Source organism: Plantactinospora sp. B24E8 (assembly GCF_039871735.1).
Taxonomy (GTDB): Bacteria; Actinomycetota; Actinomycetes; order Mycobacteriales; family Micromonosporaceae; genus Plantactinospora.
The window spans coordinates 795,926-850,649 of record NZ_JBDPMH010000001.1; the positions used below are offsets into that span (position 1 = coordinate 795,926).

The window sequence follows — 54,724 nt, forward strand, 5'->3', positions numbered from 1 at the left end:
AGCCGTGGATGTAGTCCGAGATCAGCCAGGCGAGGAAGGCCCGGCCGAGCATGGTGGCGGCCAGGGCGTACCGGCGGCCGTGCCGGAAGTGGTCGAGCAGCGGGCCGACCACCGGGGCGAGCAGCGCGAACGGCACCATGGTGATCAGCAGGTAGAGCGCCACCTTGCTGCGCGCCTCGCCCAGCGGCGCGTTGAAGAAGATCGTCCCGGCCAGGCCGATGGTGATCAGGGTGTCGCCGGCGCAGGAGGCGGCGTGCAGGTCGAAGAGCCGGACCATGCCGGCCTCGCCGCCGGCGCCCTTCGCCCGGACCCGGGCGACCCGGCGGCCGGTCCAGCGCACGCTGCCCAACGAGCCCCGGACCAGCAGCCGGACGGCCCGGACGACGGTGCCGACGACGCGCCCCAGGAAGGAGCCGCCAGAGCGGGTGAACAGCGGCATGAGCTCCATCCTCGCCCATCCGGTCGGTGACCGTCGGTTCCGTACCGAGATATCTCTGCCTGAACGGCGCCGGGGAGTGCCGCCGACCCGACGTCAAGGATAGGCAAGAATAGGTGAGTGACCAGGACCAGCACTGCTCGCGCCGCCCGCCTCGACCAGGTCTGCGCCAGCGCCGTCGAGGTGGCGCGCGACGGCATCACCGAGGTCGACCCGACCGACGTCGGCGAGCACCTGGGCACCATCGCCGAGGGCGACCGGCTGGTGACCCATCTCTTCGAGTGCCGACTGGCGGGCTACCGGGGTTGGCGGTGGGCGGTCACCGTGACCCGGGTGCCGCGCAGCCGGCACGTCACGGTCTGCGAGACGTTCCTGCTGCCCGGCCCGGACGCCATGCTGGCGCCGAGCTGGCTGCCCTGGCAGGAGCGGCTGCAGCCGGGTGACCTGGGGGTCGGTGACCTGCTGCCCACCTCGGCCGACGACGAACGGCTCGCTCCCGGCTACCTGCTCTCCGACGACCCGGCGGTCGAGGAGACCGCCTGGGAACTCGGCCTCGGCCGGGCCCGGGTGATGTCGCGGGAGGGGCGCGCCGACACCGCCCAGCGGTGGTACGACGGTGACCACGGCCCCTCCGCGCCGATCTCGGTCGCCGCACCGCGTACCGCCCGGTGCGGGACGTGCGGCTTCTACCTGCCGTTGGCGGGTGCGCTGCGCCAGGCGTTCGGGGTCTGCGGCAACTTCTTCGCCCCGGACGACGGCCGGGCGGTCAGCGCCGACCACGGCTGCGGGGCGCACTCGGAGACGCTGGTCGAGGCGGCCGACACCCCGGTCGACGAGCTGCCGACCATCTACGACGACAGTGAGGTCGAGGCGATCGCGGTCAGCCGGGCACCCGGCTCGGTCGGCAGTGGCGAGCCGGCGGAGCCGTACGGGCACGGCTGAGCCGTGGTGGTGGCGCCGGGCCGCTGAGCCGTGGTGGCGCCGGGCCGGGTCGGGCAGACACCGCCGACCGACCCGGCGCCGGGCAGCGGTGGCGCGCCCGACAGCGACCCGCGGCGTATCCGGTGGGGGTCAGCGGGCGGCGCGGCGGCGCCGGCGGTTGGCGTCGTGCCGGAGCATCACGGCGAGTCCCGGGAAACCGGCCAGGAACCCGGCGAAGCAGATCCAGAGCCAGTTCTCGTGGTCGTGCGCGACGAGCCAGTCGCGGAAGAAGAGGAACAGCACCAGCCCGACCACCGCGAAGACCACGATGCCGGCGACGGCGAACGGCACCATCGGCGGGTCGAGCGGCGCGATCGGCGTGTCGCCCCGCGCGTCGGCGGGTGTGCCGACCGGCACAGCGGGCGGCTGCGGGCGCGGGTCGTCGGACACGGAGCCAAGGGTACGGCCGCACCGACCCGGCACGGTAACCGGGAAGGTCTTTGCCGGTAACCGGTGATCTGGCACGATGCCCGGATCAGCAGCCGACCCCACCTGCGAGGATCCGATGGACGACGTCGCGGCCACCCCCGCCGCCCCGGCCGACAGGCCGACCCCCCGCAACGGCTTCGACCGGTTCTTCGAGATCTCCGCCCGGGGCTCGACGCTGAGTCGTGAGTTGCGCGGCGGTCTCGCCACCTTCTTCACGATGGCCTACATCGTGGTGCTGAACCCGCTGATCCTGGGCAACGCGGTCGACGGGGACGGCAGGCAACTCGCGATCCCGGCGATCGCGGCCGCGACCGCCCTGGTCGCCGGGGTGATGACCATCCTGATGGGGGTGGTTGGCCGGTTCCCGCTGGCGCTGGCCGCCGGGCTCGGTGTCAACGCGCTGGTCGCGCTGGAGATCGCGCCGCAGATGAGCTGGGCCGACGCGATGGGCCTGGTGGTGATCGAGGGTGTGATCATCGCGATCCTGGTGCTGACCGGGCTGCGTACCGCCGTGTTCCGGTCGGTACCGACGCAGTTGAAGACCGCGATCGGGGTCGGGATCGGGCTCTTCCTCACCATCATCGGCCTGGTCGACGCCGGGTTCGTCCGCCGGGTGCCCGACATCGCCGGCACCACCGTGCCGGTGGGGCTGGGCATCGGCGGCAAGCTGGTCACCTGGCCGGCGCTGGTCTTCGTGTTGGGGCTGCTGGTCACCCTGGTGCTGGTGGTACGGCGGGTGAAGGGCGCGATCCTGATCGGCATCCTCGCCTCGACCGTGCTGGCGATCGTGGTGGAGGCGATCGCCAAGGTCGGCCCGCCGGTGGTGAACGGGAAGCCGAACCCGGCGGGCTGGTCGCTGAACGTGCCGACGCTGCCGGAGACGGTGGTGGACACCCCGGACCTCTCCCTGCTGGGTCAGTTCGACCTGCTCGGGTCCTGGCAGCGGGCCGGCTGGCTGGTGGCGATCATGTTTGTCTTCACCCTGCTCATCACCGACTTCTTCGACACGATGGGGACGATGGTCGCGGTCGGGCAGGAGGGCGACCTGCTGGACGAGCAGAAGATGCCGCCGCGTACCCGGGAGATCCTGCTGGTCGACTCGATCGCGGCGGCGGCCGGCGGTGCGGCGAGCACGTCGAGCAACACGTCGTACATCGAGAGCGCGGCCGGGGTCGCGGAGGGTGCCCGGACCGGGGCGGCCAACCTGGTCACCGGCGGGCTGTTCCTGCTGGCGATGTTCCTGGCGCCGCTGGTGCTGGTGGTGCCGTTCGAGGCGGCGTCGGTCGCGCTCGTGGTGGTCGGTTTCCTCATGATGACCGCGGTCCGGACGATCGACTGGAACGACTACGAGATCGCCATCCCGGCGTTCCTCACCATCGTGCTGATGCCGTTCACCTACTCGATCTCGAACGGGATCGGGGCCGGGGTGATCAGCTTCGTGGTGCTCAAGCTGGCCCGGGGCAAGGCTCGGGAGTTGCACCCACTGCTGTACGGGGTGGCCGCGCTCTTTGTGCTCTACTTCCTGCGCGGTCCGATCGAGACCGTACTGTTCTAGCTGGCCGGCGGGTCCGGCTGGCTGGTGGGACGCCGTCCGGGTGGCGGTGACAGTGGTCATAACAGCTGGTCGTTAGCCTGGCTCATTAGTTAGGCTAACGACCGTGACGGAGTGGACGGTGATGGCAGAGCACATGCCGGCGACGCAGCTCGCCACGGTGCTGCGTGACGCGATCACCCGACTCAACCGACGGGTACGGCAGACCCGCCCCGTCGGCGATCTCACGGGGACCCAGCTCTCCGCGCTGACCAGCCTCGAGCTGGCCGGCGCGCTGACTCCCCGTGAGCTGGCCGACACCGAGCGGGTCCAGCCGCCGACGATGACCAAGATCGTTGCGAAGTTGGAGGAGCGCGGCCTCGTGCGGCGTACCCCCCACCCGACCGACGGCCGCCAGGTCATTCTCGCGGTGACCGACCCCGGTCGCTCGATGCTGGCCCAGTTCGACCGGGCCCGTAACGAGTGGCTGGCCGGCCGGCTCACCGAGCTGACCCCGGAAGACCGTGAGGTGCTGCGGCGGGCCGCCGAGATCCTGCAGAAGGTGGCCCGCGACTGACCGGCGGCCTCCATCGGGTCCGCTTCGTCCGCACGGTAGCCGGCGCTCTCGCCGGGTACCCGGATGACGCGTACGATCCGAGGAGGCGCACCCCGAGTGCGGGCAAAGCTGAGCACGACCTTCCAGTCCCTGAAGGTTCGCAACTACCGGCTCTTCGCCACCGGTCAGCTGATCAAGCTGATCGGCGTGTGGATGATGTTCACCACCCAGGACTGGCTCGTCCTGGACCTCTCGGGCAACAACGCCACCGCGCTCGGCATCGTGGTCGCGGCCCAGTTCACCCCGGTACTCCTGCTCACCCTGCTCTCCGGGCGGCTCGCCGACCGGTACGACAAGCGCTTCCTGCTGATGGCCGCCAACACCGCGTGGAGCGTGCTGTCGCTCGCGATGAGCGTGCTGGTAATCACCGGCCTCGTGCAGCTCTGGCACGTCTTCGTCTTCGCCGCCCTGCTCGGCGTGGCGAACGCGGTCGAGACCCCGGTACGGCAGTCGTTCGTCTCCGAACTCGTCGGCACGCCGCTGCTGCCCAACGCGCTCTCGCTCTCCGCCGCCACCTTCAACTCGGCCCGGATCATCGGCCCGGCGGTCGCCGGCATCGCGATCGCGGTCTTCGACGTCGGCCCGGTCTTCCTGTTCAGCGCGTTCAGCTCCATCGCCCCGGTGATCTGCGTGGTGCGGATGCGGGCCGCCGAGTTGCACCGCGAGGACCTGCCGCCGATCGGCGAGCGTGAACCCGCCCGGGTGATCGACGGGCTGCGGTACGTCGCCCGCCGCGCCGACCTGCTGCTGCCGATGGCGGTGATGTCGGTGATGGGACTCGCGCTGTTCAACTTCCAGCTCACCCTCTCGGCGCTGGCCAAGACCACCTTCAACACCGGAGCCGCCTCGTTCGGCCTCTTCACCACCGCGCTCGCGGTCGGCGCGCTCTGCGGGGCGCTGGCCGGCAGCGGCCGGCGCAGCCGGCCGTCGGTCTGGATCGTGTTGGGTGCCGCGATCGGCACCGGCTTCTTCGGCACCCTGGTCGGGCTCGCGCCGACGTACTGGCTGGTGGTGACGCTGCTGCCGCTGACCGGATTCTTCATGGTCTTCTTCGCCCAGGCGGCCAACCAGCGGGTGCAGCTCGGCGTCGACGCCGCCTTCCGGGGCCGGGTCATGGCCCTGTGGGTGCTGGTCTTCCTCGGCACCAACCCGGTCGGTGCGCCGATCGTCGGCTGGATCGCCGAACGGTACGGCGCCGGGACGAGCATCTGGATCGGTGGGCTGCTCTCGATGGCCGCCGCCGGTGCCGCCCTGATCTGGCAACTGCACCGCGACGGCGCCCGCCTGCGCCTGCGGCTGCTGCCCCTGCCCCGGTTCTACGTGGTCAGCTCCGCCGACCTGTAGGGCGGCGCCCGGTCCGGGCGGGCCACAGCCACGCCGGGCCGTCCAACGCCAGCGTCAGCGTCAGCCCGTGTCCGCCGCCGCTGTCTCCCGCCACACCGCTCGGGGAATCGTCGATCCGGCGACGGGCCGCGCCGGCGCTGCCGATAATCCTCGGGAGACAGGGCGGAGGCGGGTCATGACCACCGGTGGGGATGCGGCGCTGCTACGCCGGCTGGACGGGTCGACCCGGGCCACGCTGCTGGAACTGCTCTTCGACGTGGTCTTCGTCGCCGCCCTCGCGCTGTCATCGAATCTGTTGACCGAAGACCTCTCCTGGTCCGGTAGCGGCAAGGTGCTGCTGCTGCTCACCGCCATCTGGTGGACCTGGTCGGTCACCGCGATCACGACCGAGTTCTACGACCCGCAGCAGCGCCCGATCCAGGCCATCCTGATGATCGCCATGGTCGGTTCGGTAGGGATGGCGGCAGCGCTGCCGATGATCACCGCCGGGCACCTGCGGGTCTTCGTGAGCGCGTACGTTGGCACGCACCTGATTCGCACCATCATCCTGGTCATCGCCCTGTACTGGCAGGGGCACCAGGCGGCCAGGCAGCGGGCCACCCGGTTTCTGTTCTGGTTCACGGTATCCGGCGTCTTCTGGGTCGCCGGCGCGTTGGCGAACGCTCCGAACTGGGGGCTCTGGACCATCGCCATAACGATCGACCTGGTCGCCGGGGCGGCCCGCTACCCCACGCCCTGGCTGGGTCGGGTGCCGGTCGACCAGTACACGCGGACCACCGGGCACCTGGGCGAGCGGTACCAGCAGTTCGTCATCCTCGCCCTCGGCGACATCATCCTGTTGCCCATTCTGCAGGTCAGCCGGAGCCACCTTGAATTCTTCCGGGTCGTCGCCCTGCTCTGCGCGTTCACCACCATGCTGCTGCTCTGGCAGGTCTATGCCTACCGGGCCGGCGAGTTGGTGCTGGCGGCCGGGTCCAAGGCAGGCCGGCCGGCGCGGCTGGCTCCGTACACCCATCTGCTGATGCTGGCCGGCGTAGCCGCCACGGCGGCCTCCTTCGACCTGGTCGTCGCCCGCCCGACCGGAACAACGCCGGTGCCGTGGCTCCTGCTGATCATCGGCGGCCCGGCGTTGTTCGTCATCGGCCGCTTCCTGTTCACTCTGCTGGTGTCCGCCGTCGTACCGTCGTGGCGAGTGAGTTGGCAGCTCCTGCCGCTGCTGGTGCTGCCCTGGGCCGGTGGCTGGCCGCCCCTGCTGGTCACGGTGCTTGTGGTGCTCGGGTTGGCCGGTCACATCATGGTCCCCACGGGGGCCCGGGAGACCACGCCGGGCCTGCGGATGCGCTGAACCGGCGACTGACCCGCAAGAGTCGGGCGAGGTGTCGACCGGCTCCAGGCGGTCTGGGACCGGCGACACAGTGAAATGGTCGGTGCCGCCCCATCGGTAGCGGTACCCTGTATTCCGCCTAGCGTCGAAGGATGTGTCCGCCGTGCATGCTCTCGCGCTGCCGCTGGCACTACTCGCGACCGCGTGTCTGCCCGTCGTCGTGGCCGCGCTGATCTGCGCGGACGAGTTGCTCGACCACCTCGGGCGCCGGATCGCCCGGCGCCGGCAACAGCGCCGGGAACGGCGTCTGCTGAACCGGTTCGACCGGGCGTTCGAGGTGGACCCGCACGGCCGGATCGATCCGACCGAACTGGACCGGGTCGACGGCCCGACCATCCAGCAGCTCGCCGCCGACCTGCGTCGCCTCGCCGACCAGCGCTGGTACGCCGCCGACCGGTCGGGCCCGGAGCAGCAGACGCTGCTGGAGGCGTACGACGACCGGCTCCGGCTGGCCAGTCAGCGCCTCGGCGTACCGGAGCACCTGGGCGAGCTGACCGGCGTCGACCGGGAGATAGAACGGGTACGCGTCGAGGGCGAACTGGAGGCCGCTGGTCTGGTGCTCCGGACCCCGCACGCCGGTCCCCGGCGACCGGCCGGCTGACCGGACCCGGGACCGGCGACCGGTGCGGCTCTTCGTCGCCGTCTACCCGCCCGTCGAGGTGGTCGACGACGTGATGGCGCAGGTGCGTCGGCTCCGGGTCGGCGCGGTGGCCGACACCGGAGTCAACGTACGTCTCGCCGACCGGGCGAACCTGCACGTCACGGTCGCCTTCCTCGGAGAGGTGCCGGACGACCGGCTACCGGAGGTGGCGAAGGCGCTCGACCGGGCCGTACAGACCTGGCGTAAGCCGCCCATCCGTCGGCGGGACCGGCAGGCCGTCCCCGAGCCGAGTCCGCTCCGGTTGCGGCTCGGTGGTGGCGGCCGGTTCGGTCGGGGCCGGTTCACCGTGCTCTGGGTAGGCCTGCTCGGTGACGTCGCGGCGCTGCGTCGACTGGCCGACGTCAGCCGGCGCGAGCTGCGCAGGGCCCGGTTGCCGTACGACTCCCGACCGTTTCGACCACACCTCACCCTGGCCCGGCCCGGCGACCGGATCGACCGGGAGAGTGTCGACGAGGATCTGCGTACCCTCGACGGTTATCTCGGACCATCCTGGCCGGCGACCGAACTGGTGCTGGTCCGCAGCCAGCTCGGGCCCCGCCCGACGTACGACCGGCTGGCGACCTGGCCGCTCGCCGGGGACGCGTCGGAGCAGCCGGTATCCGACCGGTAGCCGCGACGGGCCGCGCTCGACCGACTAACCGTGCTCCACGAGGCGGGCGGGCCGGCGGAGCTACCCGGCCGTCGGGAAAGTCACCAGGCCCAGGCCTCCGGGCCGGCGCCGCCCTTGCCCGGTGGCGGGAAGAGGTCGTCGAGCCGGGCCAGCGTCTCGGGGCTGAACTCGACACCGAGCGCCCCGAGGGTGGCGTCGAGCTGCTGCACCGTACGCGGGCCGATGATCGGCGCGGTCACCGCCGGCCGGGTCAGCAGCCAGCCGAGTGCCACGTTCGCCGGGTCGTGACCCAGGTCGGCGCAGAGTTCCTCGTACGCCTCGATCGCCGCCCGGTTCTCCGCCAGCAACCTGGTGGCGTGCTCGTTGCGCGACCGGCTCGCGCCGCCCTCGGCGAGTTTGCGGATCGCCCCGCCGAGCAGCCCGCCCTGCAGCGGTGACCACGGGATGACGCCGAGGCCGTACTGTTCGGCGGCGGGCAGGACCTCCAACTCCACGAACCGGTTCATCAGGTTGTAGATCGACTGCTCGGAGACGAGACCGAGGAAGTTCCGCCGGTTCGCCGACTCCTGCGCCCGGGCGAGGTGCCAGCCGGCGAAGTTGGAGGAGCCGACGTAGAGCACCTTGCCCTGGGCGACCAGGGTCTCCATCGCCTGCCAGATCTCTTCGAACGGGGTGGTCCGGGAGATGTGGTGCATCTGGTACAGGTCGATCCAGTCGGTCTGCAGACGACGCAGCGAATCCTCGCAGGACCGGACGATGTGCCGGGCCGAGAGACCCTGCTCGTTGGGCCAGTCACCCATCCGGTTGTGCACCTTGGTGGCCAGCACGATCCGGTCCCGGCGGCCGTCCCCCCGGGCGAACCAGCGCCCGATGATGTTCTCGGTGACGCCCTCACCGACCTTGCGGCCGTACACGTTGGCGGTGTCGAAGAAGTTGATCCCCTGCTCCAGCGCCCGGTCCATGATGGCGTGGCTGTCCGGCTCGCTGGTCTCCGGCCCGAAGTTCATCGTGCCGAGGCAGAGCCGACTCACCGACAGCCCGGTTCGACCGAGATTCGTGTATTCCATGACTCCCACCCTGCCACGCGCTCCGTCGAGCTTGATCATGACGGTGGCCGCGGGGCGGGAAGTGAGCCCCGTCCCGCGGCCACCGCAGGGACCACCGTCCGGATCAGGCCGTTGCGGCGTACGGCCCCGACCAGGTGGGTAGCGTCGACGTCGGCGGCAGCTCGGATCGGCGCGGCGACGAGGCCGGCACCGGGTCGTCGACCGGCGGGCAGCTGGCCCCGGCCGGCGGGACGATCCGGTCGACCAGGTACCGGTCGACGAATCCGACGGTGCAGGGGGTGCGGTCGTACGCGCCGTGCCCCCAGCCGAGGTAGCTGACGAGCCGACCATGCCGGCCCAACTGCTTCGCGACCGCCACCGACCACTGGTACGGGGTGGCCGGGTCGTACCGCGAACCGAGCACCAGCAGCGGGATGTTCGTCCGTATCTTGGGCCGGTGCTGGGGGTTGCCCACCTCGCCCGACCAGCCGAGGCAGATGGCGACCGCGAGGACGCCGAGCGTCGAAGCGCGGATCTGGGGAGCCACCCGCCGGTTCTCGGCGAGGAACCGGGAGTACTGCGCGAAGTCCCGTACCGGCAGCGACCAGTCCTGACACAGGATCGCCATCGGGAACTGGACGACGGTGGGCGGAGCGACAACGTCGGCCCGCCCGGCCGTCGGGTCGTTTGTGGCGCCGGTCGCCGGCCAGGTGAGAGCCGCTGCCGGGTCGTTCGTGACGTCGGCCGTCGGCCAGGTGAGGGTCGCCGCCGGTACCGGCCGTGGTGCGGGCACCCGGCCGGCGGTCCGGTCTGCGGACCTCTGCCCGCGATCCGGGTCACCGGCGGTGTCGGCCAGCGCGGCGAGCCACTCGGCCAGTGACAGCCAGGCCGGACGGTAGCCGGCGGTGCGGACGGTGCTGCTGAGCGCGTACCAGTCGAGCGGCGTGCCGGTGCCCGGATCGACCAGGCCACCCGCGTCGGCACGGCGCATCAGCTCGTCGAAGAGGGCCAGCACGTCCCGGCCGTGCAGCGCACACCTCTCGTCCCGGTCGCACCAGGCTGCGAACTCCTCGAACGACTCCTGCGCTCCCACCGTCTGGCCGAGGAGGAAGTCCCGGACACCCACGCTGTGGTCCATGTTGCTGTCGATCACCAGGGCGCGTACCCGGTCGGGGAAGCGCTCGGCGTACGTCTGGCCGATCAGGGTGCCGTAGGAGAGCCCGTAGTAGCTGATCTGCCGTGCGTTCAGCGCCGCCCGGATCGCGTCCATGTCGCGTACGACGTCGAGGGTGTCGACGTGGTCGAAGAGGGGACCGGTCTGCCGCCGGCAGTCTTCGTGCAACCGCTGGCTGAACCGGAGCAGATCGGCGTACCCCGCCTCGGTGGCGGGCGCCGGGGAGGGGCCGGTGGCGAGTACGTCGATCGAGCAGACGATCGCACTGCTGCGCGCGACTCCGCGGGGATCGAAGCCGATCACGTCGAAGCGTCGCAGCACCTCGGCGCTGAGCTGCTGATCCGCGCCGAGTGCGGCGTCCACCCCGGAGCCGCCCGGGCCGCCCGGGTTGACCAGGAGCGGACCGATCGCCGGCTCCGGTCCGGTGGCGGCGCGTTTGGCGATCGCCAACGGGAAGGTGGCGCCGTGTGGTCGGCTCCAGTCGATCGGCAGGTCCAGCGTGGCGCACCGTACGCCGGGGTCGTCCGGCCGTTCCGGACAGGGCTGCCAGTCGACCGGCGCCGCATGCCAACCTCCGGTGACCCGGTCGGGTGCCGGGGCCGCCGCGGCCACCCCCGGTGCGGTGGTGACCAGCAGGAGCGAGGTGGCGAGTAGGCCGATGGCGGCATGGGACGTTCGTCTCATGGGCACTCCCCGTTCGACGGAGCAAACTGATACCGGTCAGTTGATCACAGTCGTCGGTCGGAGCAAAGAGCAACGGTCCGAAGTGTCCGGTTGTTCTACCGGGTGGCGTCTACGGTCTGACGACGGATCGGCACCTCGGTCCGGGGCGCGGAAGCCGGCGAGTCGCCTCGGTCCGGGGCGCAGGCCAGCGGGTCACCGCCGGTGACGAGTGGACCCCTGACCCCGGTCCACCGCTGCGACGGTGGCCGCGGGCCGGGCGTACGTCCCGACCCACGGCCACCCCGGGGTGTTCCCGGTCGTCCAGGTCAGCCCGCGTGCCGGCCGAACCAGGTCGGTGGGTTCGGCAGGGTTGGCGCCGGCAAGCCGGGGCGCTGCGGTGACGGTGTACCCGAGGGCTGCGAGCGGGGGGTCGGATCCAGGACGCCCACGCAGGCCGCTCCGGGTGGCGGCAGTTTCCGGTCGACCAGGTACCGGTCCACGATCGACACGGTGCAGGGTGTGGCGTTGTAGCCGCCGTGTCCCCAACCGAGGTAGGTAACCAGTCGACCATGCCGGCCGAGTTGCTTCGCCACGTTCACCGACCACTGGTACGGGGTGGACGGGTCGTAACGGACGCCCAGCACCAGCAGCGGAATCGACGTACGCACCCGGAGCCGGTGCTGCGGGTTGCCCGGCCTCGCGGGCCAGCCGATGCAGGAGCCGACCGTGAGGCTGCTGAGCGTCGAAATCCGGACCTGCGGTGCGACGCGCCGGAGCTCCGCCAGGTGGCGGGAGTACTCCGCGAAGCTCCGGACCGGCAGCGACCAGTCCTGGCAGAAGATCAGGAAGGGGTGCTCGGTGACCTCCACTGAGGTGGCGTCGGTACCGGGTGCCGTGCCGGCACGATCCGCCGCAGGGACGGCCCGGCGCGGCGCCACCGCGCCGGCCGCCGTCGGGGACGTCTGGTCCACCAGCGCGGCGAGCCAGTTGGACAGCATGATCCAGAGCGGTTCGAAGCTGCTGCTCCGAACCTGGGCGCCCAGCTCGGACCAGTGCATCGGGGCGCCGGTGTCCGGGTTGACCAGCTCGCCGGCCTCCGCCCGACGGAGGAGGTCGTCGAAGATGGCCCGCACGTCCCGGCCGTGCAGCGCGCACCGTTCGTCCCGGCCGCACCAGGCGACGAAGCCGTCGAACAACTCCTGTACCGCGACCGTCCCGGTGCGCAGGAAGTCCCGGACACCCAGGCTGTGGTCCATGTTGCTGTCGATGGCCATGGCCCGGATCCGGTCCGGGAAGTGCTCGGCGTACATCTGGCCGATGAGGCTGCCGTACGAGAGGGCGTAGTAGCTGATGTGTCGCGCGCCCAGCGCGGCCCGGACGGCGTCCATGTCGTACGCGACGTCAACGCTGTCCAGGTGGTCGAAGAGCGGTCCGGTTTGGGTACGGCAGTCGGCGTACAGGCGCCGGTTGTAGTTGACAAGTGCGGTGTAGGCCGCCTCGCTCTCCGGGATCAGGAACGGCTGCTGGGCGAGGAGTTCGCTACTGCAGACGAGTGGGTGGCTCCGCGCGACCCCCCGCGGGTCGAAGCCGATCAGGTCGAAGCGGCGCAGCAACTCGGGGCTGTACCGCGGCTCGCCGCCGAACCGTGCCCCGAGGTAGATCGCCTCGTCGACTCCGGAGCCGCCCGGACCGCCCGGGTTGACCAGCAGCGGCCCGACGGCTGGTTCGGGGCCGGTGGCGGCGCGCTTGGCGATCGCCAACGGAAAGGTGGGGCCGTGTGGCCGACGCCAGTCGATCGGCAGGTGGAGCGTGGCGCAGCGGACGCCCGGGTCGTCGGGTACCTCGGGACACGGCTGCCAGTCGATCGGCCCCGGCCGCCAGTCGCCCACGACCCGCTCGGGTGCCGGGGCGGCCGGTGCCGCGACCGCCGGGTTGGCGCCGGACAGGATCAGTGTGGCGGCGAGCAGGCCAACGCCGGCGCGGAACGTTCGTCTCATGCTTCTCCCCGTTGATCGATAGACGGTCGTGGTTGGTCCACGACCGCCACAGTCGACCACGTCGATCGGGTACGGGAAAGGGACCGTCACCCGGGTGGGAACGGGACCCGGGCCGGATCACCGCCCGGGACGCGACCGGCCGGCCCCGGCGGATCCCTGGTGGGCCCGGTGCAGCCGGTCGGCGACCACGGCGAGTTCCGCGACCAACTCGGGTGGTTCCAGCACGGTGAAGTCCTGCCCGAGCAGCGCGAGGTGCACCGCGATACTCGTGACCGAGTCGGCGCCGGTGACCAGCAGGCAGTGCCCGGCGTCGACCGACTCGACGACCCCGGCCGAGGACGGCACCCGCTCGGCGACCTGCTCGGCCGGCGCGTGCACCAGGACCCGGGCCCGGAACCGGTACGGCGCGGTGGTGATCGCGTCGGCCACGAACGCCGCCGCGTCCGGCGGGTCGCGCGGGGTGAACCGGCCGCCGGTGGCCCGTGGGTCACCGATCCGGTCGACCCGGAAGGTACGCCAGTCGTCCCGGTCCTCGTCGCGGGCGAGCAGGTACCAGCGGCGGCCGGTGTGTACCAGCCGGTGCGGCTGCACCCTCCGTACCGTGGCAGTGCCGTCCCGGCTCCGGTAGTCGAAGCTGAGACGCTGGAACTCCTGGCACGCCTCGGCGAGCGTGGTGAGCAGTTCGGGAGCCACCGGCGTGACCCGGTCCGGCAGCGGCACGGTGGCCAGCCGCAGTGCGGCGGTACGTCGACGCAGCCGGGCCGGCAGGATGCGCTCCAGTTTGGCCAGTGCCCGTACCGACGTCTCGGCGATGCCGGTGACGGTGTGGCTGGTCGTGCCTCGCAGGCCGAGCACCACCGCCACCGCCTCGTCGTCGTCGAGCAGCAGCGGTGGCAGGGTCGAGCCGCTGCCGAGCCGGTAGCCGCCGGCGACCCCCGGGGTGGCGTGCACCGGATAGCCGAGTTCGCGCAGCCGGGCGATGTCGCGGCGCAGCGTCCGTACGGTCACGTCGAGCCGGTCGGCAAGCTCCGGCCCGGTCCATTCGGAACGGGTCGAGAGTAGGGCGAGCAGCCGGAGCAACCGGGCCGAGGTGTCCAACACCCACCAAGTCTGCCAGCGATCGAGGACCGGAACTGTCCTCGATCGTGGATAGCGTGACCGGATGGACCTGATCTGGACCGACCAACTCGCGGACCAACTGGACTGGCACTGGCAGCACCAGTTGCGAGCCCGGCTCGACGGACTCACCGACGACGAGTACCTCTGGGAGCCGGTGCCCGGCTGCTGGAGCATCCGGAGCCGGGCCGAGAATCCGGACGGGCACGGTGGCGGCGGCCACGTCGCCGACTTCGTCTGGCCGGAGCCGGTTCCGCCTCCGGTGACCACGATCGCGTGGCGGCTGGCCCACCTCGTCGTCGGCGTCTTCGGTGCCCGCAACGCGAGCCACTTCGGCGGCCCGGCCCGCGACTACACCACCTTCGACTACGCCGGCACGGCGGCCGAGGCGTTGGCGCAGCTCGACGAGGCGTACGGGACCTGGATCGGGGGCGTACGCGGGCTCGGCACGGAAGGTCTCGCCCGACCCTGCGGTCCGGCTGAGGGCCCGTACGCCGAGTATCCGATGGCCGCGCTGGTGCTGCACATCAACCGCGAAGTGATCCACCACGGAGCCGAGATCAGTCTGCTCCGCGACCTCTACCAGCACAGGAGCTGACGATGCCGTACGAGTTCCAGGTGACCCAGGACAGCACCGACCCGCACACCCTCGCCGACTGGTGGGCCGAAACCCTCGGCTGGCAGGTGGAGCCGAGCGACGAGGCGTTCATCCAGCGGATGGTCGACACCGGCCACGCCAGCGCGGACGAGACCACGCGGCACCACGGGGTGCTGGTGTGGCGGGCCGGGGCGGCGATCCCACCGGGAGGGGCCGCCCGGCTCGCCCCGGGTGCTGTTCCAGAGCGTGCCGAAGGGAAAGCCTGACGAACCAAGAACCGGTATCGTATTTCCCCCCGGTCGTGAGTTGACGCCGGGTGGATTGCCTCGTGATGCTGTGGGTCCATCCGCCACTGCCTACACCGGAGGACTTCACCGTCGGCGCTCCTCTTGAGGCGATCCGGCAGACCTGCCCCGATGCGGACCAGATCCAGGGCGCCGCCTGGATCACACTCATTTCAACGCGCTGCTCGCCGTGGGGGACGGCTGCGGTTATCTCTTCCTGCATGACCGCATGACGGGAAGACGTGCGAGAAGCTGCCCGCTCGGGCTTCGAGAAGCAGCTTCGAGCTTTGCCCGGCCCGAACGACCCAGTTCGTCTTGACGCCTTCCGGCTGGAAGATGAGTTCAGTGGTCTGGGGTGACATAGGTGGTTATCGGTGTGCGTCGGTGCGTTGCAGCCGTAGCCAGCCGAGCAGGAGTGCGCCGATTCCCCAGGCGAAGAGGACTGCCACCGACGATGCCGTTGTCATCCCTGGCACTTGACGGGTGATGAGGAATATCGTGCCGGAGCCGGGCAGGATCTCAGCTATCGCGGAGGCGAACGTTCCGAATTGCCGCAGCACCTGGGGAAGGACGAGCATCAGGACAAACAACGAGACCAACGCCCCGGCTGTGTTGCGCAGCACGAAACCGACCCCGGCCGCGATGGTCGCTCCAGCGGCAAAGACGACAGCAACCGTGCCGACAAACCCAGGAAACTCGTTGAACTGCAAGGTGAGCGCGGAATTGGCGGTCGCGAACGCGGTCAGTGCCGCCATCACGGCAAGCACGACACCGGCTCCCGTGGCGGTGGCGACGGTGACGAGCAGGCGGGCGAAAAGCAAGACCGTTCGGCGCGGCGTCCACTGCAACGCTGCAACGATGCCTCCGGTGGCGTAGTCAGCGGTCACCGAGATGGCGGCGAGACCAAAGAGGGCGATCTGCGCTGGCAGGGCAATGAAACGGACCTCTGTCCACGCTGGCTGGCTGGGTAGTTCCGCCGGGCGGGCAGCGGACTCGAAACCGGCGATGGTTCCCAGGCCGAGCATCACGAACGCTGCTGCGGCAAGGAACCACCAAGTGGCTTTGACGCTCCACAGCCGGGTCCACTCGGCCGCACACGTCCTGGCGAAGGTCTGTCCAAGGGAGACGTTGGGGCGCAAGTCATCGGGGTCGGGGGCGATCGTTGTGGCCGTCATGGCATGTCCTTTCGGCTGTGGTGTTCCACGCTGCCGTTGGTCAACTCGAGGTAGGCGTCTTCGAGGGATTGGTGAACTTCCGACAGGTGGTGCACGGCAACGTTCAAGGTGTGCGCCAGATTGCCAATGTCTTCGGCGGTGCTGTTGCCGACCTTCAGCTCATGTGGGTCAACGCGTTCGACGGTGAGGCCCTGCTCGGTTAGCCGGCTGAACATCAGGTCCGGCTGTGGGGTGCGGACGCGTACTTGGCGGTTTCCCAGCCCGTTCAGGATGTCCTGGGTCGTCGCGTCGGCGATCAGGCGGCCGCGGCCGATGACCAGCAGGCGGTCAGCGGTCTGCTGCACTTCGCTCATCAGGTGACTGGACACCAGCACGGTTCGGCCTTCGTCGGCGAGCTGGCGCAACAGGTCGCGGATCCACAGGACACCGTCGAGGTCCAAGCCGTTGATGGGCTCGTCGAACAGCAGGACCCGTGGCTCGCCGAGTAGCGCGGCGGCGATGCCGAGCCGCTGGCGCATTCCCAGCGAGTACCCCCTGACGGGTCTGCCAGACGCACCAGCGAGCCCGGCCTGTTCGATCACCTCTTGCACCCGGCGCATCGGGATGCCGTTGGTTTTGGCGGCGATGCGCAGGTGGTTGCGCCCGGTCCGGCCCGGGTGCATGAAGCTGGGGTCCAGGAGCGCGCCGGCTTCGCGCAGCGGTTCGGCGAAGGTCGCGAATGGCCTGCCGTTGATGAGCGCCTGTCCCGAGGTGGGCCGGTCGAGGCCAAGCATCATCCGCATCGTCGTGGACTTGCCGGCACCGTTCGGGCCGAGGAAGCCGGTGACCTTGCCGGGCTCGACGTCGAAGCTCAGGTCGTCGACGGCCAGGATGTCGCCGTAGCGTTTGGTCAGTCCCCGGACCTCAATCATCGCTGTCTCTTTCCCAGCGCAGGATGTCTCCCGGCTGACAGTCGAGGGCTTTGCATAGTGCTTCCAAAGTGGTGAAACGCACCGCCTTGGCCCGGCCGTTCTTGAGGACGGCGAGATTGGCGGGGGTGATCCCGATGCGGTCGGCTAGCGCGCTGACGGAGATCTTGCGTTTGGCCATCATGACATCGATATCGACGATGATGGGCATCAGATCACCTCATCGAGTTCGTCCTCAAGGTGCGCGGCCTGAGCATCGCGGGCGACGGCTTGAGCCAACAGCATCCGCAGCACGAGCACGATGAGAGCGGCGCCGAGGATGGCCACGACGACTCCGCCCATGATGAGGAACACTCCGGGGGAGTCACCCTCGCCCGGGGCCAGGATGATCACGAGGGCTGCCGCCAGGACAGCGGCTGCCAGGATCGCGCCGATCACAATGTCGACATAGCGGAAAGCGGCGTGGGAGAACACGGTTCCCCGTTTCACCATGGTCACCAGGCGCCATATGCAGACCAGGATGACCTGAAAGGTCAGTAGGCCAAGGGCCACGATGGCGATCACGGCATAGGGACTGTTTCCGGCTGCTAGGCCTTCGTCGAGCTGCACCGCGTTGGAGGCCACCATCGCGACTTGCACGTAAAGCGAACCGGTGAGCAGCACCACGATGACGGCCCGCAACGCGAGCACCGTCAGCTTTCCCATCGCTTCTCCCTCGATCGAACCACGATGGGAATCTACCGGTATTCGATAGGTTCAGCAACTCCCCTCAACGGGCGAGCCCACTGCGATGGCCGGAGTAGAACGGCGCCTCGGGCACACGTCGCGGGTGCTGCTGTCCGGTTTCCACCGGACGAACACGGGTGAGCATCGATCGGTTGTTGGTTCGTCGAGGTTGCCCTCCGCAACAAGGGAAAAGATGTCTGATTGTTCCGGTATGAGCCCGAGCCGAAGACGGTGAAGAACCGGATGCACCTCGACGTACGGGTCGGCACCGACGACGTCGACGTGGCGGTCGAAAAGCTTGTCGGCCGGGGTGCGACGTTCCTACACCACGGCCGGCAGGGCCCCTACACCTGGGTCACCCTCGCCGATCCCGAAGGCAACGAGTTCTGCGTCACGCTGTCCTAGCCGGGACCGCCGCCGAGCGCCGGGTAGGTCGAGCGCCCGTTAGTTGCCGCGTCGCCGCATTGATCGGTACAGCAGCCACAGTACGAGCGCGACCGGTGTCAGGACCGCCGAGAACAGGATTCCTGCGAACGCTGCGTAGCCGTGCGGATCGGAGGACAATCCGAGGGCGCTGAGCACCACCTCGGCCACGAGCAGCACGATCACCATGGCGACGCAGGCAAACGCGCCGAGCACGACGCGCCGGAGCGCTGCCCGTGGGAAACCTGTGCGGGAAGGGCCATCCGGTGTGTCCATGTCTGGCTCCACTGGATCGTGCCGGCATCAACCCGGTTCGGGAGTGCAGACTGTGAGGAACGACTTCTGGTTTTCGCGTTGAACGTCCGACGCGTCCATCCAGCCGCGCTGACCGAACAGGTAGCTTCCGGACGGGTGCTCGGCCGATTCGCGCAGCACCTGGGCGACGTCGACCCTGGCACCGAACGCCTTCGGGCCGTCAACGGAAAAGTTGATCCAGCGTGCCCTCGTCCAGTCGTAGTCCGCGGGCAGCGGTTTCTGGACTTGGAGAGGTCCGCCGGTGTCCGGGGAGGATCCCCCGACCGTGGCGAGCAGGTCCATGCGCTCGACCGTCACTCCCGGCTGCGGTGCGGTCCACACCTGCTCCGCACTCCCCTGGGTGCCGGTGTCGAAAATCAACGTCAGGCGGATGACGCCGGAGCAGGGGGTTCCCGTCCACAACTTCAGGACGCCGTCGGCGACGCGGAATCCGGCCGCCGGCGGCAGCGACGGCTCGAACCGCGATCTGGTGTCACACGCCGCGATCGTCGTCGCCACCAGTAGGGCAGCGCAGGCGACGCGCAGCCGTCTAGTGATATCCACCATCGGAAAGCCCCGCGTCTTCCTCGGTCTCGTTGCCGCCGGTGACCTGTTCCCACACGTAGGAGGCGAGGAAGCCCGGGTGGCCTTCCCGCGCCCACTGCTGGGAGTGGCGTTCCTCGTGGTGCAGCAGTCGGTCGGCGTCGAGAGCACCCTGGTATGGGCCGTCATCGCCTTCGTACCATGCGTGGCCCGACCTCACCACCTGTCGCAACTGTTGCGCCGGGTCTTCCGGGTCGTCGATGTTCAGCATGAACGTGTCGCCCCATGCCGTCCCGCCCTGCTGGCTGAACTGGTCCTGGATGAGGTTCCCGCCCAGGCCCATCATCATGCCGTTCGGGGTGGTCACCAACCGCCCACCGTTGCCGTGTACGAATCCCACATCTTCGTCGTAGCTCCAGGAGTTCTCCCGTTGCCGTTCGGTGATTCGCCGCAGTTCCTCGGACCCGTACGGGGTCGGTGCGAAGTCGGTCTTCTCGCCCTCGGTGCCGTAGTCGGTGCCCGCGTTCATGAGGTAGGTCATCCGCACCGCCTTGGCCGCATCGTCCCCGCTGATGTCGGTCGGCAACAGGAAGTACGACTTGAAGATTCCGTCGCCGTCCTCGTCCTCGCGGATCTCTTCCAATCCGTCGAGGACCTTGAAGTCCTCCGGGGTGATGTGGTGTTCGGCGACGATCTTCTTGATGGTGTCGATCGAGACGCCTCGACGCACGGCGTTCTCCAGCCACTGTCGGTAGTGGCCGGAGACGGGTGGCCCGGTCAACAGCCCGGCGTCACGCAGCGACTGCTCCATGTCGACCACCTGGGCGTCGATGTCCCCGCCCTTGTTGGCGCCGGCCAGGGTGGTCGCGTCGTGGTCGCTGACCTTACGGTCCTGCGCGAGTTGCATCACCCGGGCGAGAGTGGTGTCGATGTTGTTCGCCGTGGTGAGGATCGCCGTGGTTTCCTGCGCCAGCTGCTGCCTGATGGTTTCGCGGTACCGTTGGGCCTCGGCCCGGTCCTCGGCCTCGAACCGCGACGTTGGCGGAGGGTCGGCGGGCTTGGTGTCCACGATCGCGCCGTCAGCGGCAATGCGGAACTGGTAGGTGTCGGCGAGGGAGTCGTTGTTGGCGACTCGGTTCTTCAGCGTGTGTACGTCGTCCGCGGCGTTCTGCAGGGCTCGCTCGACGGCGGCCAGTTCAGCGACCAGGATCTCGGCGTTGTTCCGGGTGGTTCCCAGCGAATTGCGGGCGTTCTCGCCTGCGGTGCCGTTCCAGTTGGGCAACTTCCGGGCGTCGTCGAGCTCGTCCTGCAGCTCGATGATCTTGTTTTTCCGCCCGTGCAGGTTGGTGGCTGACGTGTCCAGCGCCTTGGCGTCCCATTTGCGGACGTCGTCGTAGCTGACAGTCATATCCCGAAAGCCTTCTTGGCCGCTTCGTCACTTTCGGAGTATTTTTTCGCGGCCGAGGCGACCGATCCGCTCCATCGGTCGATCTCGTCAGCCCATCTCTTCGCGCGCTGGTTGAACGTCGACGCCAGAGTGGGCGCGCTCGATGCCGCGGTGCCACCTGGCAGGCCTGTCGCGATGGTCTCCAGGCCGGCACCCGGGTTCACCGCCCTGGCCTGCTCCGCAGCGGATCCCGCTGCTGTGGCCGCCTTCCGCAGCTGTTCGATCTGGACCTCGAATCCGCTCACAGTCCGTGGCCCCCGCCCTCTGGGTCGGTCATCGACCGACACGGTACCGAAAGGTGGCAAGCCTGGGTCGACCTCGATCCGGTCGGGCGGCTCAGCAGTCCAGGGAGGGCTCGTCCGCCTCGGAGCCTCGGGATGGTGAGCCCTCAGCCTGGCGGGAAGCGGGCGATCAGTCCCACGACAGGAAGCGGTGGCCCTTGGCCGAGGACGGCACGCGGCCGTTGGCCATCCGCCGCTGCCACCGAGACCGGAGATGCCGAGCCCGAGCAGCTCGATGAGGAAAAGGCCGACGCTGGCGGCGCGTTCGGAACCGCAGACTCACGGGACGGGTTGCCTCCGCCCCCGACAGCCGTGGCTCAGGAACTCTCCCGCGCCGCCGGGCCGCCGCCGAAGAGCACGTCGTCCCAGCTCGGCAGCCGCTTGCGGGGCTTGCCCGCCGCGTCGCCGCCCTCGCCGCCCGGCCCGGAGGTGCGTCGGGGCCGCAGCACCGCCAGCGACGGTACGGCCGGGACCTCCTTCGGGGCGTCGGAGTCGTCGTCGAAGGCGGAACCGGGACCACCGCCGAGCAGCGCGGCGGCGCCGCCGACCACCGGCCGCTGCCGGGGCGTCTCCGGCGCCATCGAGGCGGCCGGTTCGAGACCCCGGCCGGCGTTGGAGCCGAGCGGACGGTCGAGCGAGGCGAGCAGTGCGTCCCGGCCGGCCCGGATCGGGTCCCGGCCGGGCCGGGGCAGGTCGCTGGCGGTGGGCAGGCCGTGCCCGCCACGACCCGGCTCCACCCGGGACGGACCGGGCAGGGCGTGCCCGCTCCGCTCCGGCGCCGGCTCCTGGCCGAGCAGCGGCGCGGGCCGCTCGGCGCAGAGATATTGCGCCATGTCGTCGTGCGGGGTGACCGCCTGCCGGGTCTTGTCGAGGTCCCAGACTGCCTGGGCGGTCGCCTTGCCGGACGGCCAGGTCGCGACGATCCGCCACGTCCCGTCGTCCCGCCGGTAGGCGTCCCAGGAGATCTTCTCGGTGTCGATGCCGTGCTGGGAGAGCCGGCCGTCGACGATCTCGGCGAGCGGGGTCGGGTTCTCGGCGTTCTTCAGCCGGCTCCGTCGGGCGTGCTGGGCGAGCATCGCCCGCTCCTGGAGCACCGGCCCGGCGTACCGCAGCACCCGGTCGACCGGCACGCCGGCGATCCGGGCCACGTCCTCGGCGGACTCGCCGGCCCGGATCCGGGCCTGGATGTCCCGGGGGGACAGCGACGGCATCGGGTCGGTGCCGCTGCCGACTGCGGTCAGGGTCGGGCTGCTGGGGTCACCGTGCAGGACGGTCTGCACCCGTTCGTCGATCGGGAGCGCGAGAAGGCGGCCCACCTCGTCGGTGAGCACCATGGCCTGGCCGTCCTCGGAGAGGGCGACGAAGCGTACTGGCCGCATCGCGTTGCCTCCGTCCCGCCTCGCTGGCCCCACGCCACAGGTCAGCCACCCGGGCGTCCTTGTGACACGGTACGCCGGTTCGTCACCCGGTGGGGAGAGCCACGCCCGCATGTCGCGGGTGAGCTGGACCAATTGATCAATCGGTTCCGCTGCCCCGGCCGACCGGGTCGGGTGGTCGGTACGACCATCCGACCCGGAGGCCGGCGTTCCCGCGCCGCCCGGTGGCGGGCCTCAGAGCCGCTCGACCACGTGGTCGACGCAGGCGGTCAGGGCCTCCACGTCGGCCGGCTCGACCGCCGGGAAGAGCGCGATCCGCAGCTGGTTGCGGCCCAGCTTCCGGTACGGCTCGGTGTCCACGATGCCGTTCGCCCGCAGCGCCTTGGCGATCGCGGTCGCATCCACGCCCTCGGCGAAGTCGATCGTGGCGACCACGTTGGAGCGCAGCGCCGGATCGGTCACGAACGGGGTGGCCACGGTGGAGCGCTCGGCCCAGCCGTACACGATGGCGGCGCTCTCGGCGGTGCGCTTGGCGGCCCAGGCCAGCCCGCCCTGTGCGTTCATCCAGTCGGTCTGCTCGGCGGCCAGGAAGACGGTGGCCAGCGCCGGCGTGTTGTACGTCTGCTCCAGCCGCGAGTTGTCGATCGCGGTGACCAGGTCGAGGAAGGCCGGGATGTAGCGACCGGACTGCTTGATCTCGGTGGCCCGGGCCAGCGCGGCCGGCGACATCAGGGCCAGCCAGATCCCGCCGTCGGAGCCGAAGCACTTCTGCGGGGCGAAGTAGTAGACGTCGCTCTCGCGCACGTCGACGTCCAGGCCGCCCGCGCCGGAGGTCGCGTCGACCAGCAGCAGCGCGTCGTCGTCGGCCCCGGCGACCCGGCGGATCGGCACCGCGACCCCGGTCGAGGTCTCGTTGTGCGGGGTGGCGTAGACGTCGACGCCGGCCTCGGCGACCAGGGTCGGGGCGCTGCCCGGGTCGGCCTTGCGCACGGTGGGCTCGCCGAGGAACGGCGCGTCGGAGACGGACTTGGCGAACTTGGCGCCGAACTCGCCGAAGCTGGCGAACTGGGCCCGGTCGCGGACCAGCCCGAAGGTGGCGACCTCCCAGAACGCGGTGGCGCCGCCGTTGCCGACGATCACCTCGTAGCCCTCGGGCAGGGAGAAGAACTCGGCGATGCCGCGACGCAGCCGGGCGACCTGGTCACGCACGGTCTTCTGCCGGTGCGAGGTGCCGAGGTACGTCGTGGCGACGTCCGCGAGCGCGGAGACCGCGGCCGGACGCACCTTGGACGGGCCGCAGCCGAACCGGCCGTCAGCGGGTTTGATCTCGTCTGGGATCCGAATGGTCGATACGTCAGCCACGGTTGCGAAGATCCTTCCGATGGGCCGAGGAGCCCGGGTGCCGAGCGGTTTATCCGGCGACGCTGCCGCCCGACCATCCTCGCACCCGTCCTGTCCGGTCGGTCGGGCTATCCCATCGTGCCCACTGAGGCGTGCCCCACATATCCGGGCTGCCCGGTCAGGAAGGCCCCTCCTATCGTTTTCTCTTCAGGAAGGGCCCCTTCCTAACACCTCAGGCGTTGTGCGGGATCGCGGTCCAGCCCTCGACCTCGCTCGGCTTGCGCGGGCCGTTGCCGACGTACTTGGCGGACGGCCGGACCAGCCGGCCGAGCTTCTTCTGCTCCAGGATGTGCGCGGACCAGCCGGCCACCCGGGCGCAGGTGAACATCGAGGTGAACATGTGCGCCGGTACCTCGGCGAAGTCGAGCACCACGGCGGACCAGAACTCGACGTTGGTGGCGAGCACCCGATCCGGCTTGCGGGCCTGCAGTTCGGCCAACGCGGCCTTCTCCAGCGCCTCGGCGACCTCCAGCCGGGGGGCGCCGAGTTCCTTGGCGGTGCGGCGGAGCACCCGGGCGCGCGGGTCCTCGGCCCGGTAGACCCGGTGCCCGAAGCCCATCAGCCGCTCACCCCGGTCGAGCAGGTTCTTGACATACCCCTCGGCGTCACCGCTGCGCTCGACAGCCTCGATCATCTCCAGTACCCGGGACGGCGCGCCGCCGTGCAGCGGGCCGGAGAGCGCGCCGATGCCGGAGGAGATGCAGGCGGCGGCGTCCGCGCCGGTCGACGCGACGATCCGGGCGGTGAAGGTGGAGGCGTTCATGCCGTGCTCGGCGGCCGAGATGAAGTACGCGTCGACCGCCTTGACGTGCCGGGGGTCGGGCTCGCCGCGCCAGCGCTTCATGAACCGCTCGACGATGGTGGACGCCTTGTCGATCTCCTTCTGCGGCACCGCCGGCAGGCCGAGACCCCGGGCCGACTGGGCGACGAAGGAGAGCGCGGTGACCGAGACCCGGGCGAGGTCCTCGCGGGCCTGCTCGTCGGAGATGTCGAGGAGCTGGCTCAGTCCCCAGTACGGGGCGAGCATCGCCACCGCGGACTGCACGTCGACCCGGATGTCGCCGGAGTGCACCGGTACCGGGAACGGCTCGGCCGGCGGCAGGCCGGGACCGAACCGGCCGTCGACGAGCAGCGCCCAGACGTTGGCGAAGGAGACCTGGCCTATCAGGTCCTCGATGTCGACGCCCCGATACCGCAGCGCCCCTCCTTCCCGGTCAGGCTCGGCGATTGCGGTCTCGAAGGCGATCACACCTTCCAGCCCCGGTTTGAAGTCGGACATGCGCGCTCCTGGATCGTCGTCCGTGCTCTCGGGGCTCGTTCCCGGTGCGCCCGGCGTTTCGGGTGTGTCGGGCTGGAGCCTCCGGCGTACTCAGGGATGTATTCGTGCCATCTTGCCTGCTGGGTAACTAACTTGCGAGTGGCCCGGGTTGTGCTGTCCGCGACACGTCCGTCACCCGGGATCGGCGTACCGTCGCCGGCCGGGGCGTCGTGGTCCGGGCGTACCGTCGGCGGGCGGCGGCCGGGGGCCGGCCGGGTGAGGGAGGAGAGGGACGTGGTGGGGGAGACGGTGCCACCTGCGGAACTACGCCAGGAGTACCCGACGACGGGCGGGCTGTCCCGAGCCGACCTGGCCGGCGACTGGTGGACCCAGTTCCACCGCTGGTTCGCCGACGCGGTCGCGGCCGGGCTGCCGGAACCGAACGCGATGGTGGTCTCGACCGCCGACGGGCGGGGGCGGCCCAGCTCCCGGACGGTCCTGCTCAAGGGGTACGACGAGCGCGGGCTGGTCTTCTACACCAACTACGGGTCCCGTAAGGGCACCGAGGCGCGGGCCAACCCGTCCGCGAGTCTGCTCTTCCCGTGGTTTCCGATGCAGCGGCAGGTGGTGATCTGCGGCACGGTGACACCGGTGGACCGGGCGGAGACCGAGGCGTACTTCGCCAGCCGGCCCCGGGGTTCCCAGCTGGGGGCCTGGGCCAGTCCGCAGTCGGAGGTGCTGGCGGACCGGACGGTGCTCGACGACCGGTTCCGGGCGGTCGTCGAGCGGTTCCCGGAGGGTACGCCGGTGCCGCCGCCACCGCACTGGGGCGGGCTGCGGGTGGTGCCGGAGTCGGTGGAGTTCTGGCAGGGGCGGGCCAGCCGGTTGCACGATCGACTGCGCTACCGTCGGTCCGGTACACAGCATTGGACCATTGAGCGGTTGGCGCCTTGAGCAGCGGTAACAGCAAGATCACGGGGGATGGTCGTGGTCGGTTCGCCCGGATGGCGATCGACGTACGACCGCTGCGGGTGCCGGCGTACCGGCGGCTCTGGATCGGCACCGCGGTGTCGACGTTCGGTCTCCAGCTCACCGCGGTCGCGGTGCCGGTGGAGATGTACGCGCTGACCGACGAGTCGTTCTGGGTCGGGCTGCTGGGCATCGCCGGGTTCGTCCCACTGTTGATCTTCGGGCTCTGGGGCGGTGCGATCGCGGACGCGATGGACCGCCGACGACTGCTGCTCGCCAGCTCGGTACTGATGTGGCTGGCCACCCTCGGCCTGCTGCTCCAGGCACTGTTCCGGGTCGGCAGCCCGGTCCTGCTGCTGGTCCTGGTCGCGCTGCAGACGACGGCGTTCGCGATCAGTTCGCCCGCCCGGCAGGCGATCATCGCCCGCCTGGTGCCGCCGACCCTGGTCCCGGCGGCGAACACCCTGGGCTTCACCACCAGCACCTTCGGTGCGGTCGTCGGGCCACTGATCAGCGGCGTGGTCTTCTCGGTGGCCTCGGTCGAGGCGGCGCTCCCGATCGCGTACGGCGCCGACGCGCTGCTGTTCACCGTGTCGCTGTGGGCCACCTACCGGCTGCCGCCGATGCCGCCGATCCTCGACGGGGACGACGCCACGCAGCCGCGCCGGGCCGGCCTGCGCAGCATCTCGGACGGGCTGCGCTACCTCGTCGGTACGCCGGTGCTGGCGCTCTCCTTCGCCATCGACATCATCGCGATGGCCTTCGCGATGCCCCGGGCACTCTTCCCCGAGGTCGCCACCGAACGGTTCGGTGGTGGGGCGGCGATCGGCTGGCTGTACAGCGCGATCGCGATCGGCTCCGTACTCGGCGGGCTCACCTCCGGCTGGATCAACCGGATCAGCCGCCAGGGCCTCGGCCTGATCATCGCGGTGGTCGGGTGGAGTCTGGCGATCGCCGCCGCCGGGCTGGCCCACCAGCTCTGGCTGGTGGTCGGGCTGCTGGTCCTGGCCGGCGCCGCCGACCTGGTCAGCTCCGTCTTCCGGCAGTCCATGCTCCAGGTGTACGCCCCGGACCGGCTGCGCGGCCGGCTGCAGGGCGTCAACATCACCGTGGTCGCCGGCGGGCCGCGCCTCGGTGACCTGCGGTCCGGGTCGATGGCGAGCGTGTGGGGGGTCGGCGCCGCCTGGTCCGGCAGTGCCTTCGCGGCGGCGGTGCTGGCGGTACTGCTCGGGCTGCTCTTCCCAGCGCTGCGCCGCTACCGCGCCCCGGTCGCCGACGATCCGGTGGAGCCCGTCGCCGGTGCCGTGCCTGGACCGGGCAATCTGCCCGCCGCCTCCGGTCCGGCCAATTCGTCCGCCGTTCCCGGTCCGGGCGATCTGCCTGCCGCCTCCGGTCCGGCCGAACCGCCCGCCGTGCCCGGTCCGGGCGCGCCTGTTCCGAGGCGGCCGGCGGACCAGCCCGGCGTGCCGTCCGGGCGGCCCGGCGCCACGTCCGGCTAGCGGCTATCGTCCGATCAGCAACCGAGCCGCACCGCACCTCCTGTCGGGCGCGGCCGACCTAGGAGCAGCACATGGAAGACGTCAGGACGGCGGCCCGACCGCTTTCCGGTACACAGTGGACCATCTCGGCGGACGGCCACGAGGCGGTGGTGGTTGAGGTCGGCGGAGGGCTGCGGGCGTACCGGGCGGACGGGGTCGACTACGTCGACGCGTACGGCGAGGACGAGCTGGCCCCCGGCTCGGCGGGGCAGATCCTGGCACCCTGGCCGAACCGGATCCGGGACGGCCGGTACACCTTCGGGGACCGGTCGTTGCAGCTGACGTTGACCGAGCCGGAACGGCACGTCGCGATCCACGGACTGGTGAACTGGCAGCCCTGGCGGCTGGTGTCGCAGCGCTCCGACAGCGTGGTGATCCGCTGCGAGATGCCCGCCCAGCCGGGTTACCCGTGGCCGCTGGAGCTGCAGACCGAGTGGCGGGTCGGCGCGGACGGGCTGCGGGCCGAACACGAGGTGACAAACGTGGGGCGGGAACCGGCCCCGTTCGGCTTCTCGGTGCACCCGTACCTGCGGTTGCCCGGGGTGCCGGTGGACGACCTGCTGCTGCGGGTGCCGGGCCGCAACCGGCTGATGCTGGACGGGCGGCTCCTGCCGGTCGGTGCGGTCAAGGTCGCCGGCGGCGAGTACGACTTCACCGCGCCGCGCCGGATCGGTCCGGCGGTGCTCGACCTCGCCTTCGGTGACCTGGACCCGGACCAGGTCGACGCGGCCGGTTCCAGCGTCACGCTGGCCGCGCCGGACTCCTCGGCGGCGGTGAGTATCTGGGCCGACGCCTCGTTCGGCTGGTGGCAGGTCTTCACCGGAGACACCCTGACCGGCGACCGGCACCGCCGTTCGGTGGCGGTGGAGCCGATGACCTGCCCACCGGACGCGTTCCGGTCCGGCAAGGACGTGATCGTCCTCGAACCGGGGCAGACCTGGCGGGCGGCCTGGGGCATCCGCCCGGGCGCCTGAGCGACGGGACGGCCGGATGGAGTTCTCGGCGGTGGTCCGGCGGCGTCGGATGGTCCGCAACTACGACCCGGACCGGCCGGTGCCGCCGGAGGTGGTGGACCGGTTGCTCGACCACGCCGTACGGGCGCCGTCCGCCGGTTTCTCCCAGGGCTGGTCGTTCCTGGTGCTGACCGAGCCGGCGGACCGGGACCGGTTCTGGACGGTGACCAGCCCACAGGCCCGCCCCGAGGTGTCGGGAAGGGGCTCCTCCGCTACCGGAAACGACAGGAAGGGTGCCTTTCCCGCACCGGGCCGGTGGTTGACCGGGATGCGGCGGGCGCCGGTGATCGTCGTGCCGCACGCGAGTCGGGAGGCGTACCTGGACCGGTACGCCGAGCCGGACAAGGGCTGGACCGACCGGGACGAGGCCCGCTGGCCGGTCCCGTACTGGTACGTCGACACCGGGTTCGCCGCCCTGTTGATGCTGTTGACCGCGGTGGACGAGGGGCTCGGGGCGTGCTTCTTCGGGCTGCCGGTGGAACGGGTCGGTGCGTTCCGGGAGGCGTTCGGGGTGCCGGACCGGTTCACCCCGATCGGCGCGGTCACGGTCGGTTACCCGGCGCCGGACCACCGGTCGGGTTCGTTGCGCCGGGGTCGCCGGCCGGTGGCCGAGGTGGTGCACCGGGGGCGCTGGGGCGGCGTGACAGATTGACCGAGAGCAGTCAGGTGCGCTACCGGAGGTAGTAACGAAACTGACATCGGCGGACAAACCACGAGGTCGTACGGGGTCGCTAGGCTGACGGGCGTCATTTGCAATCTGCGGCTTGCGCCGGGGCGGGCCGCCGGGGTGGAAACGCAAGGGGTCAGGCCAGCACGGCCATGGGGAGGGGAGCGTGCCGTCGTGATCTTCAAAGCGGTTCGGGACGGGCGACCGTACCCGGACCACGGGCTCACGTTGAAGCAGTGGGCAGAGATCCCGCCACGTCCGCTGCGCCTCGACCAGCTCATCACGACCAAGCGGGAACTCGCCCTCGACAAGCTGCTCGCCGAGGACTCCACTTTCTACGGCGACCTGTTTCCGCACGTCGTGCAGTGGGGCGGGCACCTCTATCTGGAGGACGGGCTGCACCGGGCGCTGCGTGCCGCGCTCCAGCAACGCAACCAGATCCACGCCCGGGTCCTGGTGCTGCCGGCGTCATGACCACCTACCCGTTGGAACTGCTCGACCTGGACGACGCGCTGACCGCCGAGGAGCGGGGGATCCGCGACGTCGTCCGCGAACTGGTCGCGAGCCGGGTCCGTCCGTACGTCGCCGACTGGTACGAGCAGGGCCGGGCACCGGTCCGGGAACTGGCCGCCGAGTTCGGCCGGGTCGGGCTGCTCGGCATGCACCTGACCGGGTACGGCTGTGCCGGTGCCTCGGCGACCGCGTACGGGCTGGCCTGCCTGGAACTGGAGGCCGGTGACTCCGGCGTCCGGTCGCTCGCCTCGGTGCAGGGCTCGCTCGCCATGTACGCCATCTGGCGGTACGGCTCGGAGGAGCAGAAACAGCGGTGGCTGCCGTCGATGGCGGCCGGTACGACGGTCGGCTGCTTCGGGCTGACCGAGCCGGACCACGGCTCCGATCCGGCCTCGATGACCACCCGGGCGCGGCGGGACGGCACCGACTGGGTGCTCGACGGCGGCAAGATGTGGATCACCAACGCGCCGGTCGCCGACGTCGCGGTGATCTGGGCCCGTACCGACGACGGGGTGCGGGGTTTTGTCGTACCGATGAGCACGCCCGGGGTGACGGCGCGGGAGATCCGGCGGAAGATGTCGCTGCGCGCCTCCTCGACCGGTGAGATCGTGCTCGACGACGTCCGGCTGCCGGCCGAGGCGCAACTGCCCGGGGCGGTCGGGTTGAAGGCCCCGCTGAGCTGTCTGACCGAGGCGCGGTTCGGCATCGTCTGGGGTGCGCTCGGCGCGGCCCGGGACTGCCTGCACACCGCGCTGGAGTACGCCACCACCCGGGAGCAGTTCGGTCGACCGATCGCCGGTTTCCAGCTCACCCAGGCCAAGCTCGCCGACATGGCGGTCGAGCTGCAGAAGGGCTACCTGCTGGCGCTGCACCTGGGTCGGCTCGCCGACGCCGGCCGGCTCCGTCCGGAGCAGGTCAGCGTCGGCAAGCTCAACAACGTACGGGAGGCGTTGGCGATCGCCCGGCAGTGCCGGACGATCCTCGGCGCGAACGGGATCAGCGGGGAGTATCCGCTGCTCCGGCACGCCAACAACCTGGAGAGTGTGCTGACCTACGAGGGCACCTCGGAGGTCCACCAACTGGTCATCGGGCAGCGGCTGACCGGCATCTCCGCCTTCACCGGCTGAGACTCCGGGTCAGACCACCTTCTTGGCGCCGCGGATGGCGTTCGCCAGGGTCTCCAGGGCGGCGGCACTGCCGGCGTACGAGAACCGGGGTTCGCTGTTCCAGCCGACGATCTGGTTCGCCCGGACCGCCGGGAGCTGGTTCCAGGTCGGCTTGCTGGTCAGGTCCTTCGGCTGCAGTGTGGAACTGCGGTTGTCCAGCAGCAGCAGGTCGGCCGGGTACTTGTCGGCGTTTTCCCAGCTCAGGCCCTCGAAGTAGCCGAGGCTGTCGAGCTTGTCCGGCACGACGACGTCCACCCCGAGAGACCTGTAGTAGAGGATGTCGGAGTTGACGCCCGGGTTCGAGGCGTAGAAGAGGTCGGCGGAGGCCGAGCAGGCGAGCACCCTGAGCCCCGGCTTCTCCGCCACTGCCTGGCGGATGCTGGCGGCGGCGGCCTCGAACCGGGCCTTGGCGTCGGTGACCTTCGGCGCGGTCAGGTCGGCGCCGAGCGCGGCGGCGAGTTCGGCGTGCCGACCGATCACCGTGTCGAGTGGCGCCCGGGAGGCGACCAGTGCGACGCTCGGCGCCAGCGGGGCGATCTTGTCCTTGCTCTCGTCCGGTACGTACCAGAGCGCGCCCTCCTCGTACTGGTGGGTGACCAGCAGGTCGGGCCGGAGTGCCGCGTACTTCTCGATGTTGAACTCGCCCCAGACGTTGCCGATCACGGTCAGCCGGCTGACGTCCAGGTCACCGGCCTGTACGTCCGGCCGGCCGTCCGGCAGGGTGGTCGGGCCGAAGACCCCGACGAGCTGGTCGGTGACACCGAAGTCGTGGAGTGCGGCGGCGGTGCCGGTGAACGCGACCACCCGCTGCGGCCGGGCGTCGGTCTTCACCTGCTGGCCCCGGTCGTCGGTGAAGCTCCACGGGCCGCCGCCCGGGGCCGATCCGGAGCCGCCCGACCCGCTGTCGTTCCCGCCGCAGGCGGTGAGCAGGGCGCCGAGGCCGAGGGCGCCGGCCGCGCCGAGCAGGTTCCGGCGGCTGAGGGTACGACTGTGGGGCATGGCGGATGGCTCCTCGAACTGACGCGGATGGCGTGGCGGTACGACCCGTGGCGCGGTGGTGCGGCGACCAGCGGGCCTTAGGTTAGCCTGACCTAAGTCGGAACTGTCAAGCGGGTGAGAGTCGAGCCACCGCCGTACGCAGCACCTCCCGGAACCACTCGTCCGCCCAGACCGTGTCGTCGGCGCTTCCGCCGGTCGACGGACGAAGTCGTTCCTCGGCATCGGCGAGCCCGGTCAGGCCGGGAACCGCCTCGACCGCAACCATCTCCACAAGCAGGGCCACCCCCGCCGGGTCGGCGTACCACTCCCGGACCGCGTCGAGCAGCGCCGGCACCAGTTCGGTACGCGGCTCGCCGAGCAGCCAGAGCGCCCGGGCGGCGGCGACCCGGGCCACGCCGTCGGCGAGCAGCCTCCGCAGCGACGGCAGCAGGACCTTTCGGGCCTGATCGTCGACCGCACCCAGGTCGGCGGCGAGGGCGACGGCGGCCTGGGCCGGACCGCCCCCGGTGTCCGCCCACGGGCTGCGGGCGTCCAGGATCGCGACGAGCGTCGGCAGCACCTCGGCCGGGTCGCCACCGTTGCGCCAGACGATCCGGGCCGTGGCGATCTGCACCTCCCGGTCCGGGTAGATGTCGGCAGCGGTGCCGGTGAGCCGGTGGCGCAGTCGGGGTACCAGCGGGCCGAGCGCCTCGGCGGCCCGGGCCGCCGTCGGCAGCTCCCAGCCCAGCCGGTTGCCTCCCTTGGTCACGTGGGGCTCCAGGGCGGTCAGCAACGGGCCGGCGTCACCGTTGAGCCGCCACAGTTCGACGGCACAGTGCAGGTCGCCGTCGAGCGCCGCGGTCCGCAGGTACGGTTCGGTGGCCGCGTCGGCGATCCTGAGCAGGGCGAGGGTCCGGGAGACCAGCCTTGGCGCCAGCGACAGCACCGCCCGCAACTCCGGGCCGGCCTCGGCGGCGGACGGTCGCCAGCCGGTGACCCCTCCGGCCGTACCCGAGCCGGTCGTACTCCAGCCGGCGAGGAGCCCGGCGAGGCCCCGGACGACGGCGCCACCGGCATCGGCCGTTGCCGGTGTTTCGGCGTCGGCCGGGTCGGCTGCGCTGCCCGGGTCGGCCGCGCTGCCCGTGGTCGCGGCCAGTTCGCGGAGCTGGTGGCGTACCGCCGCCAGGTTCGCCGGGGAGCACCAGAGTCCGGTCGAGGGGAACCAGACCTCGCGCCCGGCGGCCCAGGCCGCGCAGAGCGGATCCAGCCAGCGCGGATCGTCGAGCAGGGCGAGCGTCTCCAGCGCGTGCTGCTCGGCGGTGCCATGGTTGCCGGCCACCATCGGAAAACGGGCGGCGATCCGGGCCAGGCGGTCGGCGAAGACACCGGCCGTCCGTCCCGCGCGGCGCAGCGCCCAGACGGCGGCTTCGCGGACCTCGGACACCGGATCGTCCAGGGTCGGGGCCAGCAGCGGCACGAACCGTTCGGGAGCCGAACGCTGTTTCTCGACCCGCTCGCCCAACGCCCAGATCGCGGCGCTCCGGACCGTCGGAGCCGGCGCGGCGAGCAGTCGGCCCGACAGGTCGGCGGCGACCTCGGCGGACGCGTCCCGGACAACCTCGTCCAGCACGGATCCGTGCGACAGCCAGGGCGAGAAAGCCTCGGCCTGCCCGCCGTACCCGGGATGTTCGTCCCCGTCGGCGCGAAACGCCTCGGCGAGGGAAGCCGTGCCTCCGGTCGGCCCGGCGAGGCCCGCCCGGAGCATCGCGAGCGCGGCGGCCAACCGTACCGGGGGCGGGCCCTGGGTGACGGCGTGCCCGAGCAGTTCGGCGGAGCCGGCCGGGTCGCGCAGGCCGAGCGCGAGCAGCAGCGAGGCCCGGGCGCCCGGGGACTCCTCCACGTCGAGACGGTCCCGTAGCACCCCGACCGGCACCACGTCACCGCACTGGGCCAGCGCGTAGGCGGCGTGGCCCCGGACGGTCGGATCCGGGTCGGCCAGCAGCGGGCGGAGCCGGTCGGCCTCGGCCCGTACCGCCGCCTGCACCTGGTCGGCGCTGTCACCGTCCGTGTGCGCGGGATCGGCGAGCATGCCGACCAGGGCGACGATCGCGGAGCGGCGCGGCGATCCGGCCCGGGCCAGCGCGACCAGGAACCGGACCGCCGGAACCGTGGCCGAATAGACCGTGCCCTGGTGGAAGAGGCTGCTGACGACCTCGTCCCAGGCCTGCTCGACCTGCTCCGGCTCCCCGGCGGCGAGCCCGCGCAGCATGTCCGGTACGTCCCCTGCCGGCCCGTAGGCGTGGGTCAGCCCGGTCCAGTCGACGTCGTTGATCGCGGTGAGCGGCATGGGCCGGAACTGTAGGGGATTAAGGCTCGGGGTGCGGGGTAGCCGCGTGTCGTGTCCGACGAACCCCAGACGATGGCTTCGCCCGACTTTCCCCGGGTGCTGGTTCCGGTCGACCACATCGAGCCCGCCCCCCGGCGGATCCGCGGGATCCTGAACGGCGAGTGGGTGCTGGACACCACGCACGCCAAGTACGTCTGGGAGTGGTCGCACTATCCGCACTACTACGTCCCGTTGGACGACATCCGTCAGGACTTCCTGGTCGACGAGCACGACATCGAGGAGTTCAAACTCGGATCGGCCCGGCAGTACGGCCTCCGGGTCGGCGACAACTACCGGGCCGGTGTCGTCCGGGTGCACATCGACCCCTCGAAGGAGGGGCTGGTGAACATGGTGCGGATCGACTGGCAGGCCCTCGACACCTGGTTCGAGGAGGACGAGGAGGTCTTCGTCCACCCCCGGGACCCGTACACCCGGGTCGACGCGCTGCGTTCGACCCGGCACGTACGGGTCGAGCTCAACGGTGAGCTGCTGGCCGAGACCCGGTCCCCGGTGCTGGTCTTCGAGACCGGCGTACCGACCCGCTTCTACCTGAACCGGGCCGAGGTGCACCTGGGCCGGCTGATTCCGACCGAGACCGTGACCGCCTGCCCGTACACCGGCCGGACCAGCAACTACTGGTCGGTGCGGATCGGCGACACCCTCCACGAGGACGTCGCCTGGGCGTACGACTTCCCGAGCCACCTGCTGCAGCCGATCGCCGGAATGGTCTGCTTCTTCAACGAGAAGGTCGACCTCGTCGTCGACGGGAAACGGCTGCCCCGGCCGCAGACCCGCTGGTCGAAGTGACGCCGCGATCCCGGTGTCCGAGGAACTGCTGGGCCGCGTCGTCGAGGTACTGGTCGTCGTCGTCGAGGCGGTCGGTGCCGCGGTCATCTTCGTCGGTGCGGTCTGGACGGCGGGCCGGTTTGTCGTCTCCGGCCTCCGCTACCGTTCCGCCGCCGTCTTCACGCCGATCCGACTGTCGTTGGGTCGCTTCCTGACCCTGGGGCTGGAGTTCCAGCTCGCCGCGGACATTCTCCGGACCGCCGTCTCGCCGAGCTTCGGGCAGCTCGGCAGGCTGGCCGCGATCGCTACCATCCGGACCGCGTTGAACTACTTCCTGCGTCGGGAGATCGAGCGGGAGCAGCGGCAACTCGGCACCCCGGCCGATGCGGGCCACCCTGCCCGGCCCGGTCCCAGCCGGTCCGGGTCATCCGGTCGCTCCGGTGTGGACCGGCGATGAAACCGTGGACGACCCTGCTCACCGCGGTGGCGCTGGGCACCGCGGCGGTGGTGCTGCTGACCGCCCGCTCGTGGCGTATCGCGCTGCGGATACTGCTCGACCTGCTGACCGCCGTCGGGTTGATCCGGTTGTCCGCCGCGCAGACCTGGACGGACCTGGCGGCGGCGGCGGTGGTCGTCGCCCTGCGTCAGCTCGTCTCGACGGCCCTGCTCGGCAGCGGTCACCGTACGGAGCGACCGGGCGGGGCGAAAGCCCTGTTCGGCACCGGTCATCGCGTGGACCGGCCGGGCGGGGCCGACGAAACGAGCCCGGGCGGGCCGGGGTGAGTACGTGGGCCGGGGACGCGCTCGGCCCCGGTCCGGGTTGGGGCCGGGCCGGGGCCGAGCACCGGTGGGGTCGGGACGCGTTGGCCGACACCGGTGGGGGGTGGTGCTGGTCGGTACGGAGTCCGCCGGTCGGCAGGGTCCGCACGGGTGGTGACCGACCGGGGACGGGCCTGGGCCTCGCCCGTCCCCGGTCGGTCCGTCAGAAGCCGCGCCTGCTGTTCGGATCGGCGGCGACGGCGAGGACCTGCTGCAGGCCCCGGTACGCGGCCTTGGGCTGGAAGTTCTCGTCCATCGGGGTGGCCGCGCCCTGGCCCTCGAAGAAGCCGGGGACCCAGCTGTACTTGTCGGTGAAGCCCCAGACGGTGAACATCACGCACTTCGGGGTGAGCAGGCAGGCCTGGAGCAGCGTGTTGAAGCTGCCGACCTGGCCGGCCTCCTTGTACGTGTCGACCGGCAGGAAGAACCGGACGTCGACCTCGGTGAACGCGGTCTCCAGACCGAGCTTGTCGAAGCGGGCCAGGTTCTGCGGGGCGTCGATCGGCAGCGGGTACTGCAGGTCCAGGTGGCCCTGGAAGCCCTGGCCGTGCAGCGGCACCCGCTGCTTGCGCAGCTGCTTGGCCAGCTCGTAGTAGGCCGTGCTCTTCGGGTTGATGTTGTCGATCGCGTAGTCGTTGAGGAAGAGCTTGGCCCTCGGGTCGGCGGCGTGTGCCCAGCGCAGCGCGTCGGCGATGTAGTTCTCGCCGAGGTGCTGGCGGAAGATGGTGTCCCGGAGCACCGGCGCGTCGCCGTCGGTGAACGCCTCGTTGACCACGTCCCAGGCCCGGACCTTGCCCTTGTAGCGCTTCACCACGGTGGTGACGTGGTTACGGACGATGGTGCGCAGTTCGGCCGGGGTGATCGAGCCGTCGGCGACGCCGTTGCTCAGCCAGGCGGGAAGCTGGCTGTGCCAGAGCAGGGTGTGACCGTGGACCTTCTGCCCGTTGCGCCGGGCGAACTCGACCAACTCGTCGGCGGGGCCCCAGTTGTACGTGCCGCGGGTCGGCTCCAGGCTCTCCCACTTCATGGCGTTCTCGGCGGTGACCGCGGAGAATTCCTTGGCCGCCAGCTCCCGGTAGACGGCGTCGTTGGTCAGGTTGTTGACGTCGATCGCCGTACCGAAGCCGAGACCGTGCTTCTTGGCCAGCACCCGCAGCGGCAGGTCGGTGGTGACCGGTGTGGGGGCGTGCCAGCCGCCGGTCGCCAACGTCTGACCGGTGGGCACGAGTGCCTGGGTCGGCGCGGCCGTGGCGGACGAGGGCCCGACCGCGTAGAGCGCGCCGGCGGTGAGCACGCCGGCGACCATTATCCGGAGCTTCTTCATGTCGAGCGAAACCTCCAGGGGTGGGGGTTCGACGCCGACCACCGGAGTGGCCGACGGCGACGCGCGTGCCGGGGACGGGTACGCGCGGATCTCCCCTCGAACGCGCGCCGGGCGTCGAATTGCTGCACCCCGCACTGTCAGAGATCCGACATCTCTGATGAAGATCTGAAGCTTGCCATCAGGTCACGTGAATGTTATCGGGTATCGTCCTAGTTGGACATCAACGCCGCGAACTGCTCGGCGGTCAACTCCGACCGGAACAGCCGCCGCAGGTTGGTGTTGAGTTTCGACGCCGTCTCCGGGTCCACCGCCTGATCCCAGGCCAGTCCGTACGACGGCGCCCGGGCCACCAACTCCGAGATCGAGGTGGTGAACTCGGCGTGCGTACTGCCCCGCAACCGGGTCGCCGCGTCGACCACCGGCGGCACCTCACCGTCGGCGACCAGGTCGTCCAGGTACGCGTCACCGGCGACCGCCCGGACGAAGTCGACCGCCGCCGCCCGGTGCCGGCTGTGCCCGGCCACCGAGAAGTACTGCGCCGGCACGCCGACCAGGTCCGCCGGGTCACCGACCCCACCGGCCACCGCCGGGAACGGCACCCAGCCGAGCCGGCCGTCGAGGACAAAGTTGGAGTCCCGGCCGAGCTGGGTCGGATACTCCCAGGTCCCCATCAACTGCATCGCGGCCTCCCCGCTGGCCAGACGCCGACCCGCCGTGCCGTCGTCGTAGCCGATCGACGCGAAGTCGGCGCCGAAGGCACCCCGTTCGGCGAGGTCCCGGGCCTCGCGCAGGGCCTGCAGCACGGCCGGCTTCGTCCAGGCATCCGGCCGGCCGGCGGCGACGTCCGCCGTCGTACCCGGGCCGCCGATCCGCTCCGCGAGGTACATCACGTACATCAACTCGGTCCAGCCCTGAGCGCCGCCGAGGGTCAACGGAATGGTCCCGTTCGCGGAGAACCGGTCCACCAGCTGGAGCAACTCGGCATAGGTGCGGGGAGGCCGCAGATCGGCCCGGGCGAAGACGTCCCGGTTGTAGAAGAGCACCACTGGATGCGTACCGCTCATCGGCAGCCCGTACTGGCGGCCGTCGACCGCGCCACCGGCGAGCACGTCCGGCAGGAACCGCTCGGCCACCCCGGGCCGCTCCCGCAGCGGCCCGGTCAGGTCCAGCAACCGGCCGGTCCGGGCGAGCCGGGCCAGCTCCGCCCCGCCCCAGCTGACAAAAACGTCCGGGCCGGCCGGATCCTCGCCGACGCCCCGCAGCCGTTGCTTGTACTCCTCGTTGCCGTACAGGGTCAGCTCCACCCGTACGCCGGTCTCCTCGCCGTACCGCTCGACCAGCTCCTGCAGGGCGGAGTCCCGGACCGGCGGGGTGATCGCCCAGACCCGGATCGTCGCGTCCCCGTCGTTCGCGGGTGGGGCGCCCAGGCCGCCGCCCCGGATCAGCTGCGTGCCGGTCAGGGTCACCGCGAGCACCAGGACCGCCGCCGCCACGCTGGCCAGGCCGGCCCGCCGCCGCTGGCCACGTCGGTAGCGGCGGCGGATCACCGTCAACGTCTCCGGGCCGGCCGCCGGCAGCGCGGCCTGCGCCTCCGACAGCGTGGCGGCCAGTTCCTCGGCGAGCCGCCGATCGTCGGTCGAACCAGTCTCGTCAACCACGTACGCTCCGAATCGTCGGCCGGACCTCCCCCAGATGCGCCCGCAGGGCACGTCTGGCTCGCGCGTACCGGCTGGATACCGTGCCCGGCGGCTCGCCGCAGATCCCGGCGATCTCGCTGAACGTGTAGCGGTAGAGCACATGCAGGACCACGACGGTGCGTTCGGGTTTGCCGAGCTCCTGCAACGCCTGCCACAGCGCGCCGTTGCTGACCACCGCCCCGGCCGGGTCGTCCGGACGGTGGTCCACCTCGTCGGTCGGGACCTCCCGCCGCCACCGCCGCCACCGGCTGACGTTGCGGGTCACGATGACCTGCCGGGCGTACGCCTCGGGATTCTCCCGCGCCTTGCGCCAGCGCTGCCAGACCTCGACCACCGCGATCTGGGCCAGGTCGTCCGCCTCGGCCACGCTGCCGCTGATCAGGTACGCGAACCGCCGCAGTGCGTCCAGGCGCGCCCGAGCGAACTCCTCGGAGTCGCTGAAGGCACCATCGGCCATCGCCGGTTCCCTCCTGTCGGACCACAGACGCCGAACGCCGTCGATCCGTCCGAGTGTAGGGAAGGGCCCCTGCTGTCGCGTTTCGTCGAGGAAGGGCCCTACCCGACCGCTCAGCCGGCGTGCCGGCCGGTCTGCCGCTCGGCGAGCTCGACCGCGTTGCGGAAGAGCATCGCGACCGTGGTCGGGCCGACCCCGCCGACCCGGGGCGTGATCGCGCCGGCCACCGTCGCGCACGACTCGTCCAGGTCCGGCAGGAGCCGACGCCCCTCGTACCGGACCCCACCGCCGATCGCGACCGCGCCGGGCCGCAGGTGCTCCGGCCGGACGATCCCGGGTACGCCGACCGCGGCGACCACGATGTCGGCCCGCCGGGTGTGCCGCTCCCAGCCGGGTACGCCACTGTGCACCACGGTCACCGCCGCGTCGGCGGTCGCCCGCTTCTGGCTGAGCAGCAGGGAGAGCGGACGCCCGAGGGTCGTACCCCGACCGAGGACGACCACGTCCCGGCCGACGACCGGGATCTGGTGGAAGGCGAGCAGTGCCTCGATCCCGGCCGGGGTGCAGGGCACCGGGCCGGGCAGCCCGACCGCGAGCCGGCCCAGGTTCTCCGGGTGCAGCCCGTCGACGTCCTTCGCCGGGTCGATGGCGAGGATCGCCGCCGGATAGTCGAGGTGTGCCGGGGTGGGATGCTGGACCAGGATCGCGTGCACGTCCGGGTCGGCGTTGTACGCCTCGATCGCCCGTACCAGGTCGGCCTGGGTGGCGCTGGCCGGCAGGTGGGTGTGCGGGGAGGCGAAGCCGAGGTCGGCGGCCCGCTGCTGCTTCATCCGGATGTAGCCGGCGCTGGCCGGGTCGTCGCCGACCAGGATCGTCGCCAGGCTCGGTACCACCCCGGCCGACCGCAGTGCGGTGACCCGGGCGGCGACGGAGTCGAGGACCGCCTCGGCGACCGGGCCTCCGGGCAGCAGACGGGCGGTGTGGGTCGGGTTCTGGGTCAGGGTCACGGGGCTTCCTCTCGACAACGGGAAAGCCCCGGCACCCAGGCGTACGGCGACGGAGTTCAAGTCCGGGCGGTCCGTTCCCCGGTGGTGCTCCACCTGCGCGCCAGTCGCGGAACCGCCGCCGCCAGCGTACTCCGGGACGGGTCCGGATGCCGGGCGCGGCGGCGGTGGAGGGCGGCGGCGACGACGGCGGTGGCGATGCCGAGGACGGCGTAGCCGGCGAGCACCGTCAGCGACTGGGCGATGGCGTGACCGGCGAAGTAGACGGTGTTGCGGACGGCGGTGGTGGCGGCGCCAGGCGGCAGCCAGGAGCCGATCGCGCGCCAGAACGGCGGCAGCAGCACGTGCGGGTAGGCGCCGCCGGCGCTGGGGTTGCCGAGCACCACGAAGAGGACCACCGCGGCGCCGATGCCGATGACGCCCAGCAGGGTCTGGAGGGCGACCGTGACGGCGGCGGAGGCAAAGACCGTGAGTGCGCCGATCGCCCACAGTTCGAGCAGGTGGCCGCTGAGCGCGCCCATGACCGGGCCGGCGATCAGGGCGCCGCCGAGGCCGGAGGCGACCGCGTACAGCGCGAGCACACCGAGCCGGACGATGGTGCGGTGCGGGTTGGCCGGGCGGGCTCCGGCGGCCATGCCGAGGATGGCGGCGGCGAGGTAACCACCGACGATCCAGCCGAGGGCGAGATAGAACGAGGACATCCCGCGACCGTCGCCGGCGTCCGGCGGGCGCAGGTCGGTGACCCGCACCTGCCGGTGCTGCTGGGCCTCGATCGTCTCGGCGATCTGCTGGGTGGTGGCGGAGACCGCGGGGCCGGCGGCCGAGGCGACCAGCAGGGTGTCGGTGCTGCTGCGGGGGTCGACGACGATCGCGGCGTCGACGGTGCGGTCGAGGATGAGGGTACGGGCCCGCGCCTCGTCGGTCACCGGACGGGCCCGCAGCGGCTCGTCGGGCAGGTTGTCCAGCTGGGTGACGAGCTGGTCGGAGACTTGGGCGGGGGCGACGACCGCGACCGGGATGTGCCGGGGTTTGGGCGCGTGGAAGGCGCCGATGTAGGACAGGACAAATCCCAGCTGCACGGCCAGGACGGCGACGACCAGCGAGATGGTGCGCGGGCTGACCGCGTCGCGTAGTTCGGCGACGAAGCTGGCCCGTCCGGTGGGCGGTGTCGGGTCCGGGGTGGGTTCAGCGGACGGGGTACGCATGGGGTTTGTCCTTCGGGTCGGGGTCGGCAGCCAGGGCGGCGGATCGGACTGGTCGGCAGGTGGGGCGGGTCGGCGGGCAGGTGCCGCCCCGGTTCAGCGGGTGTAGTCGACGAGGGTGGTCAGGTCGTTCACCGTGTAGCCGAGCGAGAGGCGGAAGCCGGTGCCGGTACGCCGTACGGCCAGGTCGGCCAGTTCCTCGCCGTGGGCGGGCGGGAATGCCAGTTCGCCGTTGCCGGCCCACGCCTCGGCGACGTGCACGTCGTCGAGGACCGCGAGGACGAGTTCGTGGACCGCCGGCTGGTCGTACCGCCCCTTGGCGAGTCGGGGAAAGTAGCGCAGGTTGACGACCGGCCGACCACCGAAGAGGGCGGCGGGGTTCTCGACCGGCTGCCGGAGGGTGACCCGGGCCTCGGCGATCCGCTGTCCGGCGGCGGAGGCGGTGGCGGCGAACTCGCCGCCGGGCGCCACCGCCGGGGTGGCGGGTCCACCGGTCGGGAAGGCGCGGGTCTGGTGGATGCTGCCGAGCTTCTTCGGGAAGCCCTGGATCCAGCCGCGGGCCAGGGCGGCGTCGTTGTCGACGTAGATGTACGGGCACCAGGCCACCGGGGTGTCGTCGTTCCAGCGGGCGTCGAGCAGGACGAGGAACTCGTGGTACTGGGCGCGGGCCGGGTCGAGGTACTCCCGGTCGGTGCCGGAGTACTGCCAGTCGACGAACATCGCGACGCCGCGTCCGGCGCTGTCCGGGTCGAGGGTGAGGCCGGCGGGAAGCGTCGCCTGGGCGGCCTCCGGGTCGGTGAAGAACTCGAGACCGATGGCGGTGCCGGCGTAGCTCCACGGCGGGGTGGCGGCCAGGTTGGCTTCGCCGCGAGGGGAGAGGGGAACGGTGTAGCCCTGCATGACGTGCTCCTTCCGGCAAACGATACGCGACGTATCGTTTCGTTCGAGGGAGACCGTAACACGCCTTGACCGAAAAGTGAAACGCTACGTATCGTTCTGCTCATGCAGTCGTCAGCCAACTCAGGGGCGCCAACCGGCTCGCGCCCGTCAACCGGTTCGCGCCCGTCAGCGGCCTCCCGCTCGGCCGCCGGCCCGCGCTCGGCCTCGAAGATCCTGGGTGCGGCGCGGGACGTCCTGGCCCGGCAGGGCTACGCCGCCCTCACCATCGAGGCCGTCGCGGCGACCGCCGGGGTCGGCAAGTCGACGATCTACCGCTGGTGGCCGAACAAGGAGACGCTGCTCGCCGACGCGCTCGCCGAGATCTTCCGGGGTGACGAGATTCCCGACCTGGGTGACACCCGGGCCGAACTGCGTCGGGCCGTCGACATGACGATCGACAACTACGCCAACGAGGACCTGGCGACCGCGCTGCCCGCGCTCGCCGCCGGACTGCTGCCCAATCCCGAGCTGATGGCGGGCTTCCGGGAGGGGTTCCTGCGCCGCAAGCGGGAGAACATCGCGGTCGCGTTGCGCCGTGGGGTCGCGCGCGGCGACCTGCCGGCCGATCTCGACACCGACCTGGTGCAGGACCTCTGGGCCGGCACCGTCCTGTACCGCCGGCTCATGGTCGGCGCGTCGCTCGACGACAACCTCGCCGAACGCCTGGTCGACCTCGTCTTCGCGTCCGCGTCCGCGCTCACCGTTGGTACGGCCACCCCGGACTGAGCCCGGTCGGCCGATGGGCATCCCGCGCGACTCGACGTTGAGCTGGGCAAACGTGACGGCGGGCGAAGGCGGGCAGATCCGACTCGCGGGTGTCGTACCAGGGCCGTACCGTTTGATTCAGGTACTTCTCTGACAAGGACGGTGAGGGCGCGATGTCCCGACCAGGTGATGTCAACGAGCCCACGCGTGAGGTTCCCGGGTACGCGAAGGGGCAGGCTGCGCCGGCTGTCCCGACCGACCCCTGGGCGAGTGAGGGCGACACGACGCCGTTCGACGCCGCACGGCCCGCCACCGACCACACCACCACCGAGCTGCAGCCGTCCGGCGGCGGCGGGTGGGGGCGCGGCATCCTCGTCCTGGTCGGCGTCATCGGCCTGGTCGCGGTGCTGGCGCTCGGCGCACAGATCAGCGGCATCCTGCCGGACTGGCGCAACCCGTTCACCAAGGAGCAGACCGACCGCAGCCAGCCGCCACTGCTGAAGTCGATCCAGGACCTCAGCCGGTACGTCGCGGCCGAGGGCAACTTCGAGGTCGTCGTCGACCTCGAGCAGAACCGCCGCTACGTCCCCGACTTCCTGCTCGGCGAACGCACCCTGTTCGTCGGCGCCGGCACCGTCGACGCGTACGTCGACTTCGGGCAACTCGGCGAGGGGGCGATCGTCCAGGCACCGGACCAGAAGTCGGTCGAGATCAAGCTGCCGGCGCCGCAGCTCGGCCAGGTCAACCTCGACCTGGAACGCAGCTACGTCTTCGCCGAGGACCGGGGCATCCTCAACCGGCTCGGCGAGGTCTTCGGCGGCGACCCGAACCGGCAGCGCGAGACCTACCTCAAGGCCGAGCAGAAGATCGCGGAGTCGGCGAAGAGCAGCGGGCTCGGTGAGCGGGCCCAGGAGAACACCCGGAAGATGCTGGAGCAGCTGCTCCGCTCGCTCGGCTACGAGAAGATCACCATCACCTACACCCAGCCGTAGCACCTTCCGGACGATCGAACGCCTGACGGCGGCGCGGGTCAACCCGCGCCGCCGTTACTGTTGGTGGCCGCCGTCGCGGTCGGCGATCGCCGCGACAGGAAATTCGGGTGCCGAGGCAGCGGCTGGCGCCGTACCGGCGTTGGAGACGGTATGACTGACAGGCACCTGAATGAACGCTGACCTCGAACGGGAGTTCAGTGAGTTCGTCGAGGCCCGGTCGCACGCGCTGTTCCGTACCGCCCTGGCCCTCACCGGTCACCGGCAGCAGGCCGAGGACCTGTTACAGACGGTGCTGGCCCGCAGCGTCCGGCACTGGGCCCGGATCCGGACGGAGGCGCCGGAGGCGTACCTGCGGACGGCGTTGTACCGGGAACAGACGAGTTGGTGGCGCAGCCTGCGGCGACGGCGTGAGGTGAGTGTCGAGCGGCTGCCGGAACCCGCCACCCGCGACGACACGGCCACCGTCGATCTCCACCTGGCGCTGCGGCAGGCACTGGCGCAGCTTCCCCCCAAACGGCGCGCGGTGCTGGTGCTGCGCTACTTCGAGGACCGGCCGGACAGCGAGATCGCCGAGATCCTCGGCTGCTCCGAGTCGACCGTACGCAGCCAGGCGGCCCGGGCGCTCACCCGACTCCGCGAACTCTGCCCCAGACTCGACATCCTCCAGGCGAAGGAGACCGTAGGCCGATGAACCCCCACGTCACCGGGGCCATCCGGAACACATTCGAGGAACTGGCCGACTCCGCGCCGCCGCCCACCGGGCTGGCCCAGGTCACGCTCGCGCGGGCCCGACGGCAGCGGATCACCCGACTGGGCGCGGGCGGCGGTCTGGCCACCGCGCTCTGTGCGGCACTGGTCGGGCTGCTCGCCACCGTCGTCCCCACCGGCGACGGCCCGGCCGAACAGGCGGCGGCCGGGGCTCCGGGTCGCGATTCGGTGGTCACCGCCTACAGCGGCATCCGCGACCCCGACGTCCAGGATCCGAGCCCGAACTTCTTCTACTCGGTGGTGCTGAACCGGAAGACGGGCCAGTACGACCGGTTGCCGTACCGGTTCGCCATGCCGTCACCGGACGGCAGCCAGGTGCTGGTGGGCACCGGCGACAACGCCGTGCCCCACCCGACCCGGGTCGGCATCCTGGACCGGGCCGGTGGGCAGGTCCGCTGGCTGCCCACCCCCGAGATCGGTGCTGCCAACGTCTGGGGGTACGCGGACTCCGGCAGTTGGTCTCCCGACGGGCGGCAGATCCTCTTCACCTACCGGCCCAAGCAGGACGGGCAGGCCGGCTTCCTGCTTACCGACGCGGCGACGCTGCAGACCCGGTTCGTACCGCTGCCGGACGTCGAGGCGGAGAACACCCGGGGGCTCAGCCTGGCCTGGGCTCCGGGTGGGGTGGGGGTCGTGCTGACCACCAGCCGGAATGTCGACGAGAGTCAGCCGGGTGTGGTGACCGGGATCCGCTTCTACGACCTCACCGGACGGCTGGTACGGACCCTGCCGGCCAGCGTGCCACTGGCCGACGGCGCCGGGATCTCGCCCAACGGGAGCCAGTTGGCGCTGGTGGATCCGAACCTTCCCGGTCCGACGAGGGTGACCGTCGTCGACGCCGCGACCGGTGTCCAGCGGGCGGTGGTCGACCTGGGCTCGCCGGCCCGGCTGGTCGGCTGGACCGACGACACCCATCTGCTGCTGTGGGTCTTCGCCGACTCCGCCCCGGGTGCGGAGCAGGAGACCGGGCTGGTGGTCGTCGACCTGACCGGAAAGGTCGTCCGGACGATCCGCCCGGCGGCCGACCAGCCACAGCAGACGTTTGTCGGCCCGGCCGACGGGCTGCCCGCCGAGGCGGAGCAACTGACCTTCTGACCGGTACGGATCCGGCCTTTCACGGCAACGCAGGTGCGACGTCGGAGAAATGGCGCGGGTCCGGTTTTCGGAAAAGCGGTACGCCGGGTCCGGGGCACCTGCCGGAAGAGGCGTGTGGTTCGACGGCGGCGCGGGGCTCCCCACCCGTGCCGCCGTCATGGTCCGGACGGCGGACGTGGGAAATAGGCCCGACTCGTCCGGTCCACCGCCATCGGCGGAAATTCGCAGGTGGATGGTGGAGTCTGCCCGCCGACAGTTTGTCATCGACCGCCCGATCGCCGTGCCAGACTGACGCCGGGGTCGATTCGGGTCACCTGTCCCGCCAAGAAATCCGTATCTCCGACCGGTGGATATCCATATTCCTGGCTCGGGGAGTAATCGTATTCGTGGCTGGGGGCAGTGGAGGCATTTGCATCGACTTTAATCAATTCATGGATACGAGGGGGAACCGCAGTGACCGATCATCTGGAGAACATGCCGGTGTCCCGGCGTGACCTCATCCGGATTTCCGGGGGGACAACGCTGGCCGCCGTGACGCTCGGCTCGCTCGGCGTGCCGGCGGCGGCCGGGGCCAGCCCGACACCGGCGAGCCGGCCCGCCGCCGACGGGGTCGGCTCGGCCTCGGCCAGCCCGGCGGCCCGCACCAGGCTCCGCTCCACCGGAGCCGACCTGCTGATCCGTGACGGCTCGCCGCACTGGTGGCTCAGCCCGGACATCTGGGCGGTGCCGGGCACCGACCCCAACGGCACTCCGGGCACCCCGGCCGCCGGTGACGTCGCGTACGTCTGGGCGCGGGTGCGCAACACCGGGCGGGAGGACGCGGTCGGTGTACAGCTCCGGTTCTACTGGGGCAACCCGTCGGTGCAGATGTTCTACAGCACCCTCAACCCCATCGGTACGGCGTTCGCCGACGTCGCCGCCGGTGACACCCAGGAGGTGCTCTGCCTGGTGCCGTGGAACGTGGTGACCGTCAACGACGGACACGAGTGTCTCGTGGTGGTCGCCAGCCTGCCCGACGACCCGCCGCTGCCGGACGCCGTCGACCCGGTCGGACATCCGAACGTCGCCCAGCGCAACCTGACCCTGGCCAGCGCCGGCAAGAGCGACTTCAAACTGACCCTGACCGTCACCGCCGGGCGCCGCGAACCGAAGCGGGTCCGGATCAGCGCCCTGGTCGGCGGCGAACTGCCGAAGGAGACGCTGCCGACGCTCGGGCTGCGTGACCACCGGCCGGTGGAGAAGCCGCTGGTCGAGGTCGGGTTCTCGACGAAACCGATCACCGACCCGAACGACGGCGTCGGCGGGCCCGAGCTGGAGCTGGAGGTGCCGGCCGGGCGCAGTGTGCCGGTCCACCTGACCGTACGCGGCGGGCGGGACCTGGCCGGTGGTGAGTACCAGCTGGTCGAGGTCGTCGAGTCGGACGGCAAGCAGACCCTTGGCGGGATCTCCTTCGCGGTGGTCGGTCCGGAGGGGGTCCGGTGAGCGCCACGCCGATGGCCGTGCAGACCCGGCCGTTCGCCATCGAACCGTTCACCAACGTGATGCTGCCCGACGGCATCTTCGACAACGCGCTCTACAAGCTGCGGATCGCCTGCCACTACACCAACACCTCGGGCGGCGACCTGACGAACGTCACGATCTACCTGGAGAGCGTCGGCGACCCCGGGATCGTGGTGACCGGGCAGACGTACACCTTCGCCCGGATCCCGGCCGGTGCCTCCGTGCTGGTCAGCTGGGCGGCCGACTTCCAGCACGCTTCACCCGGCAAGCCGCTGGTCAGCTTCGTCGCCCGGGCGGACGGTTTCAGCTCGGCCCGGTCGATCCGGCAGATCTTCGTCTCCCAGACCCGGTACGACGAGACGACGAAGACGTACTCGATCCAGATCCCGGAGGGGCGGCTCGAACTCTCCAAGGTGACCGTCGTACCGCCGGCCAAGGGCGAATGGTGGGCCGGGGAGAAACCCGACGGCGAGAAGCGCAAGCCGTGGCACGGCCCGTACGTCCCGACCGGCTGCACCCTGGTCTGGGTGCCGAACCCCGCCTATCCGGGTACCCACGGCGAGCTGCCGTTCGAGGACCCGTGGTGGAAGGTGCTGGCGTTGATCATCCTGGTCATCGCCGCGATCGTCGGCATCATCGCGGCGGCGGTCGGCGCGGGCACCTTCTACGTCGGGATCAAGGGCGAGTTCGAGGAGACCGATCCCGGGGTGGTGACCGAGTGCTGCAAACCGGCGCCGGGCGACGTGTTGAAGGGCGGCCTCACCGTCGCCGGGGTGGCCGGGGTCATCGCCTCGGTCGCGTTGGCGGTGGCGCTCTCCGACGAGGCCGACCCGCACTGGCGCGGTCAGGAGGCAACCCCGCCCGGGCCGGGCGAGCTGACCGTCGGCGAGCGCGTCGAGGCGCACTGGACGCTGCTCGACGAGCCGTACGCCGGGAAGCCGTACCGGACCCGGGTCAGCTGGTCGTACGAGCGGACCACCACCGGCGGCGTCTACCAGCACCGGGTGGAGGAGGAGCAGACCAACATCCACGTCACCGACGAGGTCAAGGTGGTCACCCCGGACACCGTCGCCTCGCCGGGCACGCTCTGGGCCCGGGCGACCTTCACCCGACCCGACGCGACCCTGTTCAGCGGCCCCGACCTGTACGCGTTCGCGCTGTTCCGGGCACCGCAGGGGCTCTACTTCGTGGTGCCGTTGACCGACGACGGCGTCGGGTTCGACGACTCGGCGTCCGACGGGGTCTACACCGGTGGTCTGCACCTGCGGGAGGCGCTGCCGGAGCTGAAGAAGGCCGACCAGACTCCGTACGGCATCTGGAAGGTCTACGTCTTCGCCCAGGACGTGAACCGGGTGGCACCGGGCACGCCGCCGCAGATCGCCGCCCAGACCATCGGCGGGTTCTTCGTGGCCAGCGCGGTCCAGATCGCCTTCGACCCCAACCTGCCCTGCCCGCTTGAGGCGCAGTCCAGCATCAAGGTCGTCTGATCCGGGTCGGGTCCGCCGGAGCGTCGAACCGGATGCTCCGGCTCCCCGGCGCACGGCGGTCGCCGGAGCACGCGCCGGTCGGGGTCAGTGTGCGGCGGCGTAGTGCCGGTCCTCGTTCGGCATGACGATCCAGAGCGCCAGGTAGATGACCACCTGCGGTCCGGGCAGCAGCACCGAGAGGACAAAGAGCAGCCGCATCAAACCGGCGGACATGCCGAAGCGGCGGGCCAGGCCGGCGCAGACGCCGGCGATCAAACGATTGTCGCGGGGGCGGGCGAGCTTGCGGCTCATCGTCGTCTCTCCTCGTCAGGGAACGGTCGCTGATTCCACGGTAGGAACCGGCCGAGGTGCCGCCCTCGGTCTCCAGACGGAGCCAAACACCCCGTACCCGTAGGGACGTACCCCGGAGGGACGGCCGCCATGCTCCCGTCACCAGCTCCGGGTAGGCTCGCGGACCGGCAGGTCAGGGCCATGCTGGAGGAGTACCGGCGCGCACGCCCGAGGCCAGGGTCGGCAACGGGGCCGGCCGGGAGGAGTTTCGATGATCAGCGCTTTCGACCTGTTCACCGTCGGGATCGGGCCGTCCAGCTCGCACACTGTCGGCCCGATGCGGGCGGCCCGGACCTTCGCGGCCGGGCTCAAGGCCGACGGACTGCTCGCGGTCACCGGCCGGATCCACGCCGAACTGTTCGGCTCGCTCGGCGCCACCGGGCACGGGCACGGCAGTGACCGGGCGGTCCTGCTCGGCCTGGCCGGGGAGGCGCCGGAGACGGTGGACCCGGACGGGGTGGCCGCGACCGTGGCGCAGGTCCGGACCGAGCGGCGGCTGAACGTGCTCGGGGCGCACGTCGTCGACTTCGACGTCGACCGGGACCTGGTACTGCACCGGCGCCGGTCGCTGCCGTTCCATCCGAACGGGATGACCTTCACCGCGTACGACGAGACGGGTGGACCGCTGCGGACCCGGACCTACTACTCGGTCGGTGGCGGTTTTGTGGTGGACGAGAGCGCGACCGGCGCGGACCGCATCAAACCGGACAACACGCGGGTCCGGTACCCGTTCCGCACCGGCGCCGAACTGCTCGCCCTGACCGCCGAGACCGGGATGTCGATCAGCGACATCATGCTGGCGAACGAACGGTCCTGGCGCGGCGAGGCGGAGATCCGGGCCGACCTGCTGGAGATCTGGCGGGTGATGCGGGAGTGTGTCGAGCGGGGCAGTACCCGGGACGGGGTGCTCCCCGGCGGGCTGAAGGTCCGCCGCCGGGCGGCCGAGCTGCGCCGCGGCCTGGAGGCGGATCCGACCTCCACCGACCCGCTGCGGGTGATGGACTGGGTGACCCTCTTCGCGCTCGCGGTCAACGAGGAGAACGCCTCCGGCGGCCGGGTGGTGACCGCGCCGACCAACGGCGCGGCCGGGATCATCCCGGCGGTGTTGCACTACTACAGCCGGTTCGTGCCCGGCGCCTCCGAGGAGGGGGTGGTCCGGTTCCTGCTGGCCGCGGCGGCGATCGGGGTGCTGTTCAAGGAGAACGCCTCGATCTCCGGCGCCGAGGTGGGCTGCCAGGGCGAGGTCGGGTCGGCGTGTTCGATGGCGGCGGCCGGGCTTGCCGAGGCGCTCGGCGGCACCCCGGCCCAGGTGGAGAACGCCGCCGAGATCGGCATGGAGCACAACCTCGGGCTGACCTGTGACCCGGTCGGCGGTCTGGTGCAGATCCCGTGCATCGAGCGGAACGCGGTGGCCAGCGTCAAGGCGATCACCGCGGCCCGGCTGGCGCTGCGCGGCGACGGGGAGCACACCGTCTCGCTGGACAAGGTCATCAAGACCATGCGGGAGACCGGCGCCGACATGAAGGTCAAGTACAAGGAGACCGCCCGGGGCGGGCTGGCGGTCAACGTCATCGAGTGCTGACCACGCCGAGCGCGGTCCGTCGGGTGGCCGGCAGGCGTCCGTGGGGTAGCGTGCCGGCGGCTGTCGGGTAGCGTTGGCGCGTCGCCGGGACGGCCGGACGGCGGCAATCCGGGTCCGGTTGGCGTCATCTCGGCCTTGGCCGGCACGCTACGGCGGAACCGGCGGGCTACCGGCAGGAAATCGGGCGGTTAGTCGGCATTGTGGCGGTTTTCCTGACTGGTACCCTATGCCGCGTCAGCGGCTGCCGGGAAGGCGCGGAATGACAAGCGGGAGGCGGCGGTGACGTCCGGCGTGGTGGCGGTCTGGTCGCACCGCAACACGCTGCGGCTGCTCGTCCGCCGGGACCTCGCGGTCAAGTACCAGCAGTCGGTGCTCGGCTACCTCTGGTCGCTGATCGAACCGCTGGGCATGGGCGCCATCTACTTCTTCGTCTTCGGCCTGCTCTACCGCTCGGCCACCCACCGGCACCTCGGCGACGCCGCCGACTCGTACCCGCTGTTCCTGATCACCGGGATCTTCGCCTGGATGTGGACCAACTCGGCGATCAGCGAGGCGACCAACGCGCTCACCGGACAGGCCCGGTTGATCACCACGATGAACCTGCCCCGCGAGGTCTTCCCGGTCGGCCGGGTCGCCGGCCGGTTCGCCGAGTACCTGGCCGGCCTGCCGATCCTGGCCGCCGTCGCGGTCGCCTACGCGGCGTTCAACAAGGTCGAGTTCGGCGTCTGGCTGCTCTCGCTGCCGCTCGCGGTCCTGGTCCAGGCCACCCTGCTGATCGGGCTGGCGCTGCTGCTCTCCTCGCTCAACGTCCTGATGCGCGACATCGAGCGGTTGATCCGGCTGGTCACCCGGGTGCTCTTCTACGCCACCCCGATCATCTACCCGCTCAGCCTGGTCCGGGAGTCCGGCATGCCGGACTGGGTGAAGATCGGGTACGAGGTCAACCCGCTGGTCGGGATCTTCCAACTGCACCACGCGGTCTGGTACCCCGACGAGTTCCCGGACACCCGGCTGCTCTGCCTCAGCGTCGGCGGCAGCCTGCTCACCCTGCTCGCCGGCGCCTGGGTGTTCCGCCGGCTCGAACCCGCCGTACTCAAGGAGCTGTAGGTGGGCGAGCCGATGATCGAGGCGACCAACCTGGGGATCCAGTTCGTCCGCAACCGGCGGCGCAACCTGCGACTGCGGGAGATGTTCATCCACCGGGGCGGGCGGCAGCCGTCGGCCGGGGTCTTCTGGCCGCTGCGCGACGTCTCCTTCACCGTGGCCCCCGGCGACACCGTCGGGGTCATCGGCCGCAACGGCACCGGCAAGAGCACCCTGCTCCGGCTGATCGCCGGGGTGCTGATCCCGGACGAGGGCCGGATCCGGGTACGCGGGGCGGTCGCCCCGCTGCTGGAACTCTCCGCCGGGTTCTCCAACGACCTGACCGGGCGGGAGAACGTCCACCTGGTCGGCTCCCTGCACGGACTCAGCCCCAGCTTCCTGCGGCGGCACTTCGACGAGATCGTCGCCTTCGCCGGGGAGCAGATCGAGAACGCGATCGACACCCCGGTCCGGCACTACTCGTCCGGGATGAAGGTCCGGCTCGGCTTCTCGGTGATCGCCCAACTGCCGCACCCGGTCCTGCTCATGGACGAGGTGACCGCGGTCGGGGACGCCGACTTCCGGAAGAAGTGCTACGACACCATCGACCGGCTGATCGCCGAGGGGCGGACCGTCATGCTGGTTTCGCACAACGAGAACGACCTCACCCGGTTCTGCAGCCGGGGACTCTACTTCGACGGAGGACGATTGCGGGTGGACGGCACCATACGCGAGGCGCTCGACGCATACCACGACGTGGTCAGGCCGTGATGCTGGCGATCCTGCTCACCCCCACCCGGCCCGGAGCGCCGCTGACCCGCCCCGACGGCAAGCCACTCGCCGCGCACCTGCGGGAACAGTTGCGGGCGGCCGGCGCCCGGGACGTCGTACTCACCGATGACCTGGCCGAGGTGGCGGTGCTCGCCGGCACCGCCCGGGAGCCGGTCCTGCTCTGCTCCGGGGACCTGGTCGCGCACACCGCCGTACTCCGGCACCTGGCCACCAGCCCACTGCCCGGCACGGTGGCCCTGGTGCTGCCGGACCCGGACGCCGGCCCGGTCGGCGTGGTCGAGGAGCGCAACCAGGTGGTCGCCGCCGGCAGCCCGGCCCAGGCCGGGTCGGGCGCCGCCGTCGCGACGCTGGCCGCCGCCCCGACCGGCGCCTCCGGCGGTGCGGTACGGGTCAGCGCCGCCGACCTGCCGGCCCTGGTCACCGCCGCCCGGTCGCTCGCGGCCGCCGACGCTGCCGGCGGCGTCGACCCGACACCGGCGCTGGACCGGCTGCTCGCCGAACTGGCCCGGGTCGGCGACACCGCCGTGCCCGGCATGACGATCTTCGCCCAGCGGGTACGGCTGCTCGTCGCCCGCCGGGCCGCCGGGCCGGCCGAGGTCGCCGCCGCCGAGCAGGCCGTGGCCGCCGTCGACGCGGACAAGGCCGAACTGCGGCTTTCGGTCAAGGAGAAGGACGACTTCTTCACCACCTTCTTCGTCAGCACCTGGTCCCCCTGGGTGACCAAGCTCTGCGCCCGGCTGCGGCTCACCCCGACCGGGGTCACCGCGATCTCGGTGCTCTTCGCCGGGGTGGCGGCGCTGCTCTTCGCCTACGGCGACCGACCGGCGCTGGTCGCCGGTGCGGTCCTGCTCTACCTCGGCTTCATGCTCGACTGCGTGGACGGGCAGCTGGCCCGCTACACCCGGCACTTCAGCCCGTGGGGCGGCTGGCTCGACACCATCGCCGACCGGGCCAAGGAGTACCTGGTCTACGCCGGCCTGGCGGTCGGCGCCGAGCGGGCCGGATTCACCTACGGCTGGGCGCTCGGCATCGCCGCGATCACCCTGCAGACCGTCCGGCACATGACCGACACCTGGTACGGCGCGCTGCACGACGAGGCGGCGAAGCGACCCCGGCCGGCCGGGGCGGCCACCGGTGGCCTCGGCGCCCGGCTCAGTGCCGCCTCCAACAAGGTGCAGGCGGACACCGGTTCGGTGTCGTACTGGCTGAAGCGGACCGTGGTCTTCCCGATCGGGGAACGCTGGGCGCTGATCGCGCTCACCGTGGCGATCTTCAATCCGACGGTCAGCCTGATCGCGGTCCTGGTCTGGGGCGCTCTGGCGGCGGCGTACACGCTGGCGCTGCGGACCGTACGGGCCCGGTCGATGCGGGTCGCGGTGCTGACCGGGGTCGACACCGGACTGCACCGCGACGACGGGCCGGTGGCGCGCTGGCTGGCCGGGCTCGGCCAGGCGGCCCGACTGCCCGGACCGCTGCCGTTCGCTGTGCTCGGTGCGCTGGTCAGCCTGACGCTGCTCGGCGCCGGCCTGGCCGGAGTCGGCACCGGACCGGCCCGCTGGCTGGTGCCGCTGGCCGTGCTGGTGGTGCTGCTCGCCGCACTGCCGGCGGCGGTCCCGCACGGTGGCGCGCTGGACTGGCTCGTCCCGGCCGGACTGCGGGCCGTCGAGTACCTGCTGGTGATCGCGGTCGGAGTCCTGGTCGACGCCCCCGAAGCGGTGATGTTCGGGTTACTGTTCGTATTGGCACTGCGGCACTACGACCTCACCGCCCGACTGGAGAAGCGGGAATCCGCACCACTGCTGCACTCCCTCGGCCTCGGCTGGGACGGCCGGCTGCTGATCCTCGCCCTCGCCACGCTGCTCGGTCCCACCGCGGCGCGGTGGGCGATGCTGCTGCTCGCCGGCTACCTGACGGTGATCTTCGCGGTGAACGCGCTGCGGGGCTGGACACCGCGCGGCATCCCCGGCCCACGACGGCCGGCCGAGACCGACCCGGTGACCGTCGGGTCGGAGGTGACGACACCGGTCGGGTCGGAGGTCGTGACACCGGGCGGGGCCAGCCCGGACCCGGCCGCCGGCGGCGGTCCGGGGATGCGGGAACGGAACGGGTAACGCCGCTGGTCGGCTGAGACAGCGCCGGGTCGGCTGGCGGCGGAGAAGGGTACGGATGACGCCGCCAGCCGGACGGCCCGACCGCCGATGGCCCTGCTCAGCGTCGTGGTGCCCGCCGACCG

The 54,724-nt window shown here is 71.2% G+C and carries 54 protein-coding genes and 1 pseudogene (1 of these 55 only partly in view); 29 read left to right on the top strand and 26 right to left on the bottom strand.

From position 1 onward, the window contains the following. Positions 1-439 carry the start of an MFS transporter gene (locus tag ABGB21_RS03710; RefSeq protein ID WP_347652750.1) on the bottom strand. Its footprint begins 1,286 nt before the window's first position, so the window shows 439 of its 1,725 coding nt (coding positions 1-439); its start codon is at positions 437-439; the stop codon falls past the left edge of the window. A gap of 117 nt (positions 440-556) precedes the next feature. Here ABGB21_RS03710 and ABGB21_RS03715 point away from each other — a divergent pair, with 117 nt between their 5' ends. After that, complete coding sequence (locus ABGB21_RS03715) at positions 557-1,378, top strand: DUF3027 domain-containing protein (protein WP_347652749.1); 822 nt, start codon at positions 557-559, stop codon at positions 1,376-1,378. A gap of 129 nt (positions 1,379-1,507) precedes the next feature. On the opposite strand, the gene ABGB21_RS03720 is transcribed toward ABGB21_RS03715, so the two are convergent. Next, entirely contained in the window at positions 1,508-1,711 is a 204-nt protein-coding gene (locus tag ABGB21_RS03720) for a DUF2530 domain-containing protein (RefSeq protein ID WP_347652866.1), read from the bottom strand. A 172-nt stretch (positions 1,712-1,883) separates the two neighbouring features. Between ABGB21_RS03720 and ABGB21_RS03725 the strand changes: the two genes are divergently transcribed. The 6 genes from ABGB21_RS03725 to thpR all read left to right on the top strand — a co-directional run bounded on the left by ABGB21_RS03725 (position 1,884) and on the right by thpR (position 7,992). Beyond that, positions 1,884-3,401: an NCS2 family permease gene (locus ABGB21_RS03725; protein WP_347652748.1), complete on the top strand. Its 1,518-nt coding sequence runs from the start codon at positions 1,884-1,886 to the stop codon at positions 3,399-3,401. A 103-nt stretch (positions 3,402-3,504) separates the two neighbouring features. Further along, a complete protein-coding gene (locus tag ABGB21_RS03730; RefSeq protein ID WP_347652747.1) occupies positions 3,505-3,954 on the top strand; it encodes a MarR family transcriptional regulator in 450 nt (149 codons plus the stop codon). A 96-nt stretch (positions 3,955-4,050) separates the two neighbouring features. Further along, entirely contained in the window at positions 4,051-5,337 is a 1,287-nt protein-coding gene (locus tag ABGB21_RS03735) for an MFS transporter (RefSeq protein WP_347652746.1), read from the top strand. Between the two features lie 175 nt (positions 5,338-5,512). Then, positions 5,513-6,682, top strand: a complete 1,170-nt coding sequence (locus ABGB21_RS03740; protein WP_347652745.1) for a low temperature requirement protein A — start codon at positions 5,513-5,515, stop codon at positions 6,680-6,682. 133 nt (positions 6,683-6,815) lie between these two features. Further along, complete coding sequence (locus ABGB21_RS03745) at positions 6,816-7,322, top strand: hypothetical protein (protein ID WP_347676329.1); 507 nt, start codon at positions 6,816-6,818, stop codon at positions 7,320-7,322. 22 nt (positions 7,323-7,344) lie between these two features. Beyond that, positions 7,345-7,992 carry an RNA 2',3'-cyclic phosphodiesterase gene (gene thpR, locus ABGB21_RS03750; protein ID WP_347652743.1) on the top strand — a complete coding sequence of 216 codons (648 nt, stop codon included), beginning with the start codon at positions 7,345-7,347 and terminating at the stop codon, positions 7,990-7,992. Between the two features lie 80 nt (positions 7,993-8,072). Here the strand turns inward: thpR and ABGB21_RS03755 are convergent, their stop codons facing one another. The 4 genes from ABGB21_RS03755 to ABGB21_RS03770 all read right to left on the bottom strand — a co-directional run bounded on the left by ABGB21_RS03755 (position 8,073) and on the right by ABGB21_RS03770 (position 13,973). Next, positions 8,073-9,059 (bottom strand): aldo/keto reductase, encoded by a 987-nt coding sequence (locus ABGB21_RS03755; protein WP_347652742.1) that lies wholly within the window; start codon positions 9,057-9,059, stop codon positions 8,073-8,075. 103 nt (positions 9,060-9,162) lie between these two features. After that, a complete protein-coding gene (locus tag ABGB21_RS03760; protein WP_347676331.1) occupies positions 9,163-10,896 on the bottom strand; it encodes an alpha/beta fold hydrolase in 1,734 nt (577 codons plus the stop codon). 305 nt (positions 10,897-11,201) lie between these two features. Beyond that, on the bottom strand, positions 11,202-12,872 hold the full coding sequence (locus tag ABGB21_RS03765; protein ID WP_347676333.1) for an alpha/beta hydrolase: 1,671 nt from the start codon (positions 12,870-12,872) through the stop codon (positions 11,202-11,204). Positions 12,873-12,989: 117 nt separating this feature from the next. Further along, positions 12,990-13,973 carry a YafY family protein gene (locus ABGB21_RS03770; protein WP_347676335.1) on the bottom strand — a complete coding sequence of 328 codons (984 nt, stop codon included), beginning with the start codon at positions 13,971-13,973 and terminating at the stop codon, positions 12,990-12,992. Positions 13,974-14,040: 67 nt separating this feature from the next. Between ABGB21_RS03770 and ABGB21_RS03775 the strand changes: the two genes are divergently transcribed. Both ABGB21_RS03775 and ABGB21_RS03780 read left to right on the top strand, forming a co-directional pair. Next, positions 14,041-14,586 carry a DinB family protein gene (locus ABGB21_RS03775; RefSeq protein ID WP_347676387.1) on the top strand — a complete coding sequence of 182 codons (546 nt, stop codon included), beginning with the start codon at positions 14,041-14,043 and terminating at the stop codon, positions 14,584-14,586. A 2-nt stretch (positions 14,587-14,588) separates the two neighbouring features. Continuing rightward, complete coding sequence (locus ABGB21_RS03780; RefSeq protein WP_347676337.1) at positions 14,589-14,852, top strand: VOC family protein; 264 nt, start codon at positions 14,589-14,591, stop codon at positions 14,850-14,852. Between the two features lie 386 nt (positions 14,853-15,238). Here ABGB21_RS03780 and ABGB21_RS03785 read toward each other — a convergent pair whose 3' ends face one another. The 4 genes from ABGB21_RS03785 to ABGB21_RS03800 are packed head-to-tail and all read right to left on the bottom strand — an operon-like array spanning position 15,239 to position 17,658. Next, positions 15,239-16,045 (bottom strand): hypothetical protein, encoded by an 807-nt coding sequence (locus ABGB21_RS03785; RefSeq protein WP_347676339.1) that lies wholly within the window; start codon positions 16,043-16,045, stop codon positions 15,239-15,241. After that, positions 16,042-16,956 (bottom strand): ATP-binding cassette domain-containing protein, encoded by a 915-nt coding sequence (locus tag ABGB21_RS03790; protein ID WP_347676341.1) that lies wholly within the window; start codon positions 16,954-16,956, stop codon positions 16,042-16,044. Before ABGB21_RS03790 ends, ABGB21_RS03785 begins: the two co-directional genes overlap by 4 nt. Beyond that, positions 16,949-17,164: a helix-turn-helix transcriptional regulator gene (locus ABGB21_RS03795; protein ID WP_347652734.1), complete on the bottom strand. Its 216-nt coding sequence runs from the start codon at positions 17,162-17,164 to the stop codon at positions 16,949-16,951. Before ABGB21_RS03795 ends, ABGB21_RS03790 begins: the two co-directional genes overlap by 8 nt. Next, on the bottom strand, positions 17,164-17,658 hold the full coding sequence (locus tag ABGB21_RS03800) for a DUF2975 domain-containing protein (protein WP_347652733.1): 495 nt from the start codon (positions 17,656-17,658) through the stop codon (positions 17,164-17,166). Before ABGB21_RS03800 ends, ABGB21_RS03795 begins: the two co-directional genes overlap by 1 nt. Positions 17,659-17,880: 222 nt before the next feature. Here ABGB21_RS03800 and ABGB21_RS03805 point away from each other — a divergent pair, with 222 nt between their 5' ends. Then, positions 17,881-18,084 carry a VOC family protein gene (locus tag ABGB21_RS03805; protein WP_347652732.1) on the top strand — a complete coding sequence of 68 codons (204 nt, stop codon included), beginning with the start codon at positions 17,881-17,883 and terminating at the stop codon, positions 18,082-18,084. A 39-nt stretch (positions 18,085-18,123) separates the two neighbouring features. Here the strand turns inward: ABGB21_RS03805 and ABGB21_RS03810 are convergent, their stop codons facing one another. The 7 genes from ABGB21_RS03810 to ABGB21_RS03840 form a co-directional block, all read right to left on the bottom strand. Then, positions 18,124-18,378 (bottom strand): hypothetical protein, encoded by a 255-nt coding sequence (locus ABGB21_RS03810; protein ID WP_347652731.1) that lies wholly within the window; start codon positions 18,376-18,378, stop codon positions 18,124-18,126. 27 nt (positions 18,379-18,405) lie between these two features. Next, positions 18,406-18,915 (bottom strand): hypothetical protein, encoded by a 510-nt coding sequence (locus ABGB21_RS03815; RefSeq protein ID WP_347652730.1) that lies wholly within the window; start codon positions 18,913-18,915, stop codon positions 18,406-18,408. Between the two features lie 31 nt (positions 18,916-18,946). Continuing rightward, on the bottom strand, positions 18,947-20,347 hold the full coding sequence (locus ABGB21_RS03820) for a hypothetical protein (RefSeq protein ID WP_347652729.1): 1,401 nt from the start codon (positions 20,345-20,347) through the stop codon (positions 18,947-18,949). Further along, positions 20,344-20,631 carry a hypothetical protein gene (locus ABGB21_RS03825; protein ID WP_347652728.1) on the bottom strand — a complete coding sequence of 96 codons (288 nt, stop codon included), beginning with the start codon at positions 20,629-20,631 and terminating at the stop codon, positions 20,344-20,346. The genes ABGB21_RS03820 and ABGB21_RS03825 overlap by 4 nt, the downstream gene beginning before the upstream one ends. A gap of 353 nt (positions 20,632-20,984) precedes the next feature. Continuing rightward, entirely contained in the window at positions 20,985-22,046 is a 1,062-nt protein-coding gene (sepH, locus tag ABGB21_RS03830) for a septation protein SepH (RefSeq protein WP_347652727.1), read from the bottom strand. Positions 22,047-22,277: 231 nt separating this feature from the next. Beyond that, complete coding sequence (serC, locus tag ABGB21_RS03835) at positions 22,278-23,405, bottom strand: phosphoserine transaminase (protein ID WP_347652726.1); 1,128 nt, start codon at positions 23,403-23,405, stop codon at positions 22,278-22,280. A gap of 211 nt (positions 23,406-23,616) precedes the next feature. Next, positions 23,617-24,723: a citrate synthase 2 gene (locus ABGB21_RS03840; protein ID WP_347652724.1), complete on the bottom strand. Its 1,107-nt coding sequence runs from the start codon at positions 24,721-24,723 to the stop codon at positions 23,617-23,619. A 273-nt stretch (positions 24,724-24,996) separates the two neighbouring features. Here ABGB21_RS03840 and pdxH point away from each other — a divergent pair, with 273 nt between their 5' ends. The 6 genes from pdxH to ABGB21_RS03870 all read left to right on the top strand — a co-directional run bounded on the left by pdxH (position 24,997) and on the right by ABGB21_RS03870 (position 30,529). Next, positions 24,997-25,656 (top strand): pyridoxamine 5'-phosphate oxidase, encoded by a 660-nt coding sequence (gene pdxH / locus ABGB21_RS03845; RefSeq protein WP_347676344.1) that lies wholly within the window; start codon positions 24,997-24,999, stop codon positions 25,654-25,656. 50 nt (positions 25,657-25,706) lie between these two features. Next, entirely contained in the window at positions 25,707-27,170 is a 1,464-nt protein-coding gene (locus tag ABGB21_RS03850; RefSeq protein WP_347652864.1) for an MFS transporter, read from the top strand. 71 nt (positions 27,171-27,241) lie between these two features. After that, complete coding sequence (locus tag ABGB21_RS03855) at positions 27,242-28,183, top strand: aldose 1-epimerase family protein (protein ID WP_347652722.1); 942 nt, start codon at positions 27,242-27,244, stop codon at positions 28,181-28,183. 16 nt (positions 28,184-28,199) lie between these two features. After that, positions 28,200-28,874 carry a nitroreductase family protein gene (locus ABGB21_RS03860; RefSeq protein ID WP_347652721.1) on the top strand — a complete coding sequence of 225 codons (675 nt, stop codon included), beginning with the start codon at positions 28,200-28,202 and terminating at the stop codon, positions 28,872-28,874. 189 nt (positions 28,875-29,063) lie between these two features. Further along, a complete protein-coding gene (locus tag ABGB21_RS03865; protein WP_347652720.1) occupies positions 29,064-29,363 on the top strand; it encodes a type II toxin-antitoxin system VapB family antitoxin in 300 nt (99 codons plus the stop codon). Next, positions 29,360-30,529: an acyl-CoA dehydrogenase family protein gene (locus ABGB21_RS03870; RefSeq protein ID WP_347676346.1), complete on the top strand. Its 1,170-nt coding sequence runs from the start codon at positions 29,360-29,362 to the stop codon at positions 30,527-30,529. The genes ABGB21_RS03865 and ABGB21_RS03870 overlap by 4 nt, the downstream gene beginning before the upstream one ends. Before the next feature lie 9 nt (positions 30,530-30,538). On the opposite strand, the gene ABGB21_RS03875 is transcribed toward ABGB21_RS03870, so the two are convergent. Together ABGB21_RS03875 and ABGB21_RS03880 are read right to left on the bottom strand one after the other, a co-directional pair. Further along, on the bottom strand, positions 30,539-31,567 hold the full coding sequence (locus tag ABGB21_RS03875; RefSeq protein ID WP_347676348.1) for an ABC transporter substrate-binding protein: 1,029 nt from the start codon (positions 31,565-31,567) through the stop codon (positions 30,539-30,541). Between the two features lie 106 nt (positions 31,568-31,673). Then, entirely contained in the window at positions 31,674-33,893 is a 2,220-nt protein-coding gene (locus ABGB21_RS03880; protein WP_347676350.1) for a HEAT repeat domain-containing protein, read from the bottom strand. A gap of 51 nt (positions 33,894-33,944) precedes the next feature. Here ABGB21_RS03880 and ABGB21_RS03885 point away from each other — a divergent pair, with 51 nt between their 5' ends. Genes ABGB21_RS03885 through ABGB21_RS03895 form a run of 3 tightly spaced genes read left to right on the top strand, consistent with a single transcriptional unit; the run spans position 33,945 to position 35,501 of the window. Continuing rightward, on the top strand, positions 33,945-34,739 hold the full coding sequence (locus ABGB21_RS03885; RefSeq protein ID WP_347652716.1) for a DUF427 domain-containing protein: 795 nt from the start codon (positions 33,945-33,947) through the stop codon (positions 34,737-34,739). 13 nt (positions 34,740-34,752) lie between these two features. Continuing rightward, positions 34,753-35,175: a DUF1622 domain-containing protein gene (locus ABGB21_RS03890; RefSeq protein WP_347652715.1), complete on the top strand. Its 423-nt coding sequence runs from the start codon at positions 34,753-34,755 to the stop codon at positions 35,173-35,175. Next, positions 35,172-35,501: a hypothetical protein gene (locus tag ABGB21_RS03895; RefSeq protein ID WP_347676352.1), complete on the top strand. Its 330-nt coding sequence runs from the start codon at positions 35,172-35,174 to the stop codon at positions 35,499-35,501. The genes ABGB21_RS03890 and ABGB21_RS03895 overlap by 4 nt, the downstream gene beginning before the upstream one ends. Positions 35,502-35,700: 199 nt before the next feature. On the opposite strand, the gene ABGB21_RS03900 is transcribed toward ABGB21_RS03895, so the two are convergent. The 6 genes from ABGB21_RS03900 to ABGB21_RS03925 form a co-directional block, all read right to left on the bottom strand. Further along, positions 35,701-36,861, bottom strand: a complete 1,161-nt coding sequence (locus tag ABGB21_RS03900) for an endo-1,4-beta-xylanase (RefSeq protein WP_347652713.1) — start codon at positions 36,859-36,861, stop codon at positions 35,701-35,703. A 209-nt stretch (positions 36,862-37,070) separates the two neighbouring features. Further along, the gene (locus tag ABGB21_RS03905) at positions 37,071-38,519 is read right to left on the bottom strand and encodes an extracellular solute-binding protein (RefSeq protein ID WP_347676354.1); all 1,449 of its coding nucleotides are present in this window, start codon (positions 38,517-38,519) and stop codon (positions 37,071-37,073) included. Then, positions 38,512-39,015 carry a sigma-70 family RNA polymerase sigma factor gene (locus tag ABGB21_RS03910; protein WP_347652711.1) on the bottom strand — a complete coding sequence of 168 codons (504 nt, stop codon included), beginning with the start codon at positions 39,013-39,015 and terminating at the stop codon, positions 38,512-38,514. Before ABGB21_RS03910 ends, ABGB21_RS03905 begins: the two co-directional genes overlap by 8 nt. Before the next feature lie 110 nt (positions 39,016-39,125). Then, positions 39,126-40,019, bottom strand: coding sequence for a bifunctional 5,10-methylenetetrahydrofolate dehydrogenase/5,10-methenyltetrahydrofolate cyclohydrolase (locus tag ABGB21_RS03915; RefSeq protein ID WP_347652710.1), 894 nt, complete (start codon positions 40,017-40,019; stop codon positions 39,126-39,128). A gap of 56 nt (positions 40,020-40,075) precedes the next feature. Continuing rightward, entirely contained in the window at positions 40,076-41,221 is a 1,146-nt protein-coding gene (locus ABGB21_RS03920; protein ID WP_347652709.1) for a hypothetical protein, read from the bottom strand. Between the two features lie 93 nt (positions 41,222-41,314). Then, a complete protein-coding gene (locus tag ABGB21_RS03925; RefSeq protein WP_347652708.1) occupies positions 41,315-42,118 on the bottom strand; it encodes an acetoacetate decarboxylase family protein in 804 nt (267 codons plus the stop codon). A 102-nt stretch (positions 42,119-42,220) separates the two neighbouring features. Between ABGB21_RS03925 and ABGB21_RS03930 the strand changes: the two genes are divergently transcribed. The 6 genes from ABGB21_RS03930 (at position 42,221) to ABGB21_RS03955 (ending at position 48,704) form a co-directional block, all read left to right on the top strand. Next, positions 42,221-42,883 carry a TetR/AcrR family transcriptional regulator gene (locus tag ABGB21_RS03930; protein ID WP_347652707.1) on the top strand — a complete coding sequence of 221 codons (663 nt, stop codon included), beginning with the start codon at positions 42,221-42,223 and terminating at the stop codon, positions 42,881-42,883. 152 nt (positions 42,884-43,035) lie between these two features. After that, the gene (locus ABGB21_RS03935; RefSeq protein ID WP_347652706.1) at positions 43,036-43,854 is read left to right on the top strand and encodes a DUF4230 domain-containing protein; all 819 of its coding nucleotides are present in this window, start codon (positions 43,036-43,038) and stop codon (positions 43,852-43,854) included. Positions 43,855-44,023: 169 nt separating this feature from the next. Next, positions 44,024-44,545 (top strand): SigE family RNA polymerase sigma factor, encoded by a 522-nt coding sequence (locus tag ABGB21_RS03940; RefSeq protein ID WP_347652705.1) that lies wholly within the window; start codon positions 44,024-44,026, stop codon positions 44,543-44,545. After that, on the top strand, positions 44,542-45,717 hold the full coding sequence (locus tag ABGB21_RS03945) for a hypothetical protein (protein ID WP_347652704.1): 1,176 nt from the start codon (positions 44,542-44,544) through the stop codon (positions 45,715-45,717). The genes ABGB21_RS03940 and ABGB21_RS03945 overlap by 4 nt, the downstream gene beginning before the upstream one ends. 453 nt (positions 45,718-46,170) lie before the next feature. Further along, the gene (locus ABGB21_RS03950; RefSeq protein ID WP_347676356.1) at positions 46,171-47,199 is read left to right on the top strand and encodes a hypothetical protein; all 1,029 of its coding nucleotides are present in this window, start codon (positions 46,171-46,173) and stop codon (positions 47,197-47,199) included. After that, positions 47,196-48,704, top strand: a complete 1,509-nt coding sequence (locus ABGB21_RS03955) for a hypothetical protein (RefSeq protein WP_347676358.1) — start codon at positions 47,196-47,198, stop codon at positions 48,702-48,704. Before ABGB21_RS03950 ends, ABGB21_RS03955 begins: the two co-directional genes overlap by 4 nt. Positions 48,705-48,788: 84 nt before the next feature. Here the strand turns inward: ABGB21_RS03955 and ABGB21_RS03960 are convergent, their stop codons facing one another. Next, positions 48,789-48,995, bottom strand: coding sequence for a PspC domain-containing protein (locus tag ABGB21_RS03960; RefSeq protein WP_347652701.1), 207 nt, complete (start codon positions 48,993-48,995; stop codon positions 48,789-48,791). Positions 48,996-49,245: 250 nt separating this feature from the next. Here ABGB21_RS03960 and ABGB21_RS03965 point away from each other — a divergent pair, with 250 nt between their 5' ends. From ABGB21_RS03965 to ABGB21_RS03980, 4 genes and pseudogenes are all read left to right on the top strand, one after another. Then, positions 49,246-50,616, top strand: coding sequence for an L-serine ammonia-lyase (locus ABGB21_RS03965; RefSeq protein WP_347652700.1), 1,371 nt, complete (start codon positions 49,246-49,248; stop codon positions 50,614-50,616). Positions 50,617-50,895: 279 nt separating this feature from the next. Next, on the top strand, positions 50,896-51,723 hold the full coding sequence (locus tag ABGB21_RS03970) for an ABC transporter permease (protein ID WP_347652699.1): 828 nt from the start codon (positions 50,896-50,898) through the stop codon (positions 51,721-51,723). Continuing rightward, positions 51,724-52,470: an ABC transporter ATP-binding protein gene (locus tag ABGB21_RS03975; RefSeq protein WP_347652698.1), complete on the top strand. Its 747-nt coding sequence runs from the start codon at positions 51,724-51,726 to the stop codon at positions 52,468-52,470. Then, positions 52,470-54,437: pseudogene (locus ABGB21_RS03980) on the top strand (DUF5941 domain-containing protein); the annotation flags it as partial. The gene ABGB21_RS03975 and the pseudogene ABGB21_RS03980, both read left to right, overlap by 1 nt. Between the last annotated feature and the right edge of the window lie 287 nt (positions 54,438-54,724).

Bases quoted from the DNA above. Each gene is read 5' to 3' on its own strand.
- ABGB21_RS03720 (WP_347652866.1), bottom strand. From the start codon at position 1,711: ATGGTGCCGTTCGCCGTCGCCGGCATCGTGGTCTTCGCGGTGGTCGGG.
- ABGB21_RS03725 (WP_347652748.1), top strand. From the start codon at position 1,884: ATGCCCGGATCAGCAGCCGACCCCACCTGCGAGGATCCGATGGACGAC.
- ABGB21_RS03740 (WP_347652745.1), top strand. From the start codon at position 5,513: ATGACCACCGGTGGGGATGCGGCGCTGCTACGCCGGCTGGACGGGTCG.
- ABGB21_RS03755 (WP_347652742.1), bottom strand. From the start codon at position 9,059: ATGGAATACACGAATCTCGGTCGAACCGGGCTGTCGGTGAGTCGGCTC.
- ABGB21_RS03760 (WP_347676331.1), bottom strand. From the start codon at position 10,896: ATGAGACGAACGTCCCATGCCGCCATCGGCCTACTCGCCACCTCGCTC.
- ABGB21_RS03765 (WP_347676333.1), bottom strand. From the start codon at position 12,872: ATGAGACGAACGTTCCGCGCCGGCGTTGGCCTGCTCGCCGCCACACTG.
- ABGB21_RS03780 (WP_347676337.1), top strand. From the start codon at position 14,589: ATGCCGTACGAGTTCCAGGTGACCCAGGACAGCACCGACCCGCACACC.
- ABGB21_RS03785 (WP_347676339.1), bottom strand. From the start codon at position 16,045: ATGACGGCCACAACGATCGCCCCCGACCCCGATGACTTGCGCCCCAAC.
- ABGB21_RS03790 (WP_347676341.1), bottom strand. From the start codon at position 16,956: ATGATTGAGGTCCGGGGACTGACCAAACGCTACGGCGACATCCTGGCC.
- ABGB21_RS03795 (WP_347652734.1), bottom strand. From the start codon at position 17,164: ATGCCCATCATCGTCGATATCGATGTCATGATGGCCAAACGCAAGATC.
- ABGB21_RS03800 (WP_347652733.1), bottom strand. From the start codon at position 17,658: ATGGGAAAGCTGACGGTGCTCGCGTTGCGGGCCGTCATCGTGGTGCTG.
- ABGB21_RS03810 (WP_347652731.1), bottom strand. From the start codon at position 18,378: ATGGACACACCGGATGGCCCTTCCCGCACAGGTTTCCCACGGGCAGCG.
- ABGB21_RS03820 (WP_347652729.1), bottom strand. From the start codon at position 20,347: ATGACTGTCAGCTACGACGACGTCCGCAAATGGGACGCCAAGGCGCTG.
- sepH (WP_347652727.1), bottom strand. From the start codon at position 22,046: ATGCGGCCAGTACGCTTCGTCGCCCTCTCCGAGGACGGCCAGGCCATG.
- ABGB21_RS03840 (WP_347652724.1), bottom strand. From the start codon at position 24,723: ATGTCCGACTTCAAACCGGGGCTGGAAGGTGTGATCGCCTTCGAGACC.
- ABGB21_RS03850 (WP_347652864.1), top strand. From the start codon at position 25,707: ATGGCGATCGACGTACGACCGCTGCGGGTGCCGGCGTACCGGCGGCTC.
- ABGB21_RS03855 (WP_347652722.1), top strand. From the start codon at position 27,242: ATGGAAGACGTCAGGACGGCGGCCCGACCGCTTTCCGGTACACAGTGG.
- ABGB21_RS03860 (WP_347652721.1), top strand. From the start codon at position 28,200: ATGGAGTTCTCGGCGGTGGTCCGGCGGCGTCGGATGGTCCGCAACTAC.
- ABGB21_RS03870 (WP_347676346.1), top strand. From the start codon at position 29,360: ATGACCACCTACCCGTTGGAACTGCTCGACCTGGACGACGCGCTGACC.
- ABGB21_RS03875 (WP_347676348.1), bottom strand. From the start codon at position 31,567: ATGCCCCACAGTCGTACCCTCAGCCGCCGGAACCTGCTCGGCGCGGCC.
- ABGB21_RS03880 (WP_347676350.1), bottom strand. From the start codon at position 33,893: ATGCCGCTCACCGCGATCAACGACGTCGACTGGACCGGGCTGACCCAC.
- ABGB21_RS03895 (WP_347676352.1), top strand. From the start codon at position 35,172: ATGAAACCGTGGACGACCCTGCTCACCGCGGTGGCGCTGGGCACCGCG.
- ABGB21_RS03900 (WP_347652713.1), bottom strand. From the start codon at position 36,861: ATGAAGAAGCTCCGGATAATGGTCGCCGGCGTGCTCACCGCCGGCGCG.
- ABGB21_RS03910 (WP_347652711.1), bottom strand. From the start codon at position 39,015: ATGGCCGATGGTGCCTTCAGCGACTCCGAGGAGTTCGCTCGGGCGCGC.
- ABGB21_RS03920 (WP_347652709.1), bottom strand. From the start codon at position 41,221: ATGCGTACCCCGTCCGCTGAACCCACCCCGGACCCGACACCGCCCACC.
- ABGB21_RS03925 (WP_347652708.1), bottom strand. From the start codon at position 42,118: ATGCAGGGCTACACCGTTCCCCTCTCCCCTCGCGGCGAAGCCAACCTG.
- ABGB21_RS03930 (WP_347652707.1), top strand. From the start codon at position 42,221: ATGCAGTCGTCAGCCAACTCAGGGGCGCCAACCGGCTCGCGCCCGTCA.
- ABGB21_RS03935 (WP_347652706.1), top strand. From the start codon at position 43,036: ATGTCCCGACCAGGTGATGTCAACGAGCCCACGCGTGAGGTTCCCGGG.
- ABGB21_RS03940 (WP_347652705.1), top strand. From the start codon at position 44,024: ATGAACGCTGACCTCGAACGGGAGTTCAGTGAGTTCGTCGAGGCCCGG.
- ABGB21_RS03945 (WP_347652704.1), top strand. From the start codon at position 44,542: ATGAACCCCCACGTCACCGGGGCCATCCGGAACACATTCGAGGAACTG.
- ABGB21_RS03960 (WP_347652701.1), bottom strand. From the start codon at position 48,995: ATGAGCCGCAAGCTCGCCCGCCCCCGCGACAATCGTTTGATCGCCGGC.
- ABGB21_RS03965 (WP_347652700.1), top strand. From the start codon at position 49,246: ATGATCAGCGCTTTCGACCTGTTCACCGTCGGGATCGGGCCGTCCAGC.